Annotated in this window: 32 protein-coding genes; 16 read left to right on the top strand and 16 right to left on the bottom strand. The window is 59.6% G+C overall.

Annotated features, from left to right (window positions below; all coding sequences use genetic code 11):
* Window positions 1-313: 313 nt before the first annotated feature.
* From ggt to BGIM_RS0115580, 10 genes are all read right to left on the bottom strand, one after another.
* Window positions 314-1984 (bottom strand): gamma-glutamyltransferase, encoded by a 1671-nt coding sequence (gene ggt, locus BGIM_RS0115625; protein ID WP_020470695.1) that lies wholly within the window; start codon window positions 1982-1984, stop codon window positions 314-316.
* 209 nt (window positions 1985-2193) lie between these two features.
* Window positions 2194-3681: a N,N-dimethylformamidase beta subunit family domain-containing protein gene (locus BGIM_RS0115620; RefSeq protein ID WP_020470694.1), complete on the bottom strand. Its 1488-nt coding sequence runs from the start codon at window positions 3679-3681 to the stop codon at window positions 2194-2196.
* A gap of 146 nt (window positions 3682-3827) precedes the next feature.
* Window positions 3828-4958 (bottom strand): vWA domain-containing protein, encoded by a 1131-nt coding sequence (locus BGIM_RS0115615; protein WP_020470693.1) that lies wholly within the window; start codon window positions 4956-4958, stop codon window positions 3828-3830.
* A gap of 270 nt (window positions 4959-5228) precedes the next feature.
* A complete protein-coding gene (locus BGIM_RS0115610) occupies window positions 5229-6116 on the bottom strand; it encodes a hypothetical protein (RefSeq protein ID WP_020470692.1) in 888 nt (295 codons plus the stop codon).
* Window positions 6113-7000, bottom strand: coding sequence for a DUF58 domain-containing protein (locus tag BGIM_RS0115605; protein WP_020470691.1), 888 nt, complete (start codon window positions 6998-7000; stop codon window positions 6113-6115). Before BGIM_RS0115605 ends, BGIM_RS0115610 begins: the two co-directional genes overlap by 4 nt.
* 266 nt (window positions 7001-7266) lie before the next feature.
* Entirely contained in the window at window positions 7267-8700 is a 1434-nt protein-coding gene (locus BGIM_RS0115600; protein ID WP_029630079.1) for a DUF1501 domain-containing protein, read from the bottom strand.
* Between the two features lie 261 nt (window positions 8701-8961).
* Window positions 8962-11511, bottom strand: coding sequence for a PSD1 and planctomycete cytochrome C domain-containing protein (locus BGIM_RS0115595; protein WP_162136255.1), 2550 nt, complete (start codon window positions 11509-11511; stop codon window positions 8962-8964).
* A gap of 164 nt (window positions 11512-11675) precedes the next feature.
* Window positions 11676-11888 (bottom strand): type II toxin-antitoxin system HicA family toxin, encoded by a 213-nt coding sequence (locus tag BGIM_RS0115590; RefSeq protein WP_020470688.1) that lies wholly within the window; start codon window positions 11886-11888, stop codon window positions 11676-11678.
* A complete protein-coding gene (locus BGIM_RS0115585) occupies window positions 11885-12094 on the bottom strand; it encodes a type II toxin-antitoxin system HicB family antitoxin (RefSeq protein WP_020470687.1) in 210 nt (69 codons plus the stop codon). Before BGIM_RS0115585 ends, BGIM_RS0115590 begins: the two co-directional genes overlap by 4 nt.
* A 139-nt stretch (window positions 12095-12233) precedes the next feature.
* On the bottom strand, window positions 12234-12527 hold the full coding sequence (locus tag BGIM_RS0115580; protein WP_020470686.1) for a DUF167 domain-containing protein: 294 nt from the start codon (window positions 12525-12527) through the stop codon (window positions 12234-12236).
* A 207-nt stretch (window positions 12528-12734) separates the two neighbouring features.
* Here BGIM_RS0115580 and BGIM_RS0115575 point away from each other — a divergent pair, with 207 nt between their 5' ends.
* From BGIM_RS0115575 to BGIM_RS0115545, 7 genes are all read left to right on the top strand, one after another.
* Window positions 12735-16565, top strand: coding sequence for a tetratricopeptide repeat protein (locus BGIM_RS0115575; RefSeq protein ID WP_020470685.1), 3831 nt, complete (start codon window positions 12735-12737; stop codon window positions 16563-16565).
* A gap of 172 nt (window positions 16566-16737) precedes the next feature.
* On the top strand, window positions 16738-18738 hold the full coding sequence (locus BGIM_RS0115570; RefSeq protein ID WP_020470684.1) for an FG-GAP repeat domain-containing protein: 2001 nt from the start codon (window positions 16738-16740) through the stop codon (window positions 18736-18738).
* A gap of 244 nt (window positions 18739-18982) precedes the next feature.
* Complete coding sequence (locus BGIM_RS0115565) at window positions 18983-20401, top strand: outer membrane protein assembly factor BamB family protein (RefSeq protein WP_020470683.1); 1419 nt, start codon at window positions 18983-18985, stop codon at window positions 20399-20401.
* 46 nt (window positions 20402-20447) lie between these two features.
* On the top strand, window positions 20448-21509 hold the full coding sequence (locus BGIM_RS0115560) for a hypothetical protein (RefSeq protein WP_020470682.1): 1062 nt from the start codon (window positions 20448-20450) through the stop codon (window positions 21507-21509).
* Window positions 21510-21589: 80 nt separating this feature from the next.
* A complete protein-coding gene (locus tag BGIM_RS0115555; protein WP_020470681.1) occupies window positions 21590-22255 on the top strand; it encodes a YdjY domain-containing protein in 666 nt (221 codons plus the stop codon).
* Window positions 22256-22267: 12 nt separating this feature from the next.
* Window positions 22268-23170, top strand: coding sequence for a hypothetical protein (locus BGIM_RS0115550; RefSeq protein WP_020470680.1), 903 nt, complete (start codon window positions 22268-22270; stop codon window positions 23168-23170).
* 207 nt (window positions 23171-23377) lie between these two features.
* Complete coding sequence (locus BGIM_RS0115545) at window positions 23378-24070, top strand: hypothetical protein (RefSeq protein WP_020470679.1); 693 nt, start codon at window positions 23378-23380, stop codon at window positions 24068-24070.
* An 88-nt stretch (window positions 24071-24158) separates the two neighbouring features.
* Here the strand turns inward: BGIM_RS0115545 and BGIM_RS0115540 are convergent, their stop codons facing one another.
* The 3 genes from BGIM_RS0115540 to BGIM_RS0115530 form a co-directional block, all read right to left on the bottom strand.
* A complete protein-coding gene (locus BGIM_RS0115540; protein WP_020470678.1) occupies window positions 24159-24971 on the bottom strand; it encodes a hypothetical protein in 813 nt (270 codons plus the stop codon).
* 147 nt (window positions 24972-25118) lie between these two features.
* Window positions 25119-25541, bottom strand: a complete 423-nt coding sequence (locus BGIM_RS0115535; RefSeq protein ID WP_020470677.1) for a hypothetical protein — start codon at window positions 25539-25541, stop codon at window positions 25119-25121.
* A gap of 107 nt (window positions 25542-25648) precedes the next feature.
* A complete protein-coding gene (locus tag BGIM_RS0115530) occupies window positions 25649-26050 on the bottom strand; it encodes a HEAT repeat domain-containing protein (RefSeq protein WP_157369031.1) in 402 nt (133 codons plus the stop codon).
* Between the two features lie 318 nt (window positions 26051-26368).
* Between BGIM_RS0115530 and BGIM_RS0115520 the strand changes: the two genes are divergently transcribed.
* From BGIM_RS0115520 to BGIM_RS0115500, 4 genes are all read left to right on the top strand, one after another.
* A complete protein-coding gene (locus tag BGIM_RS0115520; protein ID WP_020470674.1) occupies window positions 26369-27064 on the top strand; it encodes an adenylyl-sulfate kinase in 696 nt (231 codons plus the stop codon).
* A gap of 392 nt (window positions 27065-27456) precedes the next feature.
* Complete coding sequence (locus BGIM_RS0115510; protein ID WP_029630076.1) at window positions 27457-28218, top strand: alpha/beta hydrolase; 762 nt, start codon at window positions 27457-27459, stop codon at window positions 28216-28218.
* Between the two features lie 235 nt (window positions 28219-28453).
* A complete protein-coding gene (locus BGIM_RS0115505; protein ID WP_020470672.1) occupies window positions 28454-29854 on the top strand; it encodes an MBOAT family O-acyltransferase in 1401 nt (466 codons plus the stop codon).
* 25 nt (window positions 29855-29879) lie between these two features.
* The gene (locus BGIM_RS0115500; RefSeq protein WP_020470671.1) at window positions 29880-30941 is read left to right on the top strand and encodes an SGNH/GDSL hydrolase family protein; all 1062 of its coding nucleotides are present in this window, start codon (window positions 29880-29882) and stop codon (window positions 30939-30941) included.
* A gap of 15 nt (window positions 30942-30956) precedes the next feature.
* Here the strand turns inward: BGIM_RS0115500 and BGIM_RS0115495 are convergent, their stop codons facing one another.
* The gene (locus BGIM_RS0115495; RefSeq protein ID WP_157369029.1) at window positions 30957-31619 is read right to left on the bottom strand and encodes a DNA-3-methyladenine glycosylase; all 663 of its coding nucleotides are present in this window, start codon (window positions 31617-31619) and stop codon (window positions 30957-30959) included.
* A 95-nt stretch (window positions 31620-31714) separates the two neighbouring features.
* Here BGIM_RS0115495 and BGIM_RS0115490 point away from each other — a divergent pair, with 95 nt between their 5' ends.
* The 5 genes from BGIM_RS0115490 (at window position 31715) to BGIM_RS0115470 (ending at window position 39714) form a co-directional block, all read left to right on the top strand.
* A complete protein-coding gene (locus tag BGIM_RS0115490) occupies window positions 31715-35122 on the top strand; it encodes a PVC-type heme-binding CxxCH protein (protein WP_020470669.1) in 3408 nt (1135 codons plus the stop codon).
* 199 nt (window positions 35123-35321) lie between these two features.
* The gene (locus BGIM_RS0115485; protein ID WP_020470668.1) at window positions 35322-36275 is read left to right on the top strand and encodes a DUF1559 domain-containing protein; all 954 of its coding nucleotides are present in this window, start codon (window positions 35322-35324) and stop codon (window positions 36273-36275) included.
* 211 nt (window positions 36276-36486) lie between these two features.
* A complete protein-coding gene (locus BGIM_RS50535) occupies window positions 36487-36888 on the top strand; it encodes a hypothetical protein (protein ID WP_020470667.1) in 402 nt (133 codons plus the stop codon).
* Between the two features lie 17 nt (window positions 36889-36905).
* Entirely contained in the window at window positions 36906-37505 is a 600-nt protein-coding gene (locus BGIM_RS0115475) for a 5-formyltetrahydrofolate cyclo-ligase (RefSeq protein ID WP_020470666.1), read from the top strand.
* Window positions 37506-37749: 244 nt separating this feature from the next.
* Window positions 37750-39714, top strand: a complete 1965-nt coding sequence (locus tag BGIM_RS0115470; protein WP_020470665.1) for a hypothetical protein — start codon at window positions 37750-37752, stop codon at window positions 39712-39714.
* Here BGIM_RS0115470 and BGIM_RS50530 read toward each other — a convergent pair.
* Window positions 39695-40120, bottom strand: coding sequence for a DUF2784 domain-containing protein (locus tag BGIM_RS50530; protein ID WP_020470664.1), 426 nt, complete (start codon window positions 40118-40120; stop codon window positions 39695-39697). The two genes, BGIM_RS0115470 and BGIM_RS50530, sit on opposite strands and share 20 nt — an antisense overlap.
* A 150-nt stretch (window positions 40121-40270) precedes the next feature.
* A complete protein-coding gene (locus BGIM_RS0115460; protein ID WP_020470662.1) occupies window positions 40271-41044 on the bottom strand; it encodes a hypothetical protein in 774 nt (257 codons plus the stop codon).
* Window positions 41045-41265 lie beyond the last annotated feature (221 nt).

The raw sequence follows: 41265 nt of genomic DNA, 5'->3' as shown, positions 1-41265 counted from the left end.
CACTTAGTTAAGGGTGAGGGCTGAAATTGCCTTCACACTGGGTAATCTGGGAGGCTGTTTTTAAGGCCGAATTTCTTCCCAAATTACCCAATGTGAACCAGTTTTTCATGTCTCGCCCTTAACTAAGCGCCATTCGTCTGAAGGACCGGTTACCTTTGGGCTTTCGGCCCTTCGCGGCCCTGACGGACCTTGAACTGATAATCGGTCCTTCAGACCGCCGGTTTTGATGGTTCGTTGACCCAGCCCTTTCGGGCTGGGCTATGTTAATCGGTCCGTTGGACCGACAAAAAAACACCCGCTTTGATAATCCGCTCTAATACCCCACCGCCATTCCATCCTTCCTTGCCTCACTGCCGCCTTGCAGGACGCCTGTTTTCGGGTCGATCCAGATGCCCTGATAGCCACCGCCGTTTTTTCTCACGCGGTCCACGATGTGGCCCCGTTTGCACAGCTCGGCCACCACGCTTTCGGGGATGCCGTATTCGGCGTGGATGGTCCCGCCGGTCGGGGCGCCGGGGTGGCCGGTCGGGGTGGCGGAGCCGGTGTGTTCCACTCGGGGGAACTCGCCGGCTTCTTGAACATTCATGCCGAAGTCCAGCATGTTGATTAGCACCTGAACATGCCCCTGCGGTTGCATGTCGCCCCCCATCACGCCGAAGACGAATGCGGGTTTGCCTTCCTTGGTGACCATCGCCGGGATGATCGTGTGGAACGGCCGCTTGCCCGGTTCGAGCCGGTTGGCATGATTTTCGTCCAGCGAGAAAAGGGTGCCGCGGTTTTGCAGGGCGAAGCCGAGGGCTTCCGGGGCGTAACCAGAGCCGAAGCCGAAGTAATTGCTTTGGATCAGCGAGACGCAATTGCGCTGGTCGTCCACCACGCACAAATAGATCGTGTCGGCCTTGCCCACCTTCGCATCCCCGGCGGGGACTTGTTTCATCGCGTGTTTGGTGTCAATCAACTTGCGGCGTTCGTCCGCGTAGGGTTTGCCGATCAATTCGGTCGTGGGAACTTTGGCAAACTCCGGGTCGGTGTAATATTTCGCCCGGTCGGCATAGGCGAGCTTTTTCGCTTCTGTGAGCAGATGCCAGTAATCCGGCGATGCCGGGCCGAGTTTTTTGAGGTCGAACGGCTCCAGAATGTTGAGCATCTGCAAGGCCGCAATCCCCTGACCGGGAGGCGGCAATTCCCACACGTCGTAACCGTGATAACTGGTCTTCACCGGCTCCGTCCAAGTGGAGGTGTGTTTCGCCAAATCGTCGGCCGTCAACAAACCGCCATGTTTCTTGGAGAAGGCATCAAGTTTGGCGGCGATATCTCCCTTGTAAAACGCATCCCGCCCTTTCGTGGCGATCTCCCGATAAGTGGCCGCCAGCACGGGGTTCTTGAACATGTCCCCGGCCTTCGGAGCGTGCTGGCCGTCGGGCAGATAAACCTTCAGGTGCCTGCCTTCGGCCCCCTTCCAATACCCGGCGATCACTTCCGGCACGGGGAAACCCTTTTCCGCATAAGCGATACTCGGGGCGAGCAACTTGTCGAAATTCATCGTGCCGAAGCGTTTTCGCAATTCGTCCCAGCCATCGACACAACCGGGCACGGACCAACTCAGCGGGCCGGTCGCCGGGATTTCGTCCAGTCCGCGATCCGCGAACAACTTCCGCGTGGCGGCCATCGGCGCCCGGCCGTTGGCCTGTAACCCGTATAGTTTTTGGGTCTTCGCGTCCCAGACGATGGCGAACAGGTCGCCGCCGATGCCGCAGGACATCGGTTCCATCAACCCCATCGCGGCGCTGGTGGCAATGGCTGCGTCAAAGGCGTTGCCGCCGTTGCGCAGGATATCCACCCCCACTTGGGCCGCCAACGGATGACTGGTCGCCACCATGCCATGCGGCGCCATGACGACCGACCGCCCGGCCTTGAATGCGGGCTTTTCTTGGGCTGAAACAATGGAGGTGAGCATCATCAGCAAACCTGCGGCAAGACGCATATGGAAAGTTCCTTGCAATAAAGAGAAGAGGATTCACCGCACAATAAAGAGAAGAGGATTCACCGCAGAGGGCATAGAGGGCACGGAGAAGAAAAACAGAGGCAAACCTCAAATTCTTTTCTCTGTCTTTCATCTCCGTGCCCTCTGTGCCCTCTGCGGTGAATCCTCTTCTCTTCGGTTCGTCCGCGGTGAATCCTCTTCTCTTCGGTTTATCCGCGAACAATCTTGTTCAACACATTGGCGGTGATCCGCTGCACCCGCTCATCCGGGCCCTGCGGGCGGCCGTGGTGCGAGATGGGGGGCATGTGGCCCGGCGGGGAGGAGAGGCCCTGCGCCCAGAAAATCGTCGAAGCGTTGAAGACGAAATTCCCCTTCGGGCCGGGGTAGATGGTGGTGGTGTAGTGCGATTCCCGGTCGTCGCCGGTGAAGGTCGGCCCCTCGGCCAGCACTTCCAAGCCGGGGATGTCGGCCGGTTCGCCGTGGAACTCCCAGCCGACGAGTCCCTTGACGCGATCCCCTTTTTTCATCTTGGTCCCCTCAAAAATCCAATGCTCCGGCTTGGTGACGATCCAATCGCCGGAACCATTGAAGGGGGTCACCGTCTGGGCGCCGATCAACAGGGCTTCGCTCGGCGCCTCGGCGGGGAGATCGACCATGAAAGGTTTTTCCCGTTCGCGCACGCCGCCATATCGTCCGGCGCGTTCGATCACCCGGTTGGGTTTGCCATCCGTGCCCGGCGTGAACGGGGTGATAAAGCAGACCGAATTGCCCGAGAAGAAGCAGGCATTTAACCCGTTCTTGATCGCCGATTGCAGATGATCGTATTGCGGCCGGCTCCAGTATTCGTCGTGTCCGACGGAGAGGAAGCCCTTCGCTCGTGCCAGCGTGGCCGGCGTTGTCGCCACGTCGAGATTGGAGATGTATGAGATGTCGTACCCGTGCATTTCCAGCCAATAGGCGAACGGGAATTCCCACAGCAGAAACTCGCCGCTTCCTTGCGATAGCGGGTTGTCGAAAATCTGCACATACTTGCCATACGGCCGGTCAAAGCTGGCTTTCACGCCGGAACAGAGGACTTTGCCGTCCTTGCGGTCGTTGGTGTACAGCGAGTGGTTGTCCGGCCACTTGTTGTATGCCTGCCAGGTGGTGTCGCTGCATTGGAACACCAAATCGGCTTTGCGATCATCCCGGACGATGAAGATCACATAACTTTGGTAACGGTGCTTCGTTGCCGAGAGCTTGCCCACATAGACACCGCTGAGCCAGTCCTTCGGGATTTCCAGCGTCGTGCATTTCTTCCACTGACACTCCCGGAGCCGGGCCGGCCCCACTTCCGGCGTCGGCTGGACGATGCCATCAAATGGTCCAAGCGTGGCGACATGCCGGCCCCCTTTGCCGCCGTAATAGCCGAGCCGGTAGAAGTCGATTTGAAACGGCCCGGCGGGATCGACGCTGACAAAGAAATCAAACGCCTCCCCGGCCGACACGCTTTGCTTGGAAACATACCCCTCGATCATCCGTGAGCGAAACGGCGCCTTGGGATCAACCCGCGTATAGGTAAGCTGCCAGTCAAGCGTGCCCTCCCGCTTGTTCTCGGCAATGATCGGATTGTCCTTGGGTTTGTCGTCGGCAAACAAGGGCAACGTCGCCGCCCCGGCCACAGTGGCCAGCAGTTCCCGACGATTCGGGGTCGCCATGATGTGTCCCTCAACGGTGTGTGACCGCCGACCAGCGTACCGCATCCGAAGGTCGTTTGAAAGAACTTCGATGATACGATTCCGAAAAACAAACAAGGACACGGATTGACCGTGTCCTTGCCTGACGAATCACACTTGTCACTTGTTCAATACTTGATGTTTACCTTCTCGGCCTGTTTGCGGAGCATGTCGAGTACCTGGCCGTCGAAGCCGTCTTTCTGGTCGCCTTTTTCCTTTTCCTCGGCCAGTTTCTTGTTGATGAAATCCATCCGCTTCTTGTCGAGGTCGAGGGCCTGTTTCTTCAGGTCGTCTCGCTCGGTTTGAAGTTTCACCACATGTTTGGCGAGTTCGTCCTTGTTCAACTTTTTGAGTTCTTCGGGGAGTTCCGCGTCTTTGATCTCGTCGAGTTTCTTCTTGCCTTCCTTCAGGTCGTCCAGCAGATCGTTGGCGGCCACGCGGCTTTGCTTGGCCCGGAACCCGGCGCTGTCGGCGGCGGCTCCCCCGGAGGCCGGGAGGGCGGAGGCGCTGGCGTTCTTAAACAAACCATCGGCTTGGGCCTTTTCGGTTCCGTAACACACGTTGGTTTTCAGCAACTTCGTGTTGAGCGCCGCCAAGTCTTTGTCATACGGGGTATCAACGGCCTTCACGCCGCCGTTCTGGGCGATCTGGGCGTAAGAACCGCCCCCCTTGGCGCAAATGTCCTGCCAGATTTTGGTGCATTCGCGGTCGCCGCCGCATTGCACGGTGTTGATGATGATGGCCTTTTCGACCGCCAGCTTGCAGGTGTCCGGGTACTTCACATCGTCCGCGTAATCCATGTGCGGCGGGGCGTCGCCGACGAGGAAGACGATCCGCAGGGTGTTCTTCTCGTCGGACCATTTGATCCGCATCACGGAATCGTTCAACGCTTGGTTCACGCTCTCCGGCGTGTCCCCCCCGCCGGCCGCGACAAAGGTTTTGAGGTTCTTGTGGACTTCATCAAGGTCCGTGGTGAGGTCATACACCTGCGTGACATAGGCATCCCCGCGATCCCGGTAAGCGACAAGCCCGACCTTCACTTCCGGGTTGGGTCGGCCGCTGGCGATTTGATTGACAATCGACCAGATTTTTTGCTTGGCCCCCTCGATGAGGCCGGACATGCTGCCGGTGGTGTCCAGACAGAACACCACCTCCACCTGCGGCTTCTTGCCCTTGATATCCACCGGAGCCGCCGGGCTGATGGCCGCCGTAAACAGAACGGCCGCCAGCGCGCCGCCGAACATGCGTTTCATTGACATGAGAAACCCCCGCTTGGGAATTGAAACTGATTGCTATCCTACCCTTGAAGACGAGCGGGAGGCGAGAGCGGTCTTGTAACTTGGGCGTAACAGCTCTTAATGCACAATCAAGCAGCACCATTTGCCAATGATCCCAAGAGCCTCACTGCGTCAGCGGTGGGGGTTGTTTTCAAAGTGTGACGGCCACCCCCACCGCTGACGCAGTGGGGCTCTTGAATGTCTCCATGCAAAATATCTGTTGAATTTGCACTAACCCCTGATGTGACAGTCTCATTCGACGGGAGTGAGCGCCAAAATAATTGCCCGCAACTGTTCGCGCAACGCCATCGAATCACCCGTCGTTCCCGAAAAGCGGGCGGTGTCGCACATCTCCAAAAAAGCCTCGACTTCCACAACCGGGCATTCAGGAATGCCCCGAAGCTCATCAGCAAGTTCGGCCGAGGTCCGGGCGGCGAACGGTTGGTTCAAGCGGTGTTCTAAAAATTGCCGCAGGATGATAACAAGCCGATCCGGGTCGGCGGTTCCGGCCATTTGCCGCTCGGCCCACGCGGCATCAAGAATCTCGATTACATCCCGAGATCGACGGCGGTATTGGTCGATTCCCACGATCAGCAAGGCCAGCAAACCGGCGGCGAAGAGCCACCACCGGCGGTCGAACAAGGCGGGCGGTGTCGGGTCGTCGGGCGTTTGTTCGATGCCGGTCACGGGGCGTAAATCTTCGGCATTTGGCTTTTTGATGGTGGTCGTCACTTTTATGTGAAGCGACTCCTTCCAAGCGATTTGGATGTCGTCCGGCGGGCCGCTTTGCACAATCAGGGGGCTCAGGGAAATGGGTGTCGCCTCGCCGGGAACGAGCGGGGAGAGGCGGTATTCCATCACCCAGCGTTGTCGTTGGTTCGGCAGGATCTCCCGCAGGGGCAACCCCTCTTCGCGCACCCGCCATGTTCCGGTGGTCGTCAGGAGCGGTTTTGGCCGGGTGACTTCCAGCGGCGTCGGCCCTTCGACGATGAGGCGCAAACGCACTTCACCGGAGAGTCGAATTTCGGCGGTGTCGATGTCGGCCGTCGCCCGGATTTCCAAGTTGCCGGTTCGCCGGGTTTCGAGGAGCGAGGCGGGCGAGGTCCCGATGATGGCCGCAAGGCACAAGAGAGTGGTCATCGGCGCTGTCTCCGGCGGGCGTTCCTGGCCCGGAAGAATCGCACCAGTTCGTCGAGATGGTCGCCGCCGGTGCCCACGTCAATCACGTCCGTTTGCGTGGATCTGGCCAGCAAGTCGAATTCGTTTCGCCGATCTTGCACCTGTTTGGCGAAGCCCTCCCGCACATCGGCCCGGCGGGTGTCGATTAACACTGGCCGATCTGTCTCGGCATCTTGGAAGCGGACCAGCCCGACGTTCGGCAGCGTCAACTCGCGGGGGTCGGTCACGCGCACGGCAATCAGGTCGTGCTTGCGGCTCAGCAGCCGGAACGATGCCTCGTAGCCGGTGTCCTGCCAGTCGCCGAGGAAGAAAACAATCGACCGGCGAGGCAGCACTTCGCTCAGATAGTCGCAGGCTTTGCCAATGGATGTGCCCCGGTGTTCGGGCGGGCGGTCCAGCACTTCGCGGATGATTCGCAACGCATGTCGCGTTCCGTGGGTTGCGGGGAGATATAACTCGACATCCCCGGCAAACGCCAGCAACCCCACCCGGTCGCGGTTGGCCAGCGCGCTGAAAGCGACCAAGGCAGCGATCTCGGCCATCGCCATTCGCTTGTCCATCCCTGCCGTGCCGAAGCTCAGGCTGTGGCTGATGTCGGCGGCAATAACAACCGTGAGTTCCCGTTCCTCGACATACCGTTTGACAAACGGAGCCGCCATGCGGGCCGTCACATTCCAGTCAATCGTGCGGATGTCATCGCCGGGTTGATACTCACGGACCTCATCGAACGACAGCCCGCTTCCCTTGAAGACGGATTGATACTCGCCGCCCAAAAGGGTTTGCACCGCCCGCCGGGCGAGCAGACGAATCCGGCGAACTTGCTTGGCTTGCTCGGAAGGGAGCATGAATAGCACTCTTGGAAAAAGCACTAACCACAAAGACGCAAAGATCACACAAAGTTTCACAAAGAAAACACGACATGAGCAAAAACAGAAGCAAAGGAAAGACAGAAGATCGCCGAGGAAAACCAATTAAACATTCTTTTTCAGTGTTTCTCTCAGTGTGCTTTTGTCTTTCCTTTGCTTATTCTGTTTTAGATTTTCTTTGTGAAACTTTGTGTGATCTTTGCGTCTTTGTGGTTAGTGCCTTTGGTCTTTTCAACCTTCAATCTCTACGCCACCACCTCTTTAATCACCTTCCCCGCCACATCCGTCAGCCGATATCGGCGACCGTTGTGCATGTAGGTTAGCTTTTCGTGGTCCATGCCCAAGAGGTGTAAGATCGTGGCATGGAAGTCGTGGGTGTCGGCGCGGTTGACGGCGGCTCGGTAGCCGACTTCGTCGGTTTCACCGTAGGTCGTGCCGCCCTTGATACCGCCGCCGGCCATCCAGGCGGTGTTGGCGTGGGGGTTGTGGTCGCGGCCGGGTTTGGCCCCTTTTTGGGAGACCGGCAGGCGGCCGAACTCGCCGGCCCAGACCACCAGCGTCGAATCCAGCAGGCCCTTTTGCTTGAGGTCCGTCAGCAGCGCGGCTACCGGGCGATCCGTCTCGTCGGCGAAGCCTTGGTGGTTCCCCTTGATGTCGATGTGGCCGTCCCAACTGAGTTGGTTGTCCATCCCGCCGGAGTAGATTTGCACGAAGCGGACACCCCGTTCGACCATGCGCCGGGCCGTCAGGCATTGTTTGGCGAAGTGGTCGCACTCGGGGCGGCCGACGCCGTAGAGTTCGTGCGTTTCCTTGGTTTCGCGGGCAATGTCCATCGCCTCCGGGGCGGCCGATTGCATCCGATACGCGAGTTCAAAGCTCTTGATGCGCGCTTCTAACTCGCGGTCGGCCGGGGTGTCGGCCACGCGACGTTTGTTGAGCTTCGTCATCAGGTCGATGGAAGCCTGCTGGGTCGGGTCGGCCATGTCGGCGGGGCGTTTCAGGTTGTCGATGGGATCGCCGGAGGGCTTCAGCCAAGTGCCCTGATAGGCGCCGGGCAGGAAGCCGCTGGTCCAGTTCAGCGTGTGACCTTTCGGCAGGCCGCGGCCTTTGGGATCGGACATCACCACGAAGCCGGGCAGGTTTTCATTCTCGCTGCCGAGGCCATAAGTGACCCACGAGCCGACGGAAGGATTGCCCATCCGGGGGAGGCCGGTGTTCATCATGAACAAGGCGGGGCTGTGGTTGTTCGATTCGCTCCAGAGCGAATGAATGAACGCCATTTGGTCCACATGCTTCGACAGATGCGGGAACAGCGAAGTCACCCACTTGCCGGACTGGCCGTGTTGTTTCCACTCGAACGGGGACTTCATCAACGGGCCAACATCGTTGGTAAAAAAGCCGGAATTCTTGTCGATGGACGGCAGCGGCTTGCCGTCCAGTTTGATGAGTTCCGGTTTGTAATCCCAAGTGTCCACATGGCTGTGCCCGCCGTTGACGAATATCCAGACAACGGCCTTGGCCTTCGCCGGGAAATGCGATTTCTTCGGGGCCAGCGGGCTGATGGCCTTCGTGTCGGCCGCGAGAAGCCCCTGCTCAGCCAGCATGGTCGTGAGAGCGATGCTCCCCAAGCCGCCGCCACACCGGGCCAAGAGTTGACGACGATTCATTGGAACAGTCATGGAAAAATCCTTGAACCGAGGGAAGCCTGTTGCCCGGCGACCTAATGCAAAATCAAGCAGCAACATTTGCAAATGATTTCAAGAGCCCCACTGCGTCAGCGGTGGGGGTGGCCGTCACACTCGAAAAACAACCCCCACCGCTGACGCAGTGGGGCTCTTGATGATCTCACACAAGATGCTTGATGATTTTTGCGGCCCCCAGTTCCCCTTCCTTCTTAGGGAAGGGGAACTGGGGGTGAGGTTGCATTCACAATCAACCTCTCACTCCACGTAAATAAACTCATTCAGACTCATCAGCACCAGCGCATAATCGGCCAGCGCCGTTGCCGGGTGGCTTGCTTGGGCGGCTTTCAGGTAGTTGACGCCGTCGGCCGCTTCTTCGCTGGTCGGCGGGCGGCCGTAGGCGGTTTCGTAGGCCAGCGCCACGGTGGCCTCGGGGGTTTTCGCCGGGGCAAGTTTGGCCGCGAAGGCTTTGGCCATGTTGCGCACATGCGGGTTGTTCAAGAACAGCAACGCTTGCGGGGCGACCACGGTGGTCGGCCGGGCCGAGGCGCTGGTCAGCGTGTCGGGCCAGTCGAACACTTGGAGCATCGGGATCAACTGGCTCCGCTGCACGGAGAAGTAGATGCTGCGGCGTCTCATGCCTTGGTCGAGCGTGCCGGCGCCGTACATCGTCTTGTCGAGGGTGCCGCTGACGGCCAGCAGATTGTCACGGATCGTCTCGGCTTCCATGCGGCGTTTGGGCCGATAGTGCCAGAGGCGGTTGTCCGGGTCTTGTTCCTTGCCGGTGGCGGTCGGCGTGCCGGAGAGTTGATAGACCCGGCTCATCATCAGTTGCTTGTGAAGACGTTTGACGTTCCAGCCATTGGCTACAAAATCACGGGCCAGCCATTCCAGCAATTCCGGGTGAGTCGGCGGGTCGCCTTGGAAGCCGAAGTCGTTGACGGTGGAAACAATTCCCCGGCCGAAGTGGTGGTGCCAGAGCCGGTTGACCATCACGCGGGCGGCGAGCGAACCAGCGCCGGTGTCGGTGTCGGTGATCCATTTGGCCAGTCCGGCTCGCTTGAACGACGTGCGGGCCTCTTTCGGCTTGGGGATCATCCAATGTTTGTCCCCCTCAGCCGAGCGAGACAGCACTTGCAAAAAGCCCGGATCGGCTTTGCCGTTCTTTTGGGCCACATCCCCGCGATTCAGGAAGAACGTCTCCGGGTAAAAGTCCGGGATGCTGCCGTCGGCGGTGTGGTGCCGCATCGGCTTCAAGCCTTCAGAACACGCCTGAACTTTGACCACCGTGGATTTGGGCCGTTGTTTGTTCAACTCGGCGATCTCGGCCGACTGCTTTTTCCAAGTGTCGTCTTGCGTGGCGAACCACTTCAACAAGGCATCCCGTTCTGGCTTGGCCAGTTTGTCGAGCGGTTGTTTGCCATCCAACAAACCTTGCAAGGTTTTGGAAACCTTGGCGTCGGCGATCTTCGGCAACGGAGATTTCTTCGCTTGTTGCTCCGCGATCCACGCCGACAGTTTCTTCGGCAATTCCGTGTCTTCGTACTGCTTGTGGGCGTCCGTCAGCGGCTTTAACTTGGTTTCAAACGCCTTGGTGGCGGCCTTCTCTTCCGGGGTGCCCAAGTCCACGTCGATTTCGGTTCGCGTGGTCGTCGTGAACGCCGAGAGCATCCGGTAATAGTCTTTGGTGGGGATCGGGTCGAACTTGTGATCGTGGCAGCGGGCGCAGCTGACGGTCAGGGCCAGCATGGCGTGGCCGGTGGTGGCGAGCATGTCGTCCATCGCGTCGTAGCGGATGCGCTCGGCCTCGGCGTTGGTGATCTGCGTGGGGAAGACGCCGGCCCCGAGGAAGCCGGTGGCCATCAAGGCGAGCGGGTCTTCGGGGGCTAGTTCGTCCCCGGCGATCTGCCATTCCACGAACTGCTTGTACGGCATGTTCGCGTTGATGGCCTTGATGAGAAAATCGCGGTAGTGATAGGCGTTCGGCCGGAAGTAATCGTGTTCAAAGCCGTGGCTCTCGGCATAGCGGGCCGGGTCCATCCAATGTCTGGCCCAGCGTTCGCCGAACTGCGGCAGGCTCAACAGGTGGTCGATCACCTTCTCAAAAGCATCCGGGGATTTGTCATCCAGAAACGCCTTCACTTCCTCCGGCGTCGGCGGCAGGCCGATCAGGTCGAAATAAGCCCGGCGAATCAGCGTGCGCGGATCGGCTTGGGGGGCGGGCGTGATTCCCTTTTCTTCCCATTTGGCCCGGATGAACGAATCGACGGGCGTTTTGCCCCACGCAGCGTCTTTCACGATTGGCGGCTTGATCTCGCCGAGGGGTTTGTAAGCCCAATACTGTTTGTCCTTGTCGGTCACGGTCATCGGTTGCTTGCCGACGGCCGCCCCTTCGACCAGCGGTTTGTCGTAAGCGGCGCCGAGGTCGATCCACTTGGCCAGCACATCGACCATGTCCTTGAACGCCGGTTTCTTCGGCGGCATGAACGACTCTTCCTCGTGGGCGACGTATTTCACCAGCGGGCTGGTTCGCCCTTTGCCGAGGATCACGGCCGGCCCCTTGTCGCCCCCCTTGAGCATCGTTTCCCGCGAGCCGAGATTGAAGCCCGCCTTGACCTTCCCGGCCCCGTGGCACTCGACGCACTGCGCCATGAGGAACGGGCCAACTTTCTGTTTGAACAACTCCCGGCTGGCGGCCATGTTGGCGGCATGTTCGGGCGGCAACGACTCCGGAGCCTTGGGCGGTTCGGCCGCCATGCCCGCGTATGCCGTCATCAACAAAGTGACGGCCGGTGCGAAGAGTTTCATGAACATCCACATCCCGCGGAAAAAAGTGCCCGATTGGTGGGAATGGTATTGTGGCGTCCTGAGGGTGGGAAAAGCAAGGGGGAAAAGCCGCAGAGTGACAGTTGTGAAGTTGGAGCGATGATTGCTTCAACTGATGCTTGGCGCCGAACGTCTCTCACAACCGTTCACAGATCGCCCGGTTGCAATCCAGTTTTCTTGCCTATCCGGGCCAGCATCCGTGGACCAATTTCCTCGTCGTCGTGAAAAGCAAACACATAATCCGTCCATCCCGACCGGGTTAGAATTCGGTGAGAACCATTCTGTCGTTTCACTTGCCAGCCAATTCGGAGCAAGGCGGCCAGCACTCGCTTGGCTTTTGCCGACGGCCAATTGCTCATGCCGCCACCGTGAAAAAGTCCGTTACTTCGTCCGGTACCTCTTCGCCATGCTCAACCCGGTCGGCCAGTGTTCGCAAAGCAAGCGCCCGAACCGCGTCTGTTGCCTCGTCTTTCGTCATCCCGTAGGCCATCACGCCGGGCAGGGCGGGCACCTCGGCAATCCAACGACCGTCTTCTTCCTGCTCAAGTTCAATTGGAAGGGACATGGAATATCTCGGGTTTGGTGACGATCAATTTAGTTTACCGCACATGCGTTCAACACGGCAACATCTTGCCCGCTTGTTTTGGGGGGCATGCGTGAAGAACCAAGCGGAAATGGCAGGTTCTCACTTTGGCAGCTTCTCCTTATATCCTCTCCCCAATCATCCCCCGCAAGTCTTCCACTCCCACTCCCCGGATCAGAAACGCTTTGTTGCGATTGGTCGGGCCGGTCAGCAATTCCACTTGGGAGCGTTTCAAGCTGAGCCAGTCTCGCAGTAAATCGGTGATGGCGGCGTTGGCCCGGCCGTCTTCGGGCGGGGCGGTGACGGATACCTTCAACGCTCCGGCTTGTTCCCCGGTGACGGCGTTTTTTCTTGCCCCCGGTTGGGCGCGAACGGGCAGGACGCAGCCTTCGGAATGGGGGTTGATCTCAATCATCGGACGACGCTCCGAGTGTTCGTGAAATTCATCACAATCCGAAAATTCGGCGCGGCGAAGAGTTGACGCGGGAGGGTTGGGAGGGCAAAATGGTGTCCACGTCTGGTAATCGTTTGCCCTCGACCGGCGAATACCCACGTCAGTCGTTGATCGTTGCCGCCCTGCCATCCCACCCGCGGCGTTTCGCCACAACCGGAGTCAGCACCGATGCGTTCTCCCCGCTCTCGTGTGGTCTTGTTCTTATCGGCCTTCCTGGTCGTCGCCAATTTTGGCCACGCCCAAACGCCGGAACAACAAGCCGAGATGATTCTGACCTCGGCCCGCAAGGCGTATTCCGAGCAAAACTATCCGTTTGCCATCCAACGCTTTACGGAGTTTGTGCAAAAGTTCGGCGGCCACCCGCAGGCGAACAACGCCCGCTATCACCTCGGGATGAGCTATCTGCAAGCCCCGGAAAAGAACTACGACAAAGCCCTCGAATCCTTCGGACCCATCGTCGGGAACCAAGGGCTGCCGGAATACCCGCTGACGGTTTATTTTGCCGGGCAGGCGTACCGGGGGTTGGGCTTGAACGAGGTGGCCCAGATGGCCGCCAAGCCGAACGAAGCCCAACAACTCAAGCAAAGAGCAGACCAACGCTTCAATGAGGCCGTCAACCGGTTCACCCAGGCGACGGCTGCTTTCACCGCCAAACTGCCCAAGGAAGCGGATGGCAAAGTCACCCCGGAGGCCGATTGGGCTGCCCGCGCCCGCTGCGATCAGGCCGAGATGGAGCTGCGGCTCGGCAAATACAAGGAAGCCAAGGCGACGGCCGAGCCGATCACCAAGGATGCCACGCTTTCCAAGACCAAATACGCAAAACTCGGGTTGTATTATCACGGCTACGCGGCCTTCCAGAACACTGATTATCTTGTCGCTGGCCGGTCGCTGTCGCAGCTAAATCCGTTTGACGATCCCTTCTTCGGGCTGCACGCTCGCTATCTGTTGGGTCGGGTATTCCAAGTGACGGACCAAAAGGCCGAGGCCGCCCAAGCTTATGACGCCGTCGTCACCGGGTACGAAAAATCCAAGGTTGATGCGACGGAAGCCCTCAAGAAGCCGGAACAATTCAAAGACAATCCGGCCGAGAAGGCCCGGCTCGAAAACCTCCTCCGGGCGCCGTTGCCGGATTATGTGGCCGGGGCCACGTTCCATGCCGCGTGCCTCGGCTATGAGGCCGGCAAATTCAGCGACGCCCTCGGCAAGTTCACGCAGTTCGCCAAAGACTTTCCCAAGTCGGAATTGCTGCCGGACGTGCAACTTCGCATCGGCTATTGTCAGATTCAGATGAAGCAGTTCCCGGAAGGGCTGGCGACGCTGCAACCATTGATGGACAAACAGCCGAAACTCGCCGACCAGATTCAATTCTGGATCGGCAAGGGACAAGCCGGCGTGGCCGCGATGAACACGGACCCGGCGAAGGCCGCCGACCGGGCGAATGGCTTGAAAACCGCCGTCGCCACCATGCGGGCCGCCGCCGACAAGGCGAACCAACTCTCCAACAACGACCCCGAAGCGAAAACCCGCCGGGGCGAAATGATGCTGGAAATCGCCGACACCCTGCAACTCGCGGGCGCCCCACGAGAAGCCGCCCAAGCCTATGAAACCATCCTGAACGAAAAGACTCTGCCGGGCCGGATGGAGGAAACCACCCAACGGCTGATCGTCGCCATGCACCTCGCGGGCGACTATCCCCGCGCCGACCAGATCGCCCGGGAGTTCTTGGAGAAATACCCGGAAAGCCCGCTGCGGGTGCCGGTGATGTTCCGCTACGCGGAAAACGCTTACTTCAACGCCCTGGCCGCCGAGAAGAAGCCGGATTTCCCCAGCCGGCAAATGGAACTGCCGAAACTCTACGACGAAGCCGGGAAACGCTATCAGGCCGTCCTGGACAAGGGGGGCGAGTTTGAACGCCTCAGCCTCGCCAAATACGGGCTGGCCATGTGCCACTTCAAAAAGGGGGAGTTTGACAAGGCGAAGGCGTTGCTCGAACAAATCCCGAACGGCGAACGCAGCAATGAACTGGCGTACACGCCTTACTTGCTGGCTGATTGCCTGCTGCGGCAGACACCCGCCAACGTCAGCGGAGCGGCCGAAACTCGCAAGGTGTTGGAATCCCTCGACGCCGCCATCGGCAATCTGGATGGCTTCATCAACGCCAACCCGAAGGCCCCCGAAGTGCCGGACGCCATGCTGAAACTTGGCACCAGCCAGGCCCGCAACGGGTCCATGCTGGCCGTGCAGCAAGAACGCAATGTGATCCTGCAAAACGCCCGGCAAACCTTTGAAAAGCTGATGCAGCAATTCCCCAAGGAACCGCAGGCCGCCCAAGCCAAATTGGAACGGGCCAAGGTGATGAACCTGCAAGGGGACAAAGGCGGGGCCATGAACGAACTGCGGCAGTTCACCCAAGACCCGTGGCAAAACGCCCCGGCCGCCCCGTTCGCTCTGACGATGCTGGCGACCCTGTTGCGGGAGCAAAACAAGGCCGACGAGGCCGCCACCATCCTGGGCGCCGCCCGGCAAAAGCTGGAGCCGATGCTGGCGAAAGAACCGGAGCGGATCGGCCTGCTGCGGTATCACCACGGGGTTTGCTTGCAGGAAGCCGGTAAGTTTGCCGAAGCCCGCACCGCGTTGGACAGCGTCGGCCAGGTGGCGGCGAACAAGCCGATCCATGCCGAGGCCGGTCTGCGAGCCGGTCAGAGTCGCATCGCCGAGGGACGCAAGTTGATCGAAACCGCCCGGCAGCAACTCGCCAATCAAGGCCTCAAGCCGGAACAGTTGAACGCCGCCAACACGATGCTTCAACAAGGCTACGCGGCCCTGGCCGAATCGATCGGCACACTGGAACGCCGGGCCGAGGAACTGCGGGCGACGATGCCGGGCCTTGATGCCCGCGAGCGGATGTTCTACGAGGCCGCCTGGGCCGCCCGTTACCTCGCGGAAAACGAAGTGGCCAACGCCACGCTCAAGCTCCGGCAGGAGCGGCAGGCCAAATTGCAGGACGAGATCAACAAGAAAACCCCGCCGGGCGCCAAGCCGGCAACGGCGCCACTGCCGGAAGTGGACCGCAAAGAAATCCCGCTTCAACCGGCCGAGCAAAAAGCCCGGGCGTTGTATCAGGCCCACATCGCCGGTTTCAGTGATTCGCTGCTTTCGATTGATTCACGTTATGAATTGGCCGAACTCTTCGCCGACCGGGACGAGTATGATCCGGCCATCAAACTGCTGAAGGATGCCAACGATGTCGAACCGCGCGGCGACAAGCTGCCGACGGCCGAACTGATGGACCGCATCCGCATCCGTGTGGGAACCTGTCTGGCCGCCAAGAAAGATTATGATGCCGCCCTCGCCTACTTCGAGGCGGTGGCCGGGAACCCGAAGTCCCCGTTGGTGGCCCAAGGCATGTACCGGGCCGGGGAAGTGTTGCTCGCCAAGAACGAACCGGCCAAAGCCATCGAAAAGCTGCTGGTGTTCAAGGACAAGGGCGAATTCCAAAACGTGCCGAACGTCACCGACCGGGCGCTGATCCGGCTCGGTTACGCTTACGGCTTGCTGAAGCAGTGGGAGCCTTCACGGGTGAGCTACGACGCCGTGGTCGCCCGCTTCGGTGGCAGCCCGTTCATCCACGAAGCTCGTTACGGCTTGGGCTGGGCGTTGCAAAACGTCGGCCAGTTCGACCCGGCGGTGAACTGGTATGCCCAGGTCGCCAACTCCACCGGCAGCGAACTCGGGGCCAAGGCCCACCTGCAAATCGGCCTCTGCCGGATGGAACAGAAGAAATACGGCGATGCCGTGAGTTCTTTGCTCATCGTCCCCTACACCTTCGACTACCCGGAACTGAGCGCCACCGCCTTGTGCGAAGCCGCCCGGGCGTTGGTCGAGGACAAAAAGCCGGAGCAGGCCGAGAAACTGTTGAAGAAGGTCATCAAGGACCACCCGGCCAGTCCGTGGGCGAAGGTGGCGCAAGAACGGTTGGAGAAGTTGCCGAAGAATTGAAGCAACAAAGGCATTTCACGCAAAGTGGCAAAGAAGCAAAGTTCGCCAAGGATCAACGAATCAATGATCTATCATCACAGGCGATCTTGCTCATTGGTTCGTCGATCCTTGGCGAGCTTTGCTTCTTTGCCACTTTGCGTGAAATGCCTTTGCTTACGGGAGGGTCTTTCCAATGTTCAAATACCAACGCTCTCTGCTGGCGGCGGCTCTTCTCCTCGCCACGACGGCCGCCCCCGTCCGGGCGTACATCGAAGCGCCGATGACGCTTGCGGACGTGATTAACCAGTCGCAGATGATTACTATCCTGCGGGTGACTCGCGTGGAAAAGGCCAAGAGCCTGATCGTCTACGAGAAGGTCGAAGATGTGAAGGGGAAGATGACCACCCCCACCGTCCGGCACGTCATCACCGGGCAACTCAAGGAAGGCGAAACCAAGACGGTGCTGGATTGGGCCGAACCGGGGAAAATTGCCATCTTCTTCATGAAGGACGGCCAGTGCGAGACCTGCATCGACTTGTACTGGTATCAGATTTACAAGAACGGGGACGATCTCTACGGCATGTCCCACGGGGAGCCGTTCCTGCTGCGAAGCTACGCCGGGAAGGCTGAGCGGTTGCTGCCTTATGTGCGGACGATCATGGACAACAAAGAGGCCATCGTCCCCGCGATGGAGGACAACAAAGACCTGCTACACAAACGGGCCGGCCGCATCATGCGGCTCAAGACCAGCCTCAAGAACATCTCCTATGACCCCAAGCGAGACTTCGCCGGGTGGGGCGCCGAGGACATTCGCCGCATCCAAGGCGGCACCGGCTTCAGCCACATCGGCGCCTTGGGCAAGGTGGATGCCGACGCCCGAGCCGTTTCCAGCGTGGACTTTGACGGTGACGGCAAGCCGGATTTGTGCGTGGTTTCCACCAGTGTGGTGAAGCTTTACCAGAACCAAGGGGATGCCTTCGGCGAAGTCGCGTTGCCGGGCTACCGGGGGGGCGCTCGTTCCGCAAGTTGGGGCGACTACAACGGCGATGGCCAGCCCGATTTGCTGCTGGCGACCGCGATGGGGGCGAAACTCTTCACCAACATGGGTGGCGGGATCTTCCGCGATGACACCGCTTATCTCCCCCGCGATGTCGCCGGGGCGACGGCCGCCGCCTTCCTTGATGCCGACGGCGACGGCAAGCCGGACGTAATGGTGGCGACCGCCTTCAACGGCTTGCGATTGTATCTGAACAAGCGACCGGCCGATCTCAAGCAACCGGCCAAGGACGCGATTTTTGACGACGTTTCTGCAAGATGGGGGCTGGAAGAGCTTCGCCTCGACCGCATCGAAAGCCTTGCCGTGATGAACGGCGACGGCAAGCCGGACGTTCTGCTCGGCGTCGGCTCCGGGGTGTTGCTCATCAACAACGGCGCCAGCTTCTTCGTTCGACCGGACACCGGCCTGAAGCTCGACGGATCAAAAGCGGTGTTGAATGTCATTGACTTCAACGCCGACGGCCTCCCGGATGTCTTCGCCGTGGAATCGGGCAAGCTGAAACTCTTCCGCAACGACGGCACCGCCAAATTCACGGACGTGACCGCCCAATCGGGCGACCTCGCCAAGCCGATCCCCGGCGCCACCTCGGCCGCTTGGGGCGACTTCAACAACGACGGCCTGCCGGACGTGATGATCGGCGTGCTTCGCGGCTCGAATCGCTATCTGCAAAATGTCGGCAACGGTGTCTTCAAGGACATGACCGCCGAAGTGGGCCTGACTGGCAAAGTGACCAACACCCAAGCCCTCGCCCTCGTTGACTTGAACAACGACGGGAAGATCGACTTGGTCCTCGCCAATGAAGGCCAGGATTCATTGGTATTGCTCGGCAACAAAGAACTCCCCGCCAAGGCGACGGCCGTGAACCTCGACCTGCCCGCCGAGATGTTCGGCACCAACGCCCTCCTGAAAGTCTCCGGTAACGGCGTGAACTTCTCCCGCTCACTGGTGATGGCCGACTCCCGTGGCCAGCCGGGGGTGAACCAACGTCTGGTCCTCCCGCCGGGCAAGTATCAAATGGAATTGAAGGACGGCAACAAAACCCAAGCCCGCGAACTGATCGTGACCGACGCCCCGGCGAGGGTGCGCTGGAATGCCAAGCCGGAAGCGACGACTCCGATGCCGCCGATGAAGAAGTGAGAGGCAACCTCACCCCCCGGCCCCCTCTCCGAAACGGAGAGGGGGAGCAAGAGGGCAGAAGTTTCGGCGACGTAGGTCAGGCTTTCTAGCCTGACAGATCTGTCAGGCTAGAAAGCCTGACCTACATAGAAACGGCTTTCACCTTCTTGCTCCCCCTTCCTTCTTAGGGAAGGGGGTGGGGGGGTGAGGTTACCGGCTCCCGGCATATGCCGGACCTTCCAACAGACCATCATCAACGAGTGATATGTTCCGATATCTCCCTCTCCTGCTTCTTTCCCTCGCCACCGTCGCGGTGGCCGAGGATGCCCCTTGGGCCACCTTCCGGGGCAACGCTCAACGCACCGGCAACACCGATGGCAAGGCGGGGCCGTCGGCCGTTCCGCAATTGGAATGGGCCATGAAGAGCGACGAGCATTTCGTCGCCTCGCCGGTGCCGTCGGGCGATTCCGTGTTGTTCTCGGCCATCGGGGCGTTTAACCGGCCGAACGTGCTGGCACTGGCCGCTTCGCCGAAGGATGCGAAGGCCGTCAAGCCGACTTGGAACAAGACTGCCCCGTTTCTACGGCTGCCGACCGTGAGTTCCCCGGCGGTGATCGGCGACAAGATCATCTTTGGCGAGGGGATGCACCAGACGGACGGAGCCGTGTTGTACTGTCTCCCGGCCGATGGCGGCTTCCTGTTGTGGGCGCTCAATGTCCCCGGCGAACTGGTTCACATGGAAGGTTCCCCGGCCATCTCGGAAGGCAAGGTCTACGTCGGCGGCGGCTCGGCTGGCGTGATGTGTGTCGATCTCAATACCTTGACGCTCAACGGCAAGGAACTCGGCATCAAGGACATTCCCGCGTTGCAGGCCGATCATTGGAAATCGCTTCAAGTGAAGTACGAGGCCGACAAGAAGAAAGACCCCGATTTCGCCATCCCGCCGACCGAAGACCAACTGCTAAAACCGGCCCCGAAAGTCGTGTGGACTCAGGGCAAAACCAAATGGCACATTGACGCCCCGATCCTCGTCGCCGGGGACAAAGTGCTGGCCGCCAGCGCCTATCTCGACAAAGAAAAACTCGGCGAACGGGCCTTGTTCTGCCTTGATGCCGCCACCGGCAAAGAAGTGTGGAAAGCCCCGCTGACCTTGAACCCTTGGGGCGGCCCGTCCGTGATGGGGGACACGGTGATCGTCACCACCTCCAGCATTTCATACGATCCGAAACTGCTTGACGGCGCCAAGGGCGAGGTGATCGCCATTGACCTCAAGACCGGCAAAGAGAAGTGGAAGAAGAACATCCCCGGCGGCGTCCTCGGGTGTGCCTGCCTCACGAAAGACGCGGCCATCTTCACCGCCACCGACGGCAAGCTCCGCACCTTCTCGCTGACGGACGGTGCCCGCGTCTCCATCTATGACTGCAAGGCCCCGGTCTTCGCCCCGCCCGCCGTGGTTGGAACCATCGCCTATGTGCCGGACCTCAAGGGCGTCCTCCATGCCGTGGACACCAAAACCGGCCTCGCTGTCTGGACGTTGGATTTGGGCAAAGACCCGGTAAAACTCCCCGGCATGAACTACGGCGGCGTCACCGTCCACGGCGGCAAGATTTATCTGGGCACGTGCAATCTGGAAGGTGATTTCGCCCGCCAGCCGACGGCGGCGATGTGTCTGGGCGGGAAGTAGTCTGGAAAACAAAAAACCTTGCAGAATCATTTGAGCGGAGTGCCCGATGAAGGACGATGATTTGGACGACGCAGCGCCCCACTCTCGGCGGCCTCGTAATGATGAGAGGGAGGAACGCCCCGCCCCTAAACGGGCAAAAACAACAGAGTCCGGGGTCGGCGGCCGCGAAGACACAGGCAAAAAGTCCGCCGCCAAGCGGGCCGGGAAAAAAGGCCCCAACGCCGTCATCGTTTTCGTCGTCGGGGGCGTCGGGCTGGTCTTGCTCGCAGGTGTTGGCGTTGGCGCCTGGCTGCTGTTCTTCTCCGGCGGCGGAGCAAAGGTCGGCAATCCTGTCGCCACCCGTGACCTGCCGAAAAGCCGATTCGCGTTCATGCCCGGCACGGCTGGCTCCGTGCATTTGGTCGATTATGGCCCGCAATCGCCCGGTGAAACTTCAACTCCCGTGCCGATTTTGGGGGTGAATGCCCTTAAAGTCTCCGACGTGGAGTGCCGGGTGACCCATACCGGCCCGCCCGGTCTGACCAGTATTGTCACGTACTTTCTCCGGGAGCCATTCGACCTCTCGGCTCTGGCGAAAGGCCAGCCAGAATGGCTCATCAAACAAATTGGTGACAGAACCGCGTATTCTCAAAAATCCAAGGGCATGGTTGCATTCCAGCCTGCTCCGAAGATACTGGTGACCGTGACTGAGCCGACCACCTCGGAACCTCTCTGGAAACTGGCCGAGACGATCATGAAGCGGACCGAGGTTGATTTTTCCCTTCCTGATGAGCAATGGGAACTCATGCAAGAAGTATCCGGCTACGACAATTTCACCGCCGGGCCGGTTAAATCGGGGGATATCATCGCGAGCATTCTTCCGAAATTCCAAGCCGTCGGGAATCGCGGGCTGGGGACCGGGTCCGAGACGTATAAAGTGTCCGTTTTCAAGTCAGAGGATGAGGCCAGGAAGGCTCTGGCCGAACATTTTTTGATCGAGAAAAAAACTGACCAGATGATGAAGGAGCTTCGCGAGAAGACTGGTGGCAAGGAACTTTCCAAGCAGGACCGTTCAGCGTGGGTGACTGGCAAATATCTTCGGACGTTGACCATCACGACCAAGCAGTGAATCAACAAGGACTGGTTGGCCGAAGCCTTGGCTATTGGCCGGAAATAAAACATCAAGGTTCTCATAAAAGGACGTTTGTCATGAAATACCTGCTCTCCCTCCCGGCGATGATGCTGGCCGCCGCGTTGCTCCAAGCGGATACGCCCGGCCTCGTGGTGGACCCGGTGAAGAAGTCCGTGAGCATTGAGGCCAAGGTGGCCCCGCGCAAGCTCGCCAAGTACGACCAGATTTACCCGATTGAAGTCATCGCTTGCTGGCCGGACCCCAAGGGGAAGAAGGCCCATGAAACGGTTGTCACTATCGACGTGAAGCCGAGCGATGTTCACAAGGCGCTCGAAGGGCTCGGCCTCAAGCCAGGCAAACCGGCGCGGGGGGACAAGGCCGAGGCGGCCGGGCCGGAAGTCAAAGTGATGCTGGAAATCCCGGACGGCGGCGGCACCAAGAAACTGAGCATCCACCGCTTCCTGTTGGACCCGAAGACCAAGCAGCCCTTCCCCAAGGATGTGAAGTTCCGCTTCACCGGCTCCGTGATGAGCAAGCCGGACCCGACAAAGCCCGACGAAACCTACGGGGCCGACCTGACCGGCACCCTGATCGCCGTTTACCCGGTGACCGATGAAACCGTCTGCCAAACCTCGCTGACGATGAAGGACTCCGAATACATCAAGCTGGAAGTGGACCCGACGTTGCTGCCGAAGGAAGGCACCCCTGTGAAGATCATCATCGAAGCCATTGCCGCCAAGTAAGGATCTGTCCCCATGAAGACGACAATGACCGCCCGCACGCTTCGACAACGCGCCGGGCTGGCTTTCCTCCTCCTCGGTTTCGGCCTCCTTGCCGGCTGCGGCAACACACCCGCCCAACAGAAGGTGGAAACGGCAGTGGTCGAGGCAAAGAGCGAACCCTCCAAAGGCGAAGCCCCCAAGACCGACACGCCCAAGCCGGAAACCCCGGCGGTGACGGCCAAGATCGACGAGCCGAAAACGGCTTCGCCCAAGGCCGAAACGCCGCCAGAGCCGAAAGCGGTGGCGAAAGCCGAACCAAAGACCGAAGCTCCGAAGACGCCCGCCGAACCCGTGGAGGCGGCCAAGTCGTTCGCCTTTCCCGGCGACACTGGCGGCAAATTGCTGGGCGACATGCTGACGCCCAAGGCTCCGGCAACGATGCCCGGGCGCACGGTGATGTCCCCCCGCGAGCGAGTCTTGCCCGCGTTCTTGGACAACGCCAGCGTGCTGCTTCCGGATGCGGCCAGCAACCCGCAAACCCTGCGATTGCCGAACCGCCGGGAGATTCAGCCGATGTCGCTGCCGGAAAAGGTCGCCCCCGATTTCGCCCCGGCCGTTCCGTCGTTGCCCGCGATGATCGTCCCGGAAGTGGGCGCGCTGCACATCCAGCCCATGCGCGACCCGACCCAGCCGGCCGAACTCCCCATCTTGAGCAACAAGCCCGTCCCCGAACGGGCCTCGCTGGCCGACCCCACGGTTGAATTCACCGCCCAAAGCGTCATCTCACTGCTGTTGCCCCTCCGTGAGACGACGGTTCCCTTCGTGAAACTGACCATCCCGGAACCGTTTGAATTCGCCGGCCAGGCCACCCTCAAGGTTGTCCCGTCGGAAGACCCGAATCGATTTCTGACCCCGCCGCCGGCGCCGAAACCGTAAGTGGCTGGGAAGTCCAATAATGAAAAGTTTCTCGCATCGACTCGCCAAAAGCTTATCCGTTACGCCAAATTAGACGACTTGCATCAAACACCCCGGATCTCTCCGGGGTGTTTGATGCTTTTGGCATTATCCAACACCGTTTTGGGCGGCTTCCGGCGTTGTATTGTCTCTCGTCGTCGTCTGATGCCGGTCACCCGGAGATTTTGAATGAAAATCGTCGTCGCCCAAGTGTTGGCGAGCATCGGCCTTCTGTTGGCCGGTCCCGTGACTTCCAAGGCCGTCGACTGGCATACGCCGGACAGGGCGATCTCCGTCGCCCGGCCCGACTTGGCCCGGTTCGATCCGGCTCCACCGGACGCGGATGTCGTGGGGGAATGGAACTCGAAAGATGGAAAAATCAGGCTGCTGGTGTCGGTGGTCCCGGCGCCACCCGGCGCGCAACGAATCGACAAGACGGCCCTTGAGCAAGTCGTCCTCGCGGAACTGTCTGAAATCCAAAAAAATGTCCGACTGATTGATTCCTCTGTCGAAGACCAAGGGGACCGTCAGGTATTCGCCTTGGTCTTCGAGGGGGAAAATGAGGACAGCCATTGCCAGATGGTGTTCCGCGTGAGCCTCGTCAATTCAAAGGTGTACAAGATCCTGGCGGTGGGCCTCGGAACAGATCCCCGCGAGCATCCCGACGCCGCCAAGTTCATCTCCTCGTTCAAAATCCTTGCTTCCAATGTTGACACGTCAGCCCCCGATGAGGTTGCGAACATCCCGCGGATGATGGGGCAAGTCCTCGGCATATTGCTCCCGATCATCCTGATCCTCTGGCTCGTCCAACGAGGAAGAGGCCAAAAGCCCCGCCGCTCGTCGCCATTGCCGCGAGGAAGGGACTCCGGCGGGGATAATTGATGGAATTGGTTGGCAAGAATACGGGTTTCCGATGGCGGCCGACACGAACCGTCCAAAACGCTTTGCATCAGCCCGATATTCCGGCTCATCACCAAGGAGCCGGCTGGGCCAGCTCAAGCCCGCCCTGATGTGGGAATTGGACGTAATCTTTGGGCGGCGTGCGAATCATCGACAAACACCGTTGAGAACACGCATGAACCAGCAACGGCAGCACATCCGTGCCCACGCCCAACGACACCCAATATTGCATCGGCGCCGACTCCCCAAAAGGGGCGTCGCAGAGGCTGCATCTGGCTGGCGTATTCGCCTCATGAAGTTGCGGCAGCTTTGGAAAGGGCGGGCGGTATTTATAGTTGCCGTACAGAGCCCGAGTGCTGACCGTGCTACGTCGGAGATTGGCGCATCGGGTGATCTGGTAGGGAAACCAATGAAGGCGATACGAGGTATAAGGGGTAAATTGTTCGAGGCTGGTCATTTCGCCGATTTCCGGGGGAATGCGGACTAGGCTGCTCCCGTACAGAATCAGATGCTTGACCGATTTGAGTTTGGCGATGCTTGGGGGTAGCGTCACAATTTGAGTCCATTGTTCCGGGGTCATCTCCCGCCCCGGCGAAAATTCTTCCCGTTGGTCGCTCGCGGCTTGTTCGATGAGTTCCAGAAGACGCACCCAACCGGGGCGGGAGGTGTCTTGAACCTCCGTGTGCAGCGTTAATTCATTCCACCGGCTGTTGCCAACTTGTTCGTCGTCGGCCAAGTCGTTGTCGTCCGGATCGTCGAGCCACGCCGGGTCTCCGTCGTATTGCGGGTCGAGGCATTGGCAAAACGGTCGCAGGACCGTGTTCGCGGCCGCCTCCTTGGCCCACCGATTTTCGAACAGCGGGGGATCTGACTCGGATGACATCTTTGCGAATCTCCCTGACGACATCGACGGAGGCCCGCAGGGGAACGCAAAACGGGCCAAAAACTAATGACGGGCCGCCGAGGCAGATGGTTCGGCGCCTGACACTACCGTGACGAGGCCGACAAACTTGCGTTTCCGGAAAACCATTCAGGCTCCGCCATCCGCCACGGGACGCGGTTCGGAGTCGGGCACGCAATCAGCCAGCTCTCGGACGAGTGATTCATCGGCCACATACGGCCGGAAAAGCTCACGGACACAGTTGGCCCGCTCGTCGGCGGACCACTGCGGCCAGTTCCCTTCACCGGCCGCGATTGCCGCCACATGACTGCGGACACACGCAACCACCCGTGCGTCCGGATGCTTTGAGCGCATCCGTTCGGAATTCCCCGGCAGAAGTCCGGCATCTTGGGCGTTCGCGAACGATTCCATCGCCCGTTCGCACAAGCGGGACATGAACGGACTGCCTGCCAACTCGGGGCCATCGGCGTGGTCGTAAAATTTGGCCGAGAAGAGCGCCCGCAAAAGAACGTTCAACTCAAGGGGGTTATCCACCGTGAAAAGCGCCACCATCTCTGAAGCCCTCTTCTGCCGAATACCCAATTGCTGAAAAACAACCCTTTGTTTATGCGACGAATGACGATTTGCCCCGGCTGGTCGACGACCGCCGACCAGCCGGATTAGGAGTTTGCAGACTTTGAATCGATCTCGCCATTGTGCGTCCGTTTGGCCCATTCTCTCCAAAGCTCCACGTCATAGCCATAGTTTTGAAGAGTAATAACTTGAAGGGTTGTTACTATTGCGGTGACGACTCTCCCCTCATAGTGTGTCCTGGCGCCTTTCTGTGATATCGCCTCAAAAAGATTGAGCAGATGCCCGACCGTTGTGGTTGAAGGGAATTTTGAAAGAGCAAGACTGGTTCTTTCTTGAATATATGGATCCGGATCATTCAATAATTCGTAGAAAAATTCAGAGATAATAGGCGATTCAATTTCAGCCAATTTATCAATGGAAGCTACTCGGACATCCATATCCCCTTCACAAACGATGCCTGTCAGTGAATGTATCGATTGATTTTCCATTATGAATTCCATCCAATCAATTTCAATCAAAGCACTTTGAAGAAAGTGCGGTTCAGCATGGTGCTATTAGCCGTCTGTCAAAATCAGTCCAACCATCATCTCCACCATGAGTCCGACGGCAACAGCCAAGACCCCTTTCATGAGTATAAGCAAGCTTTCTCAGGTGTTCTCCGGCTGATTAGTCGGCCGGAAACATTCTCCGGGCATCACGTCTTCACGCGATTTTCCCGCCGTTTCCGGGTCGCCTTCCATTATCCGATTCGTTGGCGATAATACTGGTTTCCGAACAGCGGGCCTCTTCCGAGAGAACGAAACGACATGGGCGCCGAAATCAAGGCCACGCAGATCACCTGGCATGAGGGGGCCGTCACGGCCGGGGAGCGGGCCAGGTTGCTCAAGCAGAAGGGTTGCACTCTTTGGTTCACCGGGTTGTCCGGGTCCGGCAAGAGCACGCTGGCGGTCGCCTTGGAGCAAGTGTTGTTTCAGCTTGGGCACGCCAGCTATGTGCTTGACGGGGACAATGTCCGTTTTGGGCTGAACGCCAGTCCGAAGACGCTTGTCGAAACACGCGGCTATTCGGAAACGACCGCCAATCGTTTCGGGTTGACCTTCTCGGCCGAGGACCGCGTGGAAAACATCCGCCGCATTGGTGAAGTCGTGAGGCTGTTCGCGGATGCCGGATTAATCGCCATCACCAGTTTTATCAGCCCGTACCGCAAGGACCGCGAGGCCGCCCGCGCCATCCACGAGAAGAACAAGGCCGGGGCGATTCCGTTCATTGAAATCCACGTATGCACGGCAATCGATGTTTGCGAATCGCGAGACCCGAAGGGATTGTACAAGCAGGCCCGCGCGACCATCGCCTCCGGCAAGGGCGCTGGTTTTACCGGAATTGACGATCCTTACGAAACTCCCGATCATCCAGAACTGACCATCGACACCGGAAAGGTGACGACACAAGAAGGGGTGGCGCTGGTTCTGAACTATTTGAAGCGCCAAGGCCTTGTTGGATAAGCCAGGTTCCGAAAATTCCGATTATGGCGATTGAGCGGGCGCAAAGCTCGCCGTTCGCGGCCGGTTCTCTTATCCTGTCGCTAAACTTTGCGCCAATTCCCATAATGTGATTTTGCGCCCCATCTGTCCCGACCGGCACGCATGGTCGAAAAGCAACTCAAACAAGGAAGTTTCCCTCAAGAATGGGAATCGGATTCGTTGACTGCTGTTTTTGGCCAACGTAGACTTGCCCGGAATCGAGGAATCCCCTCGACGGAAGTTTACAAGTAGCGCCGGGTTGGGAAACCAACACGTTCCGAAATGAGCAGCGGAACGACGGCGCCAGATGTGACGCCTTGCACGATCTTCCCAGAGATCACGCGGGCGTCCGGATCACCCAGGGTGTTGCCACCATGCCGCGCAGTCTGATCGGGTCATTGTTGATGCCGAGCGAGGGTTTCTACGAGACTCCCCTCCCTCAATTGGAAGAACGCCCGGTTCGGACGTTCCTGCCGACAGGGTACGAACACAATTACGCCTACCCGTTGATCGTGATGTTTCACGCCAACGGCGGCAGCGACGAACAAGTGTTGCGGTACGCCCCGCGCATCAGCCGGCGAAACCACATCGCCATCAGCCTTCGCGGGCCGGAAATCCTCAATACCCGCGACGACGACGGCCTGAAGTCCTTCGGCTGGGGCCAGCCCTCCGATCAATGGCTCGCCGAATACACGGTGAAGGCGATCCAGGAAACCCGCCGGCTTTACCATGTCCACACGGAACGCATCTATCTGATGGGCGTTCACGAAGGGGCGTCCGTGGCCTACCGTCTGGCGATGACCAAGCCGGAACTGTTCGCCGGGGTGATCGCCATCAACGGCATGATTCCCCGCCCGGCCGAGGGGCCGTTGTTCCCCAAGGACAACATGGGGGACATGCGGGTGCTGATCGCCCACGGAGCCGCCAACGAAATGATCCCGCTGGAAATGGCCCGCCGCGACTTCCTCGCCCTGCACACCGCCGGGGCCGATGTGACGCTGAACACCTACCCGACGACGCACCGCCTCCACGCGGACACCCTCCGGGATGTCAACCGCTGGATGATCCGCAACATCAACGCCGACAACGCTTACGACGCGCAGGACGATGATGAAATGGATCACGCCACGCTGTGAGGCCGGTTCCGTTCACTGGAAAAGACGGGTGACTCGCAAACGCCCGTCGGATCATTTTTAGGTTGGACAATTCCTGTTGACACCCGGCCGTGATCTTGGATATGAGTCCATGAGTCGGTCCGGCATGATGGCGGCTTGAATGTTACCGTCAACTCGCCCAACACCACCGACGACGAGCAACGGCGTCGCGCCTTTGACGACTGTTGGATGATTTTGATCAGGATGTCGATCTCCGATGCTTTTCGTCTCACAGCAGTTTCTGAATTTTTTCGCGGTGGTGTTTCTCGTCTATTGGGCCATCAAGCCGCATCGCGCGCGGATGGCGTGGTTGCTCGGGGCCAGCGTCGTCTTCTACATGAGCTGGAATCCCTGGCTCATCCTCCTGATTCTCTTCTCCGCGTCGGTTGATTTTCTCGCCGCCTTGGCGTTGGAGAAGCAAACCGGCCAGGGCGTTCGCCGGTTGATTCTGGTCGGCAGCATCAGCATTAATCTGGGGCTGCTGGCCTTCTTCAAATATGCGAATTTCTTCCTCGACAATCTGCACGGGCTGGGCAACTGGCTCGGCTTCGGCGGAGACGCCCGGACGCTGAACATCATCCTGCCGCTGGGCATCTCGTTCTACACCTTCGAGACCATCAGCTATATCGTCGATGTTTATCGGCGGCGAGTGAAGGCCGAACGCAACCTGTTGAACTATGCCCTGTTCATCCTGTTCTTTCCACACCTGATCGCCGGCCCGATTGTGCGGCCCGCTGATTTTCTGCCGCAAACCCGGCAGCCAAAACGGCGGAACTGGAACCGGGCCGCCCTCGGGATGCGGCTAATCCTCATCGGCATCGCCAAGAAGGCGGTGGTGGCCGATCATCTGGCCGTCGTCGTCGATCCAATATTCGCCAGCCCTTGGGATTACGATTCGGCGGCCTGCTGGCTTGGGATGGTTGGCTATGCGTGCCAGATCTATTGCGACTTCTCCGGCTATTCGGACATGGCGATTGGCCTCGCCCATTTGTTCGGCTTCAAACTTCGGCGAAACTTCAACCTGCCGTATCTGGCGGCCAGCATCGCCGAGTTCTGGCATCGCTGGCATATCTCGCTCTCCAGTTGGTTGCGGGATTACCTTTACATCCCCCTTGGCGGCAGCCGCCACGGCGCTTGGAACACCAACCGCAATCTGTTGCTGACGATGGTTCTCGGCGGCCTGTGGCACGGGGCGAGTTGGAACTTCGTGCTTTGGGGGGCATTGCACGGCGCCCTGCTGGTTCTGCACCGACAGATTTCGGGCCGGGCGTTGACCCGGCAAATTCCCGCGGTCGCGAGCATCGCCATCACGTTCCTGTGCGTCTGTGTCGGCTGGGTGTTTTTCCGGGCAACCTCGTTGTCGGCGGCGGGGGCGATCCTGCAACGGGTCTTCTGGCCGACGGCGGCCAATCACCTGAATGCCGAGACTTCCACTCTGATGCTCGTCCTCATCGTCGCCGTCGCCCTCGAACACTTGCTGCGTGACCGACGCTGGGCGGACCGGGTGTTCGCCCGCCTGCCCGCCCCGGTGGCGGGGCTGGCGTATGGCGCCGCGGCGGTGATGGTGTTTCTGCTGATGCCCGAGGACGGCAAGGGATTTATTTACTTCCAGTTTTGAGGGGACCAACCTTGGAAGGCCGGCCATGAGACACGTTCGACCGGATATCCGTCGCAGTCGGCGCGTCTTGTCCTGGGCGCTGGCCGGATTTTTCTTGATCCAGTTCGCTGGCGGTCTGGTCCTTGATTACGCCCGGCCGGGCATCCGCTTTCCCATGATGCGGTCCATGCTGGACAGTCTGGCGATGGAGCCCCGTTCGCCTGATGTCATTGTCCTCGGCAGTTCCCGCTTTCAAGCATGTGTCAACGCCACCGAACTGACTCATGAGGTCCGCGCCGCCACCGGAAAAAGTGACTTTCGGGCCTTCCATGCCGCCGTCGGCGGTTCGGATGCCATCGCCATGGAACTGGCCCTGAACAACATTCTGGATGCCGGTTACCGGCCGGGGCTGGTGATTGTCGAGATGACGCCGACAACGATCACCCGGAACACCCCTTGGTACAACTGGCACGTCGCCCGGCAGATTCGCTGGGACAACACGCCGACTCATTTGGGCGAACTCACCGTGTCGGGGCAACTGGGCCGGTTCATCCAAGCCCGGTTGGTGCCGTTGTACCGGCATCGCTACGAAATTCGCAAATCCATTCGGGCTTCAACCGGTGTTTTTCCACCACCGCAAGAATCGCAGGTGTCGTCGGCCGACTTGCCGAGACCGCTTCTTTCTGAGGCGGATTGGAACAAGGAACTTAGCCCGCGTCCCCTCACTCCCGGCGAAGCGGAACTGGCCCGCAAGGGCGTTGATATTGGCTGGCGGGAATTGAGAGCCTTCGGGCCAAACAGCAATGCCCTCGACGCCCTCGACCGGATGTTGACCCGCTGCCGCGAACTCAACATCCCGGTCGTGCTGGTCGGCGCCCCGCTCAGCAGCGTTTTTCGTGAAAAAACGCAACCGATCAACGAAACCTACCATGAGATTCTGAAGCGAATTCAGGAGAAGCACGGGGTCGAATTTGTCGACGCGCACGCGGTGATTCCCGACCACCTCTTCGTCGATTTTCACCACACCACCCCCGAGGGGAGCATCGTCTTCTCTCGCTGGCTCGCCCGCCGGTTGCTCGTTCCAAGGTGGTCGGAGCATGTCGATTGAAGAGGGGGGGCGCGTTCAGGACAATGCCGATTCGCGGTGACGCCTGACATCGTTTAACCGCATCCCGGTTAGCCGGTGAATCTCATCGTCCGTCCGGCCCTCCAGAATCATTTGTTGGACGATGAGAGGCCGGCCTTTCCTCATCCGGTTCGGCAACACAAACAGCCGGTACGGGCGATGGCGGTATTCATCCGTATGCTTCGACGATAATCCCACTCTTGCCGAGGTGAAGATGGGTTGTTCGCGTGGCTTGATCTTCTTCAAATGAATCGGCGAGGTGTCATCCCAGCCCGTCCGCTTGCCAATGGCGGCATCCAGATCGCGGACATGGGGAAACCTCGTCATTCGCAACAGAAAATCGACCACCAACGACGGCCCTTCGATGGGGGAGCCATCCCACAATTCCAGCGTCCGGATCAACACGCCGCAGAAGGAACCGGGTTGGCCGAAGGTCAGGTCCAGCCCCTTGAAACTGCCGCCACGATAGTTCGTTCCCTGCCGATGGAAACACCAGCGATGCCAGGTGGATTGCAATTCGTTGCGATGGCAAAACGGGTCCGGGTGTTCCTCGGAATTGTGATAGACCTCGACTTCGTTGATGCGATGCGGCCGTCCGCCGGCCCATAAGGCGGTTTCGGTGATTAACTCTCGGGCTGCCTGCAAATGCTGTTCGATCATGTCCGACCCTTCCGAATCGGGTTCCTTGGCCAATCGTCTCTGTTTTGTGACAATAAGCAAACCTGATACCGCCCGCCTGTAGGAATCCTCTCACCATGCGTTGGAACAGACGACTTTTGACGGCCCTGGCCGTCACCGGTATTCTGGCCGTCAGCCTGACGGCCCAGACCGGCAAAAAAGATCCCAAACCCAAGCCGATCACTTCCATTCCGGCAGAAGCCCGGCCGAAGAAGCCCGATCTGCCGCCGAGCAAACTGCCGTTGGAGTTCATCACCGGCGAACGGATTGCCCTGCTTGGCAATTCGACCGCCGAGCGGATGAATCTTTACGGGCATTTTGAAACGCTCCTGCAACTGCGGTTCGCGGGCAAGAACCTCGCCGCGCGCAACTTCGCCCGCCCGGCCGAGGAAGTCTCCATCCATCAACGGTCGGCCGATTACACGAAGATCGACGACCCGATGACCGCCTTCGGCGCGGACACTTACTTCCTCTTCTTCGGCTGGAACGAATCCTTCGCCGGCCCGGCGGGCGTGGAGAAATTCAAAGCCGATTATGAGCGATACCTGGACGAAGTGGCGAACAAATATCCGCGGGACGACGCGAAGTCCAAGCCCCGGTTTGTGCTGGTGTCCCCCATTGCCTTTGAGCCGACCGGCGACAAGTTCCTTCCGGATGGCGTGAAGGAAAACACCAACCTCAAACTCTATGCGGAGGCGGTCGCCGCCGTTGCCAAGAAGCGGGACATTGCCTTCCTCGACGTGTTCACGCCGACGCTGGCCCTGTTCACCAAGACACCGGGAATGCAGTTCACGATCAACGGCGTTCACATGAACGAAGCCGGTGACCGCGAACTCGGCAAGTTGTTGGACGAAGGCCTCTTCGGCGCCGCCAAGCCGGTGACGGACACCGTCGCCTTTGAAAAACTCCGGGCGGCCGTCAACGACAAAGCCTGGACGCATGAGCAAGATTACCGGATGGTCAACGGCTGGTACGTCTACGGCGGCCGCCGCACCTTCGACACGGAAACCTTCCCGCTCGAATATCAGAAGCTCCGCAAAATGGCGGCCGTCCGCGACCAGTACATCTGGGACATGGCCGGTGGCAAACAAGTGGCCGACAAGCCGGATGACAGCAAGACCGGCGATCTCTTCGTGCCGCAAACGCGGTTCGGCGCTCCCGGCCAAAAGTATTCCGAAGCCGAAGAACTTCGCTACCTGACGCCGGACGACTTCATCAAGAGTTGCACTGTCCCGCCGGGCATGGAAATCAAGTTGTTCGCGGATGAGACGATGTTCCCGGAACTCGCCAAGCCCGTGCAAATGAACTTCGACAACAAGGGCCGCTTGTGGGTGGCTTGTATGCCGAACTACCCGCAATGGAAGCCGGGCGACCCGAAACCGAATGACCGTTTGCTGATCCTCGAAGACACCAACGGCGACGGCAAAGCCGACAAATGCACAGTCTTCTACGACAAACTGCACTGCCCCACCGGCTTTGAATTCTGGAACGGCGGCGTCTTGGTGATGGATCAACCGCGCATCCTGTTCCTCAAGGACACCAACGGCGACGACAAGGCCGACGAAGTGACTTACCTCTTCGACGGCTGGGCCACCGACGACACCCACCACCGAGGGGGCTGGGAATGGGGCCACGGCGGCCAGTTGCATTTGCTCGAAGGGATCGCCACCAGCACCACGCTCGAAACCCCGTGGGGGCCGCACCGCAGCCAGGGGGCGGGCGGGGCTTATGTGATTGATCCGCGTTCGGAGAAGGTCCGGCAATTCACCCTGCCGGGGATGTACAACATGTGGTGTTATGTGTTCGACGAATGGGGCCAGGGCATCGTCGGCGACGGCACCACCGCGAACCATGCCTGGGACACGCCCCTTTCCGGCGCCCAATATGGCGGGCGCAAGGGGATGCAGTTCGTCTTCAATCAAGAAGGCATGCGGCCGGCCCTCGGCTGCGAATGGCTGGTGAGCCGCAATCTGCCGGATGAGGTTCAAAAGCAGTTCACCTACGCTTGCGTCATCAACATGAACGGGCTACCCCGCTTCAAAATCAAGGACGACGGCGCCGGGTTCCACGGGGACCGCATCAAGAAAGATGCGAAGACGCCGGATGACCTGATCCGCTCGACGGACAAACACTTCCGCCCGGCCGACCCGCAAATCGGGCCGGATGGCGCCCTGTGGTTCGGCGACTGGGCCAACGCCCTGATCGGCCACATGCAATACAGCCAGCGAGACCCGAACCGCGACCACGTTCGCGGCCGGGTCTATCGTCTCGTCGGCAAGGACAAACCCTTGGTGAAGCCAGTGACGCAGTTCGGAAAGTCGATCCCCGAAATCTTGGAACAATTCCGCGAATACGAATGGCGAACCCGCTATCGTGCCCGCCGCGAACTGCGAGACCGGCCGGTGGAAGAAGTGCTGGCCGCGATCAAAACATGGCTCGCAAAGTTGGATGAGCAAGAGAAGCAACATCCGGTAAATACGGTCTCGGACCATGTTGATCGAGATCTTCTCTACGCACGCCTTCGGTGTGAAGCGTTGTGGATTCAACAGAGTCACCATGCCATCGATGTGGACTTGCTCAAGAAAGTGTTGCCGCCGGTGCGGGAGCCGGGGAAATCGTATACCGCATCGCTTGCTGATTTGTCTCGATCGGAAGCTGCTGCCGTGCGCATCCTGACTGAGGAACGTGACCGCATCCCCGGCTCTTTGGAGATGCTCAAGGCTGCGGCAAAGAGTATTAATCTTCGCGTCAAAACAGAAGCCGTCCGCGGGCTGAGTTTTCATCCGACGCCAGATGCAATGGATGCCGTGCTGGAAGTCGCCAAGAAACCGATGGACTACTGGCTGACGTACACCGTGGACGCCGCCCTCGGGGCCAACGAACCGGCGTGGCGGCAAACCTATCTGACCGGGAAGATTCAGAAGGACAACCCGGTCGGTCACAAGATGCTCGGCGACATCGTCGCCTCGAACAAGACCGGCGGGGCCGCCTTGCCGTTCCTGCAAACGCTTCTCAGCACAGAACCCAAACCGGCCGAGGAACGCAACAAAGCGATGACCGCCTTGGCGGGCCTCAAGGGTAACCCGAGCAACGGCCGGGCGGTGTTCGTGCGTAACTGCACCGCTTGCCACCGCCTCGGCAACGGCGAGGGCCAGGATTACGGCCCGAACATGGACAAAGTCGGCACCCGGCTGACCCGCTTCAAAATCGTCGAATCGATCATCGACCCGAACGCGGACGTGGACAAGAAGTATCTTTCCACCCGCATCCAAACCGCCGACGGCAAATCGATCACCGGCCTTGTGGTGAGCGAGACGCCGAAGGAAATCGTCCTGTTCGACGGCAAGGACAAGAAGACGGTGAAGGTCGAAGACATCGAGACGAAGACCGTCCTGAAGCAGAGCAGCATGCCCGAGGGCCAGGCCGCCGTGATGGCCCCGAGCGAGTTTTTGGATGTGATCGAGTATCTCAGTTCGTTGAAGTGATCGTGCCGTGAGGGAACGGGTGTGATTGAGACACCCGTTCCTTTGAATTAATGTTCGCGCCTCATCATTTTCTAATGGCATTCGCCAAATTTTCCGGTTACAAGACTGGTCTATCCAACTGTTGAACGGTGGTTTCGTCCATCGCCGTCAACACCCGCCATTTTTCTTACGCCTTCCCTTGTCCGGGAGATGATCGCCGATGATTCGTATCCAACAAAAGCACCGGGGTTTCACGCTGATTGAGTTATTGGTGGTGATCGCCATCATCGCCATCCTGATCGGGTTGTTGCTCCCGGCCGTGCAGAAGATCCGGGAGGCCGCCAACCGGATGAAGTGTTCCAACAACCTCAAGCAAATCGGGCTGGCCGTCCACAACTATCACGACACAAACTCGACCTTTCCCCCCGGCACCGTGGGCAATCCCTTCGGGACGGACAACTCCACGACGGCCGACCGGCGGACGTGGATGCTGATGTGCCTGCCGTATCTGGAACAGACAAACACTTGGAACGCCCTCGAAGCCTATCGGCAGGGCGGCGGGGCCATGAATGTTCTGTACGGCACCGCTTCCATCACCGGCAACGCCTACCGGATTCCCATCTCCACCTTGATGTGTCCGTCCGACCCGGCCAACCCCAAAAACACAACATGGTCTTCTTCGCCCGACCAAGGGGCGCACGGTAACTACGCCGGTTGCTCCGGGTCCACGACCATCAACACCACCGCATCCCCGACCGGCGGGACGAACCTGAACGGGATGTTTTTTGCCGCCTCCGTCGTCCGGATGGCCGATGTCACGGACGGCACCAGCAACACCGCCATGACGGGTGAAATTATCATCTCCAAGGACATCACCGGCCACGACACCCGAGGTCGCTATTGGAACAACGCCCACTGCGGTTCGGTGATCTTCAGCACCCTGAACCCCCCGAATTCCACCGTGCATGACCGGCTTTCGTACTGCCAGAGCATCACGATGGCCCCGTGCGACCAAGCCTCGGACAACATGGTGATGTCGGCCCGCAGCTATCACACGAACGGCGTGCTGGTGGGACAGGCGGACGGTTCCAGCCGATTCGTCTCCAACTCGATCACCCCGGCCACCTGGCTGAATCTCGGCACACGGGCCGGGGGCGAACCGGCCGGGAACTGATGGTGACCGTGTGTTATTTCCAAATCAAGCAGCATGTGCCAACGATCCATGTGCCAATAATGTCAAGAGCCCCACTGCGTCAGCGGTGGGGGTAACTTCCAGAGTGTGACGGCCACCCCCACCGCTGACGCAGTGGGGCTCTTGAGCATCTCACACAAGATGTCCGTTGAATTTGCCGAATGCAATGATTCCTCACCCACAAGGTTAATCGATGAATGTCGTTTTGAAAGTCCGTGTGTTGGTTCTGTTTCTGTCGATGGCCGCGCTGGCCGGTTGCGGCGGCAGCGGGCCGAAAATGATGAAGGTCACCGGCACGGCCACCTTTGACGAATCGCCGCTGGCCGAGGGGTCGATCACCTTCCGGCCCACCAGTGCCGAGGGTCGGCCGGAGGGGGCGACCATCAAGGGGGGCAAGTTTGAACTGGAGGTTTCCCCCGGCGCCTACAAGGTGGAAATCTCCGCCTCCCGGCCGGTCGTCGGGGGGAAGGACACGGGCATGGGGGTTCCCGTCGAGAATTACATTCCCGCTCGATATAACTCCAAGACAGAGTTGACCGCCGACGTGAAGACCTCGGGTCCGAACGATTTCAAGTTTGAGATGCGGTCCAAGTAACGAGCGGAAAAAGACCGATGACCGAAGACATTGCCGAATTGAAGAAGAAACTCCGGGAGCAGGCCCACGCGAACCGGAACGCCCAGACGAACAAGGATGAACTGAGCGCCAACATCTGCGCGAAGTTCATGGCCCTCCCCGCCTACACGGCGGCGAAGACCGTGATGTTTTACATCGATGTGCGCTCCGAGGTTCGTACTCGTCAATCTCTGCCGGACGCGCTGGCGTATGGCAAGAAGATCATCGTTCCGTGGTGCAACGAGGCGGGAGAACTGGAACTCTTCCATCTCGAAAACATGGATGAGCTCGCGGTCGGGATGTACAAGATTCTCGAACCCAAGCCCGAACTGCGCGGCCTCCCCGAGAAGCAATGCAAGCCGGAAGACCTTGATCTCGTGATGGTCCCTGGCGTGGCCTTCGACCGCCACGGCGCCCGCATGGGCCACGGCAAGGGCTATTACGACAAGCTCCTCCAGCACTCCCGGCCGGACACGCCGCTGGTGGCCCTCGCCTTCGAGTGCCAGCTTTTCCCGGAAATCCCGATGGCGCCGCACGACATCCACATGGACAAAATCATCACGGAAATGGCGGTTTACGAGGGCAAGGGCCGGAAGTGATTTTCGCATGAATGCAAACCCAGCCGGCATGTTGTGCGAAATCCCCAAGAGCCCCACTGCGTGAATCCTCAAGAGCCCCACTGCGTCAGCGGTGGGGGTAGCTGTCACATTTAAAAAACAACCCCCACCGCTGACGCAGTGGGGCTCTTGAGGATTCACGCAGCGGGCTCTTGGGATCATTGATAAACGATGCTGACTGATTTTGCATAAATAACCCCCTCTCTTCTTCCGGGAACCCCTCCTCGTGTTGCAACAATTGATCGAGTTTGCCGGGCATCAATTTCTCTTCGGCCTGTGGCGGCATTTCCCGCTCGTCCTGGTCGGGGTCGTGATCCTGCTGGCTCTGTTCGGCCGGGTGGGAAAATCAGTCGGCGTGCCGCAATTGCTGTGGCACCCCGATCCCCGGCGGCGATTGCGGAACGGGCTGGCGCTGGCTCATCCGTTGTTGTTGCTTCTCATCGTCGCCTTCATGCTGGATGACGCTGTTCGCCAGCGCACAAGCCCGGAGTCCCTGCGGGAGTGGGTCGGGCCGCCCGCCAGTTTCCGCGTCGGGACCGATCTGGGCCCGTTGCATACCCGGCCGCTGTATTGGTATCTGTTTGCCTCGACGGTGAGTGTCATTGTGATCGGCAGCTTCCTGCTGGGCGTTTACGCCGGGTTGGGGGCCGCGAACCGGCGGCGAAGCCTTGGACTGTTCCCGAAGGCGGGGCCGATGCTCGCGGGGATGTTGGGTTGCGTCGCCATGTACGTCGCCGGGATTGAATTCATCCGCTGGTATCACCCGGCGACCTTTTATCAATTGCTCGGCTGGAAGGTCGATCTCGCGGATGCCTCGCCGAACGAAGCCGGGTTGCACGTTCTGCTGTTCATCCATGTCGTGCTGGCGGTTGTGGTCGGCATCGCCTGCTCGGCGGATCGTCGAGACACTTTTGCCACCCCGGCGATGGTCGTCAGCATTTGGCTGATTCTCGCCATCCATGCCTATGGTTTCGTCACTTTCTGGCATGGTTCGCTCTGGCCGCTCACGATGCTGGTGCTGGCGCTGGTGTTTTTGCGAACACGGGTCCGGCCTCATCGGTTGCGCGGCTTCGGCAACGCTTACGACAAGCCGGTGAATTTGAACGATCCGCCGAGACCCGCGTTGCCGCCGGAACTGGCGCCGATGCCGTGGTTCGACGCCCCGCGCCCGGCGAATGGGCCGTTGGTGTTGCTCTGCGTCTCCGGGCCGGGATCGGCCGGCGCCGTGTGGGTCAATCTGGCGCTGGACCGGCTCAACCGGGAGTTTCCCGGCTTCACGCATCGCGTTCATCTCATCACCGGGTCCGGCGGGGCAATGCTCGGGGCGGCCTGTCATGTGGCCGCGTTGCAGGAACCGAGCCAGTTGGGTGGGGTGGCCAAGTTCTCGCTGCATGGCCGCCACCTTTGCCCCAAAGACCTCGCCCGCCTTCTGGCCGGAGATGCCTTTTCGCCGGTGATTCGCGCGGGCTTGCTTGATGATGCCGTTCGATGCCTGCTGCCGTTGTCGGTCTCGCGGGATCGTGGCGATGCGCTGGAAGACGCCTGGAAAGTTCTGCTCAACGAGCAACTGGAACAAACCTTCGGCTCTCTCTCAAAAGGGGAGCGGGATGGCTGGCGCCCCTCGCTGGTGTTCTCGCCGCGAACGGACGACGGCCAACGGGTGTTGATGTCCAACCGCGACCTCGGGCCTCTGACTTATCTGGGCCAGTCGGCCATCGGATGGGAACTCTTCCGCGTGTTCGGCAATCAGGGAACGCTGCCGCTGGCCACCGCCGTCCGGATGGCGAGCGGGTTGCCGGTGTTGTCGCCGACGGCGGAACTGCCAACGGTTCCCACCCGGAAGGTGGTGAACGAAACCCGCGATGACGGCGGCTTGGTTCTTGCCATTGCGTGGCTGGAGGAAGCGTTGAGGCATCCCGATTTGTTGAAACAAGTGGCCCCGAAGATTCTGCTGGTGCGGATTGGCGATTCGCCGATGTCGCCAGACTTTTCGCCTGTGCTTGCTGGAATCGCCCGAGGCTTTCTGGACGCCGCCGGGCCGGATTACTTTCAGATGGTCGAATTCACCAACACCGTCGAAGCCCCGGCCGCTTGGTTTGTGCCGCCGGAGGCACTGCAAGAAATGGAAGCCCTTGCGGAAGCGAAGGGTGAGACGCCGATTGGCAAAGTCATCACCCGACTGCGGGGCTAGCTTGGCTGGCCGAAGGACACCGCCGGAACCGGGGCGGGCACAGGATGAATGTGCCGAATACCAAGGCCGCGAAGCCAAGATGAATGACGGTGTAGGGCCACGATTCCTCAAATTGAACAAAGATCAGCGAGTGCATCAATCGGCCGACAAATGTTTCGCCCGAGACCGGCTGGCCGGCCAGTTCTCGGAAGTGTTCTTCCCAATCCGTGAGCGGACAGCGCATCTGGATGGCTTCCTCAAAGGCGACAAAGCCAATGGCCGCCAGATGGGAAAGCCGAAACCACACATTGCGAATCCCGCCCCAGCCGAGCGCCCAACCCAGCCAGATCACAAGCTGCCCGAGAACGACATAGCCCACGTATCCCACATGGATGGCTACCATCAAATCAGCCAGAAAACCGTACATGGCGATGTTCCTCCTCACAGGGCGTCTCTATGGGAATGACGCGAAAACTACCCGTTTATTCCCGGATTTGTTTTCTCCCTTCATGAAAGATTGGCTTCGCCGGGCCGGTGAAAATCTTGGGTAATCCGACCAGAATTCGCCGGTTCGCTCTTAAACATCGCGGGCCTGCCGGAACTCTTGGAGCGTTCGCGTGGCTCGTCGGTTCAGGATCATTTTTCGGAAGGTTTTGAACGGTTGCTGGAGTCCCCAGACAATCAGGAAGGCGCCCCTGAGCGTCAGGCGGTAGGCATCCGTGTTTGGGTCGAGCCACAACCAGCCCCGGCTGACTTGAATGTCATACGTCTTGATGAAGGCGTAGCGGATCAGGTATTCGAGCGCCTGCCCCGGCTCGTACACGAATTTTTTGGAGGCAATGAGGTGTTTGCCCATGACATAAGTGTGTAGCTCAAAAAGCTCCCTCGGATCGGTCACCATCGGAACCTGCGTGCGGACCGTCTGCGGCCCCGGCGGGAACGCACTGAGGGTCGCGGAGTTGTGCGTGTCGAACACCTCGCCGCTGTCGAAGCGGGTGCTGAACTCCAGATAGGCGGTTTGCTCGGGCGTGTCCCCGCGACCCACGATCACGGTCACCATCGCCTTGTCGCCGGTCGGGCGATTGACCAGCATGATTAAATACGTGCTGACCAGCGGGGCGGCGTTGTCCATTTGAACAAGGGTCGGCTCGTCAAATCCCAGCTTGATGACCGCGCGTGTCTGCCTCATGAAAAACTCCGCATGGTCCGGGTCGAGGCCCTCCATGTCCAGTTCCGTCATCTTCGGACGGGCGGGGAATTTCTGGTTCGCATAAATGAGCAGGGGAAAGCCCAAATAATACCCAATCACAACGATCGGCAGCAAAAAGAGCGATTCGGGAAACAAGTCCATGATGGAAAGCCCTTCGGAGTTTTGCTCCGGCTCATCTTACAAACCCGTTAACTTGAACTATTTGACTCGCCGCCATCAAGTTGGCCCGCGTGAATCACCCGAAGCGGCAATTAGGCACGCGATTCGCATTGAGAAGAGTTCATGAAACTCCAAACAGAGAAACAAATCATGGCGAAGTCCAAGAAGACAACGACGAAACCCGACACCGCCACGGCGGACTT

Origin of the sequence: Zavarzinella formosa DSM 19928 (genome assembly GCF_000255705.1) — a bacterium.
GTDB lineage: Bacteria > Planctomycetota > Planctomycetia > Gemmatales > Gemmataceae > Zavarzinella > Zavarzinella formosa.
Note: the sequence above shows the minus strand (reverse complement) of the source record. Positions and strands in the feature narration are given on the sequence as shown.

Coding starts and splice junctions, on each gene's coding strand:
- BGIM_RS0115610 (WP_020470692.1), bottom strand. CDS start 6,116: ATGACCACTCTCTTGTGCCTTGCGGCCATCATCGGGACCTCGCCCGCC.
- BGIM_RS50535 (WP_020470667.1), top strand. CDS start 36,487: ATGAATGTCGTTTTGAAAGTCCGTGTGTTGGTTCTGTTTCTGTCGATG.
- BGIM_RS0115565 (WP_020470683.1), top strand. CDS start 18,983: ATGTTCCGATATCTCCCTCTCCTGCTTCTTTCCCTCGCCACCGTCGCG.
- BGIM_RS0115570 (WP_020470684.1), top strand. CDS start 16,738: ATGTTCAAATACCAACGCTCTCTGCTGGCGGCGGCTCTTCTCCTCGCC.
- BGIM_RS0115495 (WP_157369029.1), bottom strand. CDS start 31,619: ATGATCGAACAGCATTTGCAGGCAGCCCGAGAGTTAATCACCGAAACC.
- BGIM_RS0115615 (WP_020470693.1), bottom strand. CDS start 4,958: ATGTCAATGAAACGCATGTTCGGCGGCGCGCTGGCGGCCGTTCTGTTT.
- BGIM_RS0115575 (WP_020470685.1), top strand. CDS start 12,735: ATGCGTTCTCCCCGCTCTCGTGTGGTCTTGTTCTTATCGGCCTTCCTG.
- BGIM_RS0115540 (WP_020470678.1), bottom strand. CDS start 24,971: ATGTCATCCGAGTCAGATCCCCCGCTGTTCGAAAATCGGTGGGCCAAG.
- BGIM_RS0115460 (WP_020470662.1), bottom strand. CDS start 41,044: ATGGACTTGTTTCCCGAATCGCTCTTTTTGCTGCCGATCGTTGTGATT.
- BGIM_RS0115545 (WP_020470679.1), top strand. CDS start 23,378: ATGAAAATCGTCGTCGCCCAAGTGTTGGCGAGCATCGGCCTTCTGTTG.
- BGIM_RS0115520 (WP_020470674.1), top strand. CDS start 26,369: ATGGGCGCCGAAATCAAGGCCACGCAGATCACCTGGCATGAGGGGGCC.
- ggt (WP_020470695.1), bottom strand. CDS start 1,984: ATGCGTCTTGCCGCAGGTTTGCTGATGATGCTCACCTCCATTGTTTCA.
- BGIM_RS0115605 (WP_020470691.1), bottom strand. CDS start 7,000: ATGCTCCCTTCCGAGCAAGCCAAGCAAGTTCGCCGGATTCGTCTGCTC.
- BGIM_RS0115585 (WP_020470687.1), bottom strand. CDS start 12,094: ATGTCCCTTCCAATTGAACTTGAGCAGGAAGAAGACGGTCGTTGGATT.
- BGIM_RS0115560 (WP_020470682.1), top strand. CDS start 20,448: ATGAAGGACGATGATTTGGACGACGCAGCGCCCCACTCTCGGCGGCCT.
- BGIM_RS0115510 (WP_029630076.1), top strand. CDS start 27,457: ATGCCGCGCAGTCTGATCGGGTCATTGTTGATGCCGAGCGAGGGTTTC.
- BGIM_RS0115595 (WP_162136255.1), bottom strand. CDS start 11,511: ATGAAACTCTTCGCACCGGCCGTCACTTTGTTGATGACGGCATACGCG.
- BGIM_RS0115600 (WP_029630079.1), bottom strand. CDS start 8,700: ATGACTGTTCCAATGAATCGTCGTCAACTCTTGGCCCGGTGTGGCGGC.
- BGIM_RS0115485 (WP_020470668.1), top strand. CDS start 35,322: ATGATTCGTATCCAACAAAAGCACCGGGGTTTCACGCTGATTGAGTTA.
- BGIM_RS0115535 (WP_020470677.1), bottom strand. CDS start 25,541: ATGGTGGCGCTTTTCACGGTGGATAACCCCCTTGAGTTGAACGTTCTT.
- BGIM_RS0115505 (WP_020470672.1), top strand. CDS start 28,454: ATGCTTTTCGTCTCACAGCAGTTTCTGAATTTTTTCGCGGTGGTGTTT.
- BGIM_RS0115490 (WP_020470669.1), top strand. CDS start 31,715: ATGCGTTGGAACAGACGACTTTTGACGGCCCTGGCCGTCACCGGTATT.
- BGIM_RS0115475 (WP_020470666.1), top strand. CDS start 36,906: ATGACCGAAGACATTGCCGAATTGAAGAAGAAACTCCGGGAGCAGGCC.
- BGIM_RS0115620 (WP_020470694.1), bottom strand. CDS start 3,681: ATGGCGACCCCGAATCGTCGGGAACTGCTGGCCACTGTGGCCGGGGCG.
- BGIM_RS0115590 (WP_020470688.1), bottom strand. CDS start 11,888: ATGAGCAATTGGCCGTCGGCAAAAGCCAAGCGAGTGCTGGCCGCCTTG.
- BGIM_RS0115580 (WP_020470686.1), bottom strand. CDS start 12,527: ATGATTGAGATCAACCCCCATTCCGAAGGCTGCGTCCTGCCCGTTCGC.
- BGIM_RS50530 (WP_020470664.1), bottom strand. CDS start 40,120: ATGTACGGTTTTCTGGCTGATTTGATGGTAGCCATCCATGTGGGATAC.
- BGIM_RS0115550 (WP_020470680.1), top strand. CDS start 22,268: ATGAAGACGACAATGACCGCCCGCACGCTTCGACAACGCGCCGGGCTG.
- BGIM_RS0115530 (WP_157369031.1), bottom strand. CDS start 26,050: ATGGAAAATCAATCGATACATTCACTGACAGGCATCGTTTGTGAAGGG.
- BGIM_RS0115500 (WP_020470671.1), top strand. CDS start 29,880: ATGAGACACGTTCGACCGGATATCCGTCGCAGTCGGCGCGTCTTGTCC.
- BGIM_RS0115555 (WP_020470681.1), top strand. CDS start 21,590: ATGAAATACCTGCTCTCCCTCCCGGCGATGATGCTGGCCGCCGCGTTG.